The 56,994-nt window shown below is 61.7% G+C and carries 50 protein-coding genes, 1 tRNA gene and 2 pseudogenes (1 of these 53 only partly in view); 28 read left to right on the forward strand and 25 right to left on the reverse strand.

All coding sequences use genetic code 11. The features are described 5' to 3' along the window. Window positions 1-35 precede the first annotated feature (35 nt). Complete coding sequence (locus ACK59Z_RS13335) at window positions 36-740, reverse strand: LexA family transcriptional regulator (protein ID WP_104961279.1); 705 nt, start codon at window positions 738-740, stop codon at window positions 36-38. An 87-nt stretch (window positions 741-827) separates the two neighbouring features. Here ACK59Z_RS13335 and ACK59Z_RS13340 point away from each other — a divergent pair, with 87 nt between their 5' ends. Further along, a complete protein-coding gene (locus ACK59Z_RS13340) occupies window positions 828-1,127 on the forward strand; it encodes a DUF6124 family protein (RefSeq protein WP_014590335.1) in 300 nt (99 codons plus the stop codon). Between the two features lie 448 nt (window positions 1,128-1,575). Then, window positions 1,576-2,091, forward strand: coding sequence for a DUF4880 domain-containing protein (locus ACK59Z_RS13345; RefSeq protein WP_108191710.1), 516 nt, complete (start codon window positions 1,576-1,578; stop codon window positions 2,089-2,091). A 133-nt stretch (window positions 2,092-2,224) separates the two neighbouring features. On the opposite strand, the pseudogene tssM reads toward ACK59Z_RS13345, so the two are convergent. From tssM to tssB, 4 genes and pseudogenes are all read right to left on the reverse strand, one after another. Then, window positions 2,225-5,852 (reverse strand): annotated as a pseudogene (tssM, locus tag ACK59Z_RS13350) (type VI secretion system membrane subunit TssM). After that, window positions 5,849-7,315 (reverse strand): type VI secretion system protein TssA, encoded by a 1,467-nt coding sequence (gene tssA / locus ACK59Z_RS13355; protein ID WP_108191708.1) that lies wholly within the window; start codon window positions 7,313-7,315, stop codon window positions 5,849-5,851. The pseudogene tssM and the gene tssA overlap by 4 nt, the downstream one beginning before the upstream one ends. Before the next feature lie 50 nt (window positions 7,316-7,365). Then, window positions 7,366-8,694, reverse strand: a pseudogene (gene tssC / locus ACK59Z_RS13360) (type VI secretion system contractile sheath large subunit); the annotation flags it as partial. A 17-nt stretch (window positions 8,695-8,711) separates the two neighbouring features. After that, entirely contained in the window at window positions 8,712-9,215 is a 504-nt protein-coding gene (gene tssB / locus ACK59Z_RS13365) for a type VI secretion system contractile sheath small subunit (protein ID WP_108191707.1), read from the reverse strand. Between the two features lie 328 nt (window positions 9,216-9,543). On the opposite strand from tssB, the gene ACK59Z_RS13370 reads away from it, so the two are divergent. Then, window positions 9,544-10,221 carry a type VI secretion system-associated protein TagO gene (locus ACK59Z_RS13370; protein WP_409293213.1) on the forward strand — a complete coding sequence of 226 codons (678 nt, stop codon included), beginning with the start codon at window positions 9,544-9,546 and terminating at the stop codon, window positions 10,219-10,221. After that, a complete protein-coding gene (tssE, locus tag ACK59Z_RS13375) occupies window positions 10,218-10,994 on the forward strand; it encodes a type VI secretion system baseplate subunit TssE (protein WP_409293187.1) in 777 nt (258 codons plus the stop codon). The genes ACK59Z_RS13370 and tssE overlap by 4 nt, the downstream gene beginning before the upstream one ends. Before the next feature lie 157 nt (window positions 10,995-11,151). Here the strand turns inward: tssE and ACK59Z_RS13380 are convergent. From ACK59Z_RS13380 to ACK59Z_RS13410, 7 genes are all read right to left on the reverse strand, one after another. Beyond that, window positions 11,152-11,227, reverse strand: a tRNA-Gly gene (locus ACK59Z_RS13380). A gap of 63 nt (window positions 11,228-11,290) precedes the next feature. Beyond that, entirely contained in the window at window positions 11,291-11,851 is a 561-nt protein-coding gene (pgsA, locus tag ACK59Z_RS13385; protein ID WP_003251374.1) for a CDP-diacylglycerol--glycerol-3-phosphate 3-phosphatidyltransferase, read from the reverse strand. A 32-nt stretch (window positions 11,852-11,883) separates the two neighbouring features. Then, on the reverse strand, window positions 11,884-13,707 hold the full coding sequence (uvrC, locus tag ACK59Z_RS13390; RefSeq protein ID WP_003251376.1) for an excinuclease ABC subunit UvrC: 1,824 nt from the start codon (window positions 13,705-13,707) through the stop codon (window positions 11,884-11,886). A 6-nt stretch (window positions 13,708-13,713) separates the two neighbouring features. Then, entirely contained in the window at window positions 13,714-14,352 is a 639-nt protein-coding gene (uvrY, locus tag ACK59Z_RS13395) for a UvrY/SirA/GacA family response regulator transcription factor (RefSeq protein WP_003251380.1), read from the reverse strand. 63 nt (window positions 14,353-14,415) lie between these two features. Continuing rightward, window positions 14,416-14,805 carry a helix-turn-helix domain-containing protein gene (locus ACK59Z_RS13400; protein ID WP_108191250.1) on the reverse strand — a complete coding sequence of 130 codons (390 nt, stop codon included), beginning with the start codon at window positions 14,803-14,805 and terminating at the stop codon, window positions 14,416-14,418. A 107-nt stretch (window positions 14,806-14,912) separates the two neighbouring features. After that, on the reverse strand, window positions 14,913-15,356 hold the full coding sequence (locus ACK59Z_RS13405; RefSeq protein WP_070095859.1) for a GNAT family N-acetyltransferase: 444 nt from the start codon (window positions 15,354-15,356) through the stop codon (window positions 14,913-14,915). A 10-nt stretch (window positions 15,357-15,366) separates the two neighbouring features. Continuing rightward, window positions 15,367-15,753: a DUF488 domain-containing protein gene (locus ACK59Z_RS13410; protein WP_070095834.1), complete on the reverse strand. Its 387-nt coding sequence runs from the start codon at window positions 15,751-15,753 to the stop codon at window positions 15,367-15,369. Between the two features lie 128 nt (window positions 15,754-15,881). Between ACK59Z_RS13410 and ACK59Z_RS13415 the strand changes: the two genes are divergently transcribed. Beyond that, window positions 15,882-17,498, forward strand: a complete 1,617-nt coding sequence (locus tag ACK59Z_RS13415) for an inorganic phosphate transporter (RefSeq protein WP_108191251.1) — start codon at window positions 15,882-15,884, stop codon at window positions 17,496-17,498. A 327-nt stretch (window positions 17,499-17,825) separates the two neighbouring features. Here ACK59Z_RS13415 and ACK59Z_RS13420 read toward each other — a convergent pair whose 3' ends face one another. From ACK59Z_RS13420 to ACK59Z_RS13430, 3 genes are all read right to left on the reverse strand, one after another. Next, window positions 17,826-18,521: a glutathione S-transferase N-terminal domain-containing protein gene (locus ACK59Z_RS13420; RefSeq protein WP_108191252.1), complete on the reverse strand. Its 696-nt coding sequence runs from the start codon at window positions 18,519-18,521 to the stop codon at window positions 17,826-17,828. 87 nt (window positions 18,522-18,608) lie between these two features. Further along, entirely contained in the window at window positions 18,609-19,106 is a 498-nt protein-coding gene (locus tag ACK59Z_RS13425) for a PaaI family thioesterase (RefSeq protein ID WP_003251394.1), read from the reverse strand. A gap of 57 nt (window positions 19,107-19,163) precedes the next feature. After that, window positions 19,164-20,546, reverse strand: coding sequence for an amino acid permease (locus tag ACK59Z_RS13430; RefSeq protein WP_108191253.1), 1,383 nt, complete (start codon window positions 20,544-20,546; stop codon window positions 19,164-19,166). A 257-nt stretch (window positions 20,547-20,803) separates the two neighbouring features. Between ACK59Z_RS13430 and gcvA the strand changes: the two genes are divergently transcribed. Together gcvA and ACK59Z_RS13440 are read left to right on the forward strand one after the other, a co-directional pair. Further along, window positions 20,804-21,700 (forward strand): transcriptional regulator GcvA, encoded by an 897-nt coding sequence (gcvA, locus tag ACK59Z_RS13435; RefSeq protein ID WP_003251398.1) that lies wholly within the window; start codon window positions 20,804-20,806, stop codon window positions 21,698-21,700. Window positions 21,701-21,880: 180 nt separating this feature from the next. After that, window positions 21,881-23,131 (forward strand): aspartate aminotransferase family protein, encoded by a 1,251-nt coding sequence (locus ACK59Z_RS13440; protein ID WP_070095835.1) that lies wholly within the window; start codon window positions 21,881-21,883, stop codon window positions 23,129-23,131. A 3-nt stretch (window positions 23,132-23,134) separates the two neighbouring features. Here the strand turns inward: ACK59Z_RS13440 and ACK59Z_RS13445 are convergent, their stop codons facing one another. Continuing rightward, entirely contained in the window at window positions 23,135-23,437 is a 303-nt protein-coding gene (locus ACK59Z_RS13445; RefSeq protein ID WP_012051778.1) for a hypothetical protein, read from the reverse strand. Between the two features lie 246 nt (window positions 23,438-23,683). Between ACK59Z_RS13445 and ACK59Z_RS13450 the strand changes: the two genes are divergently transcribed. Both ACK59Z_RS13450 and fusA read left to right on the forward strand, forming a co-directional pair. Further along, window positions 23,684-24,109, forward strand: coding sequence for a hypothetical protein (locus ACK59Z_RS13450; protein WP_409293192.1), 426 nt, complete (start codon window positions 23,684-23,686; stop codon window positions 24,107-24,109). A 73-nt stretch (window positions 24,110-24,182) separates the two neighbouring features. Continuing rightward, window positions 24,183-26,294, forward strand: a complete 2,112-nt coding sequence (fusA, locus tag ACK59Z_RS13455) for an elongation factor G (protein ID WP_004576937.1) — start codon at window positions 24,183-24,185, stop codon at window positions 26,292-26,294. 126 nt (window positions 26,295-26,420) lie between these two features. Here the strand turns inward: fusA and ACK59Z_RS13460 are convergent, their stop codons facing one another. From ACK59Z_RS13460 to ACK59Z_RS13470, 3 genes are all read right to left on the reverse strand, one after another. Next, entirely contained in the window at window positions 26,421-27,863 is a 1,443-nt protein-coding gene (locus ACK59Z_RS13460; protein WP_108191255.1) for a SulP family inorganic anion transporter, read from the reverse strand. 83 nt (window positions 27,864-27,946) lie between these two features. Further along, window positions 27,947-29,656 carry a S8/S53 family peptidase gene (locus ACK59Z_RS13465; protein WP_108191256.1) on the reverse strand — a complete coding sequence of 570 codons (1,710 nt, stop codon included), beginning with the start codon at window positions 29,654-29,656 and terminating at the stop codon, window positions 27,947-27,949. Between the two features lie 53 nt (window positions 29,657-29,709). After that, window positions 29,710-30,885 carry a hypothetical protein gene (locus ACK59Z_RS13470; protein WP_108191257.1) on the reverse strand — a complete coding sequence of 392 codons (1,176 nt, stop codon included), beginning with the start codon at window positions 30,883-30,885 and terminating at the stop codon, window positions 29,710-29,712. Window positions 30,886-31,010: 125 nt separating this feature from the next. Between ACK59Z_RS13470 and ACK59Z_RS13475 the strand changes: the two genes are divergently transcribed. The 16 genes from ACK59Z_RS13475 to nuoN all read left to right on the forward strand — a co-directional run bounded on the left by ACK59Z_RS13475 (window position 31,011) and on the right by nuoN (window position 49,882). Beyond that, the gene (locus tag ACK59Z_RS13475; RefSeq protein WP_173879731.1) at window positions 31,011-31,775 is read left to right on the forward strand and encodes a secretin N-terminal domain-containing protein; all 765 of its coding nucleotides are present in this window, start codon (window positions 31,011-31,013) and stop codon (window positions 31,773-31,775) included. Between the two features lie 490 nt (window positions 31,776-32,265). Next, entirely contained in the window at window positions 32,266-33,591 is a 1,326-nt protein-coding gene (aceA, locus tag ACK59Z_RS13480; RefSeq protein WP_003251416.1) for an isocitrate lyase, read from the forward strand. A 291-nt stretch (window positions 33,592-33,882) separates the two neighbouring features. After that, the gene (locus ACK59Z_RS13485) at window positions 33,883-34,545 is read left to right on the forward strand and encodes a lysoplasmalogenase (protein ID WP_181318776.1); all 663 of its coding nucleotides are present in this window, start codon (window positions 33,883-33,885) and stop codon (window positions 34,543-34,545) included. A 383-nt stretch (window positions 34,546-34,928) separates the two neighbouring features. Beyond that, a complete protein-coding gene (locus ACK59Z_RS13490) occupies window positions 34,929-35,342 on the forward strand; it encodes an NADH-quinone oxidoreductase subunit A (RefSeq protein WP_003251427.1) in 414 nt (137 codons plus the stop codon). A 9-nt stretch (window positions 35,343-35,351) separates the two neighbouring features. Beyond that, a complete protein-coding gene (locus tag ACK59Z_RS13495) occupies window positions 35,352-36,029 on the forward strand; it encodes an NADH-quinone oxidoreductase subunit B family protein (RefSeq protein ID WP_003251429.1) in 678 nt (225 codons plus the stop codon). Between the two features lie 79 nt (window positions 36,030-36,108). Beyond that, the gene (gene nuoC / locus ACK59Z_RS13500) at window positions 36,109-37,890 is read left to right on the forward strand and encodes an NADH-quinone oxidoreductase subunit C/D (RefSeq protein ID WP_010954900.1); all 1,782 of its coding nucleotides are present in this window, start codon (window positions 36,109-36,111) and stop codon (window positions 37,888-37,890) included. Window positions 37,891-37,892: 2 nt separating this feature from the next. After that, window positions 37,893-38,390 carry an NADH-quinone oxidoreductase subunit NuoE gene (gene nuoE / locus ACK59Z_RS13505; protein ID WP_003251433.1) on the forward strand — a complete coding sequence of 166 codons (498 nt, stop codon included), beginning with the start codon at window positions 37,893-37,895 and terminating at the stop codon, window positions 38,388-38,390. Next, window positions 38,387-39,748 (forward strand): NADH-quinone oxidoreductase subunit NuoF, encoded by a 1,362-nt coding sequence (nuoF, locus tag ACK59Z_RS13510; protein ID WP_010954901.1) that lies wholly within the window; start codon window positions 38,387-38,389, stop codon window positions 39,746-39,748. The genes nuoE and nuoF overlap by 4 nt, the downstream gene beginning before the upstream one ends. Before the next feature lie 132 nt (window positions 39,749-39,880). After that, the gene (gene nuoG / locus ACK59Z_RS13515) at window positions 39,881-42,595 is read left to right on the forward strand and encodes an NADH-quinone oxidoreductase subunit NuoG (RefSeq protein ID WP_108191261.1); all 2,715 of its coding nucleotides are present in this window, start codon (window positions 39,881-39,883) and stop codon (window positions 42,593-42,595) included. Continuing rightward, window positions 42,592-43,599, forward strand: coding sequence for an NADH-quinone oxidoreductase subunit NuoH (gene nuoH / locus ACK59Z_RS13520; RefSeq protein ID WP_003251440.1), 1,008 nt, complete (start codon window positions 42,592-42,594; stop codon window positions 43,597-43,599). Before nuoG ends, nuoH begins: the two co-directional genes overlap by 4 nt. 11 nt (window positions 43,600-43,610) lie before the next feature. Further along, window positions 43,611-44,159, forward strand: a complete 549-nt coding sequence (gene nuoI / locus ACK59Z_RS13525; protein WP_003251442.1) for an NADH-quinone oxidoreductase subunit NuoI — start codon at window positions 43,611-43,613, stop codon at window positions 44,157-44,159. Between the two features lie 10 nt (window positions 44,160-44,169). Continuing rightward, window positions 44,170-44,670: an NADH-quinone oxidoreductase subunit J gene (gene nuoJ / locus ACK59Z_RS13530; protein WP_003251444.1), complete on the forward strand. Its 501-nt coding sequence runs from the start codon at window positions 44,170-44,172 to the stop codon at window positions 44,668-44,670. Between the two features lie 3 nt (window positions 44,671-44,673). Further along, window positions 44,674-44,982: an NADH-quinone oxidoreductase subunit NuoK gene (gene nuoK, locus ACK59Z_RS13535; RefSeq protein WP_003251446.1), complete on the forward strand. Its 309-nt coding sequence runs from the start codon at window positions 44,674-44,676 to the stop codon at window positions 44,980-44,982. Further along, window positions 44,979-46,832, forward strand: coding sequence for an NADH-quinone oxidoreductase subunit L (gene nuoL, locus ACK59Z_RS13540; RefSeq protein ID WP_003251447.1), 1,854 nt, complete (start codon window positions 44,979-44,981; stop codon window positions 46,830-46,832). The genes nuoK and nuoL overlap by 4 nt, the downstream gene beginning before the upstream one ends. Window positions 46,833-46,872: 40 nt before the next feature. Beyond that, the gene (gene nuoM / locus ACK59Z_RS13545) at window positions 46,873-48,405 is read left to right on the forward strand and encodes an NADH-quinone oxidoreductase subunit M (RefSeq protein WP_003251448.1); all 1,533 of its coding nucleotides are present in this window, start codon (window positions 46,873-46,875) and stop codon (window positions 48,403-48,405) included. 7 nt (window positions 48,406-48,412) lie between these two features. Further along, window positions 48,413-49,882, forward strand: coding sequence for an NADH-quinone oxidoreductase subunit NuoN (gene nuoN / locus ACK59Z_RS13550; RefSeq protein WP_003251449.1), 1,470 nt, complete (start codon window positions 48,413-48,415; stop codon window positions 49,880-49,882). A gap of 90 nt (window positions 49,883-49,972) precedes the next feature. Here the strand turns inward: nuoN and ACK59Z_RS13555 are convergent, their stop codons facing one another. After that, a complete protein-coding gene (locus ACK59Z_RS13555; RefSeq protein WP_004576942.1) occupies window positions 49,973-50,236 on the reverse strand; it encodes an ogr/Delta-like zinc finger family protein in 264 nt (87 codons plus the stop codon). A 179-nt stretch (window positions 50,237-50,415) separates the two neighbouring features. On the opposite strand from ACK59Z_RS13555, the gene ACK59Z_RS13560 reads away from it, so the two are divergent. Beyond that, entirely contained in the window at window positions 50,416-50,793 is a 378-nt protein-coding gene (locus ACK59Z_RS13560; RefSeq protein ID WP_012051766.1) for a helix-turn-helix domain-containing protein, read from the forward strand. Here ACK59Z_RS13560 and ACK59Z_RS13565 read toward each other — a convergent pair. Genes ACK59Z_RS13565 through ACK59Z_RS13575 form a run of 3 tightly spaced genes read right to left on the reverse strand, consistent with a single transcriptional unit; the run spans window position 50,790 to window position 51,753 of the window. Further along, the gene (locus ACK59Z_RS13565) at window positions 50,790-51,152 is read right to left on the reverse strand and encodes a hypothetical protein (protein WP_004576943.1); all 363 of its coding nucleotides are present in this window, start codon (window positions 51,150-51,152) and stop codon (window positions 50,790-50,792) included. The two genes, ACK59Z_RS13560 and ACK59Z_RS13565, sit on opposite strands and share 4 nt — an antisense overlap. Continuing rightward, complete coding sequence (locus ACK59Z_RS13570) at window positions 51,145-51,492, reverse strand: head completion/stabilization protein (protein ID WP_004576944.1); 348 nt, start codon at window positions 51,490-51,492, stop codon at window positions 51,145-51,147. Before ACK59Z_RS13570 ends, ACK59Z_RS13565 begins: the two co-directional genes overlap by 8 nt. 12 nt (window positions 51,493-51,504) lie before the next feature. Continuing rightward, window positions 51,505-51,753, reverse strand: coding sequence for a helix-turn-helix domain-containing protein (locus tag ACK59Z_RS13575; protein WP_003251454.1), 249 nt, complete (start codon window positions 51,751-51,753; stop codon window positions 51,505-51,507). A 220-nt stretch (window positions 51,754-51,973) separates the two neighbouring features. Between ACK59Z_RS13575 and ACK59Z_RS13580 the strand changes: the two genes are divergently transcribed. Further along, entirely contained in the window at window positions 51,974-54,046 is a 2,073-nt protein-coding gene (locus ACK59Z_RS13580; protein WP_409293197.1) for a TonB-dependent receptor family protein, read from the forward strand. A 103-nt stretch (window positions 54,047-54,149) separates the two neighbouring features. On the opposite strand, the gene chrR is transcribed toward ACK59Z_RS13580, so the two are convergent. Continuing rightward, window positions 54,150-54,710 carry a class I chromate reductase ChrR gene (gene chrR, locus ACK59Z_RS13585; protein ID WP_003251456.1) on the reverse strand — a complete coding sequence of 187 codons (561 nt, stop codon included), beginning with the start codon at window positions 54,708-54,710 and terminating at the stop codon, window positions 54,150-54,152. A gap of 156 nt (window positions 54,711-54,866) precedes the next feature. Between chrR and ACK59Z_RS13590 the strand changes: the two genes are divergently transcribed. Continuing rightward, entirely contained in the window at window positions 54,867-55,085 is a 219-nt protein-coding gene (locus tag ACK59Z_RS13590; protein WP_003251457.1) for a hypothetical protein, read from the forward strand. Here the strand turns inward: ACK59Z_RS13590 and ACK59Z_RS13595 are convergent. Further along, window positions 55,069-56,994: the 3' portion of an Orn/Lys/Arg decarboxylase N-terminal domain-containing protein gene (locus tag ACK59Z_RS13595; protein ID WP_070095844.1), read on the reverse strand. Its footprint extends 324 nt past the window's final position; the window shows 1,926 of its 2,250 coding nt (coding positions 325-2,250); its start codon lies off the right edge, out of view; it ends in the stop codon at window positions 55,069-55,071. The genes ACK59Z_RS13590 and ACK59Z_RS13595 overlap by 17 nt on opposite strands.

Here is a 56,994-nt window from a genome sequence, read left to right on the forward strand (position 1 = left end):
CGCCGTTCACCGTTGCCGCCGCTACTCAAACCCTTTCAAAAGGCCCCATGCACCCGCACGACCACCCCAAGAAATTCGCAACCCTCTTCGCACAACAGCGCCGGGTAGTTGCTGTTCAATGCCTTCAGATAACGCTGCCCACCTTCCTCGGCCAGCTCGCGGAAAATCGCCGGTTTGCCGGGCTGACGAGCGATAACCAAACGCCCCGCCTCAGCCTCTACACCTGGGTCCACCAGCATCCGCATGCCCTGCGGCACACTGCGGCCACTGACAGCGCTCATGGCATCGTTTTCCACGGTTAGCCAGAACGCCTTGCCCTGTGCCAGGTAGTCAGTCTGCTCGAAAACAGCAGGCTCTACAGCCGTTGCAGCCTCTAACTCACTCCAACCCAGCACCGGGTAACGGAAGCAGACGATGTATCGCATGAGGTCGAGTTCATCATCGTCTGCTATCTCGTAAACACTACGCTCCTCGCCAACCTGCCCCTGGATACGCAGCTGCAGGCTGACGTTGTAATGAGGCATGCCAATCTCGACGAACGTGCGGTTCATCGATTCGATTTTCGGCTGACGCCGCTTGTTCACCCAATGACCGACACTGCCTTGAGACACACCAACGCGCTCGGCAAGCTGCTCTTGAGTGAGCCCTAGCTCCTCCATCCGGTCACGGACGAGGGCAATCCATTTATCCATATTCATCGCTGGCACGATACGGACTGCCTTCAAGCGCTCAATAAACATTCAGTATTATTTATCGGGAAGAATAAAAATACTGTAGGTATTACCATCGACCTGACCCCTTCCCTACTGGCTCCGGCAGGTATCAGGATGAAACTACCGAAAAACGACGAAACAGATCTCGACAGCGAAGCCGCACGCCGCGCGCTCGACTATTACCTCAACCCCAACCCACCGCGGCCCACCCTGGACAACAGAATCTGGACCCTGCACGAAGGCGTAACCGGCGACCAGGCCCAGGAACACGCCATCGCCCTGCTGCGCTGCGCTGCGGCCACCGCCCAGGAAACCGCCACTCACCAGCACGGCAGCCAGCGAGAACTGACGTTCGCGTTGATGCACATGATGGACATGGCTCGCGCACTGCTGGAGCACAAACGCACCGAGTGAGCGGGTTTATAGACAAAAAAGAAGGGAGAGAACGTGATGGCCAGGTAACGGCAAAGGCCCCGATTGCCGGGACAAGGAAGCGCGCCGGTAAAACTTTTTTACCGGATTAGCGAAAATTCATTTGACTGGCAAATGATAACGATTATTATTGCACTCAGCTGATCGCGAGATCCGCTGGATAACCTGAAAGCTTAGGTCGCTCTCAGATTATCTCCTCATCAGGCTAATCACGGTTTTTGACCCGGCTTTTTTGCCGGGTCTTTTTTTTGGCTCTTCAGGCTAATGAAGATCGTGATGGCGCGCATGATAGCAAAGGTGTTTCAGGGCGTGAACGCTCGTTACAAAACTTTGCGGAATCAGCACTTGAGAATCAATCTCGTTTCGCCTACGCTGTTTCCGCATCAAGGAAGATGCCCCCTCCTCCCCTTTATAGAGCAAGGAGCTGTCCATGACCCGTCTGCTGCTGCCCCTTGAGCACCCCACTCCTGCTGCCGAGCACGATGCCGACGATGCCCTGCTGCATGCACTGAAGCGGCTACCACGGCGCGTACAGCAAGTATTCCTGCTCAACCGCCTCGATCAGCTGGACTTCGCCAGCATCGCTGCGCACCTTGACCTGCCACTGGCGAGTATCGAGCGCAACATGGGCCAGGCGCTGCAGGCTGGCCGCTCGCGCCGGGATGTGCTGGCGAGCGTGGCCGGGCAATGGTATGTGCGCTTGCAGAGCCCGCAGGTGACGGCGTGCGAGCGTATCGACTTCCGCCGCTGGCTGGATGCGGATCCGGCGAACTTGCAGGCGTTTCACGATACGGAACTGCGGTGGCGCAGCCTGCTGGCGCCGGCACGGCAATTGGGCCATGACGGCTGGTATCGGCAAGGCCGGGCGGCGCTGTCGCTGGGCGGCTGCTCGGTTGCGGTCGGGCTTGGTGTGGCGGCGTTGGTACTGGTTGGGTTCTGGGCTTGATCAGCGCTTAGGCATGCCTGTACGTCCCTCCCCCTGAGCATGCACCGTGCGCATGTCCGACTTCAGTTGCTCGATAGCGTGGGTACAGTCATGCAGTGCCTGGACTCGCTCTTCGTTTCGCACCGCCTCCTGCTTACATGAAAGGCACATCCGCCTGTTCGACCAACGCCACCCTCGCTGGCTGTTGCAACAACCCTCGGGGCAACCGAAAACCTTTGAACGGTTGTTGAGTAATTGGGTTGAAGGCTTTTTCCGCGTTCAGCCGGTAGCGCATCACACCATCACCCGTCCTGAAGCTCAGGTCCACGCTGGTTGCCGTACGTCCATTGAGCTCACCGCGGCTCAGCAGGCGGAACATCGACCAAGGCCCTCGATACTCCAGGCTGCTGCTATTGCCGTTCTGCCTGAGCAGGGTCAGGTTGCTGCGCACGTGTTGCCCCAAGGTATTGGGCCAGACAATACCGGTGATCTGGCTTGGGCCGTGGGTGTAGGAAATCAGCTGCCCATCCAGATCCAGCAGGCTGGTGCGTTGATTTGCACTGAGCCCCAATGGCTCGATGCTGAACTGCACGCTGAGGTTACCGCGCTGATCAAAGAACGTTTCGCGGATGCGATCAGCCAGTTTCAGCTGCTCGATCACATCAGTACGGATCAGGGAACGCCCCTGCAGACCAGCCTGCAAGGCCTCCAGATTGTCCTTGAGAAAGAGCTTCAGGTATTGATCCTGGAACTGCTGCAGTCGCCCATTCGGTCCAAAGAACGCTTCAAAGTCTTCCAGCGAAGCGTCGGGTGCCCTGACGACGAATGGGTAGCGCTCGGCCAGGCGCTGCTGGAAGAAGCTGTAGACTTCAGCATCCCACCGTCGCTCCAGCTCGCGCAGCGCTTCAACGTTCAGCACTTGCGCCGTTTGCTCTGCCACCTTTCTGACGTGATGATTGATTGGCTCCGGCAAGCCAGTGGCGACGCGTTGCAAGGTGCCGATGGGGTCGTGCCCGGTCATTGAAAAGCGCTGATGCACCGCGTGCAGCGCGGCCTTGCCCCGGTCTGGGCTACCCTGTACCGCCTTGGCATAGTCGTGGACGGCGGCTATGGCTGCGTGGGTTTCATCGTAGTAGCTCGGCTTTTCGCCTGCAACGTGCAACATGGCGTTCAAGCCTGCAAACGCCCGCTGGATGGCCAGCGCCTGTTGTTGCTCGGGCTTGCTGTTGACCGAAACAAGCGAGGGGGGTCTCATCCGCCACGCCAACATTCATTGGTGATAACAGCGAACTGTTGTCGCGAACCGTCTCCAGCAATCGGTGCAACGGCGCCGCTGGCCCGGCCAACTGTTCAAGGATCGTGATGCCATGATCCAGGTCTCGAAAATCCGCCACGGAGAATGCGTTCAAGGCGCGGCGCCAACTGTCGATGTAGTCGGCGCTGTACAGGTTGCGCAGGCGCTCGTTCAGCGCAGCCTGGTCGGCATCGGAGTAGTCCAGTTGAGCACGTTCCCCCAGTGCCCACTGGTCGATCATTGCCATTTCCGTAAAGCGCTGACTACGCGGTTCAAAATACTCCTTGAAGCCTTTGGCGGTGAGCATGGGTGCCAGCAAAACACCATTGTCGCCCTGGCTCGAGCCGGAAGACAGCTGGTAAACGACATCGAACGCAGGCCCCACCTGATGACGCAGGTCCAGACCGGTATGCAACTGCTCCTGGGCCTGCTGCTTCAGGCCTGCATACACGCGTTGTGGCAACGGCACCTTGCGCAAGGTCTGCTGCACGTCGCTGACACGCTGGCGATACTGCGGCAGGTCGGTATCCGCGTAGGCCAGGGCATACTTCAGGTGCCGCATTAGGTCACGTTGCAGCTGCCCCTGGCCGGGGAAGGCCTGTTGCCACTGTCGCGCCATCCAGTCTTCGACCCATTCCGCTCGGCGGTTCCGGCGATCCTCGAGCATCCGGTAAACCCGGAGCGCGGCCATTTGCTGCTCGCTGCCGGGGGGCGCCGCATCCATGGCATCAATCACGCCGCTGGCCAACGCAGGCAGGAAACGCCTGGACAACAAACTGAGGTACGCCTCATCCACGGTCGGCCCGATGGCACGGCCCTGATACAGCCCCAGATCAGCAACACCCGGCCACGCAGCGCGGTAGTCGCCAAACACTGCTACCGCATCGCGGATCTGGTCCAGTGGCTCCAGCAAGTTGTGCCCGGTCGGGTCCAGACGCTGATCCACTTCGTGATGGCTGTACTCCCGGCTCTTGGCCAGCACGCTGGCGGCCTTGACGCCATTGATGTCGAAGTAACGATGCCAGCTGGCGATGGCGACGCAGAAGGCCAGGACGCCTACAGAAGCACCCACCCACAGCAATTGTCGCTTGCGCCGTGCCACCCTGACGTTGTCGCCGGCAAGGCCGGCCTCCTTGTAGATGACCCGCCCAAAGGCCTGTTGAATGAAGTAGGCCAACGCCTTGCCCTGCGCCTTGCCCTCAAGCAAGGGGAGGCTGGTCTTGTAAGGCTGCGCCGCCTCACGGACAAAGGCGTTGCGCACGTCACCGTGCTGTACGACTGACGACCAATACACACCGCGCACCAGCGCCGGGGTGGTGAAACGGTCACTTGCCAAGGTCTCGCGCAGAAAACTCAACAGCATTGGACGCAACCCGAGCAACTGCCTATGCAGTGAGTAGAGACGTGAACGCAACGCAGGGCTACCCTGCACGTCCAGACGATCGATCACCTGCTCGAACAGCTGCTCCAGCAACCGATCATAGTGTTCGCCATACTCGCCCAGCCAAGCGTCGAAGGTGTCGACAGCATCCAGCTTGAACGTGAATCCAAACAGGCTATTGCGCTTGGCGGCCGAAAGCTTGCTGTAGAATGGGTCGAAGCCGTCCAGCAGATCGAATTTGCTCAACACGACATACAGCGGCAAGCGCGAGCCCAACTGGCTGCTCGCCTCGTAAAGACGCGTGCGCAGCAGGTGGGCAAGTGCCGTGCGTTGCTCGACGGTTCCGTGCAGCAGCGCGGGCAGGTCGACAACCAGCACCAGGCCGTTTAGGGCTCTCTGGCTTCGATTGCGCTGCAGCCAATCCAACAGATGCTGCCACAGTTTGGCTTGGGTTCCAGACGGTACCGAAGACTCAACGTCAGTGGAGTCACTGCCCAGCGAATCTGCGGGGCCGTTCTGGCTGATAAAGGCACCGGGCGGGTCGATGATCACCGCATCATTGCTGATCCACCACCCCACGGGGTAGGCGAGCGCCTGCGCTGGCCGTCCCCGTGCCTGCGCCTTGTCGATGCGGGTCAACGAGAAACTTTGATCGGTGCAGTCAATAAAGCTGCTCTTGCCGGCCTGCCTGGCGCCCAGCACGAGGTACCACGGCAATCGGTACAGCGCGCGACGCCCACCGGCATTGTCCAGGTAGCGTGCGAGCCCTTGGCTCAACGCCTTCTCTTGTGCATGAACGAACGGTTGCGCCGGATCCACATCGGCAGCCATCGCCTGCTGACGTTCTGCTTGCAAGCGGCGAAAGCGCGTTCTCAACACGATCAGCCAGCACAACAGCGCCACCAACACGAACACCAGGCTGGCCAAACTTCGATGCGCCACACTGGCCAACGGCTGCTGATCGCGCCACGTCCATTGCGGGCCGAGCCACCAGATGGCGACCAGCATCAGCACAGCGCCAAGCCCAAGTAGCAGCGGCATTGCCAGACCGATACGGGACATCAGCGGCCAGCCCCAACGTTTGAGGTACTTCCAGAGTTGATTCATCGAGGCTCCTGCTCCTTGTTCCGATCGGCCAGCACGTGGGAGGACGCGTATTGTTGAAGCCGCTGAAATACCTCGGGCTCCCAGTCGCTGGCGGTGGTTTGCTGCATCGTGCGCGCTACCCCGGCGCACAGGTCCTGGGCTAACCAGGACACGCCTCGTGCGGCCAACAGGTCCGCTGCGATGAGGGTGGTATGGCAGCGCTCGCGAGGGGCTCGAAAATCTGCCTGCATCCCCTGCAGCCTTATCAACACCGGTTCTACGCCGCCGCTTTCCAGCTGGCTGACCAGTTCTTCGCGAAGGCTGGTGAACTCTTGGGAAGCTCCGGCTTGCTCGGATTGCCCGTCTGCCCCTTTGAGCCAGGCCAGGCATTGGTCGTCGACAAACACCCGACCGTCGCTGAAGCACAGCTGCTGCAGCGCTGGCATGCGCAGCACGAAACGAGCGGTCGCCGCACGGATGGCCTCAGCCACTTCGCCCATCGCCAGCCGCGAAGCGGCGGTTGCGGCAAGGAAGCTGCCGCGAATCCAGAAGGGCGAAGCCGACACACTTTTTTCAACCCGCTGGAGCAACGCCGCGTCGATTACGGTACCGGCTATGGCCTCCTCGTAGTCGCTGGCAATATCCCGCGGCACTGCCATCAACTCTGTACGGTTGCCCTGCCGGGTTTGCGGTGCGGCCTGAATGTGGGCCCACAGACCGAAGCGACGCAGTTGATAGCCGGTCGGGTCGTAAGGGTCCTGCTGGTTGATCAGCTCGGCCATGCTCAGGATGGCTCGGCGCGTCTCGCGCTCGTTACCGATCGACATGCAGGGTTTCGGCGTGGCGATGACATCCACCAGCGGCGCAGGTTGGGGGCTCTCCACCGGGTTCTTGGGCGCATCGCACTCGCCAATACCGTTGGCAAGCGCCGTGTGTTTGCGCAACAGGCGCTCCAGCTCACCCAGAACAGCCGGGTCAAGCTGGGCGGCTTCCTGCTGACGTAGCAAACGGGTCAATGCACCCTTCGCCGCTGCGGCGTGAGCCGGGGTGTAGGTGAAACGATCAAGGCGCGGCAGCGCATCGATCAAGCGATTGAGCACCAGGCCAACGACCTTGCGCTTGGTCAGGAAGCCCTTCGGGCCAGGCGCTGGATGAGCGGTTTCCCAATAGCCTTCGATCATTCCGCCCAGCAACGCCAAGGTGAACCCCCAGCGCTCCCAACAACCACTGCGCAGCCACGCAACGCTCAAGTGCGCGACGATCCGCAGATGCTTGCACTGTCGCTCCAGGTACTGACCGGAGGCCTCCTCGATGTAGTCCCAGTCGATAGACGCTTCCTGCAGCCCACCCAGCTTGACCATCTCCTGGTCAATGGCCTGGTAGGTTTCGTCTTCCCCATCGAACAGCCCCGCCGGTACCTGGGCATTGATGGGTGCGAGCAACCGTGTGATTTCTTGCGCCTCGACCTCAGCTACCAGCGACATGTCTTGCGAGCCTCGTCGATAAGCGGGTCCAGCCCCTGAGCGTCAAAAACGAGTCCATCAACGGCAGGGTTGTCGCTCTCTACGTGAATGCGATGGGCCCCGATCAATTGCTTGATCTGCTCGATACCCGGCAAGCCTCTGCCGGCGTCGAGCACTTGGCCGTTTTCCATCACTTGCCACGGTGTGGGTACAGTAGCGCCCCGCTCCCCTCTCAACCGCACCTGCACTCGGCTGGCATCGACGGGTTCGGGTGTCTTGGGGAAGTTTTTCGGCTTTTGCACCGAGTTGGCTGAGAAGAACGCGGCGTTGTCGCTGTCCTTGCGCATGGTCAGGGCAATAAAGCCCTCTTCGGCCAGCTCGAATTCCTTGCGGTCGGAAATCAGTACCTCGGTAGGAATCTTGGCCTGCAGCTGGCCCAGCGATTCGTACAGATGCACCGGCAGGCCTTCGACGGCACCTCCCGATTGCGGGCCGATGATGTTGGGGCACCAGCGGTAGCGGGCAAAGCTGTCGTTGATGCAGCTGGCCAACAGGAAGGCTGAGCTGCCCCACAGGTAATTGTCGTGCCGGCCGTTGATGTTCTCATCGTAATGGAAGCTGCTGATCGGCTGGTCCTGGTGATGGTAGGCGGAGCGCAGCATGAAGCGCGGCCCGGTCAGCGCGATGTGGCGGGCATCTTCGCTCTCGCGGAACGCGCGCCACTTGGCATGCCGTGGGCCGGCGAAGATGTCTTTGATTTCTTTCAGATTGGGTAGCGCTTCGAAGCTGCTCAGGTTGAAGAACTCCGGGGAGGGTGCCGCAATGAAGGGCGCATGCGACATGGCACCGACGGACGCCATGTAGCTCAACAGTTTGATATCAGGCGAAGAGGGGCCGAAGTTGTAGTTGCCAACCATTGCCGCGACCGGCTCGCCACCGAACTGGCCGTAGCCGGCGGTATAGACGTGTTTATAAATACCACTGCAGGTAATGTCGGCGGCGTTCTCGAAGTCATCGAGCAAGTCTTCCTTGCTGACGTGCAAGACTTCGAGCTTGATGTTCTCGCGAAAGTCCGTACGGTCGACCAGAAGTTTGAGGCTTCGCCACGTGGATTCAAGTTGCTGGAACGCGGGTTCATGCAGAATGGCATCCATCTGCTTGCTGAGGAGCCGATCCAGCTCGGCAATCATCTGGTCGACGCGATGCTTGTTGATCAATTGATCTGGGTCATGACTCTTCAGAATTTCGGCAATGAAGGCGGATACACCCTGCCTGGCCACTTGGTAACCCTCTTGTGTGGGAACCAACTTGGTTTCTGCCATGATCTGGTCGAGCAAGGTGGCATTGCTCCGTGTTTCGGCCTGTGTTTCAACAGTGACAGTTGTGCTTGGCTTTGGCATGGGGACGCTCCGTTGTCTCAGTCTGCTTTTGGCGCTTCAAGCACCAGGTCCAGTTCTTGCGCGAGTTGCTTGCGGGCATGCGCGTCGTTCAGAAGAAGCTGCAGCTGTTTGCGGAAGGTGGGCACGTTGCCCAGCGGGCCTTTCAGGGCAACCAGCGCTTCACGCAGCTGCAGCAGCTTGTTCAGCTCGGGCACCTGGCGTGCGATGCGGTCTGGCCCGAAGTCCTGGATGGACTTGAATTGCAGGTTGACTGCCAGCTCTGCATCCGGAGTAGCGCCAAGCGCAGAGGGCACCGACATGGCCAGGCTCACATCGGCGTCGTTCAACACGTTGTTGAAGGTGTGTTTATCGATGCGCATGACCTGACGGTCTTCGAGGGAGCGGCTGTCGTCGAGGCCGAAGTCACCCAGCACCATCATCTTGTGCGGCAGCTCTACCTCGGCCTGCTCGTCACCGGTGGCGGGCACATATTTGATGTTGATGCGTTCTTTGGGTGCAACGGAGCCGGAGGATTTAGTCATGGCTATATATCTTTTTTAGTGTGGGTTTTATATGTAGGACGCGTCCTACAAGTAAGCTTGCGCGTTAAACGTTTAATAAACATGATTTCTGAGATTTGAGTTGTTCGTTGCGTAAAAACCATGCGCTGGATAATCGTCGAGCGTCGAGTTCAAATATGTAACAAAATAAATTCTTGAATAGAATTGAGTTTATGTACTAGCCTCTTTTTCGCTGTTGGGATAGCTGGGTTAATTCACGGGCATGTGTACGATTGAGTGGGAGAGTTAAGGTGAGATGATTATTCGTTATGCAGGTGGCGTCGGACTTTCATTCCTGTTGTTGTTGTTGATGCCTGCCTTGACCCGTGCATCGCAGGACTGCCCACGGATCGTGTCCAATATCGAACGCCTGGCGTGTTTCGATCAGGCGGCGGGTACGCCGGGATTCACGCCGCACCGACAGTGGTCAGCGCAGGAACTGGAAGCGCCCACGTTGCGTCGCGTATTGATCCATGAGACGGGGCGGGCGCCCGAGGACTTGATGTTTCGCCTCAGGTCTGAAGAAGGCGGGCTCCTGATCTCTGCACCTGCGATTGCTTCAGTTGCACCGCACCCCTACCTGATCATCAGCTGCGTGCAGAACATCTCGAGGTTGCAACTGGTCACCGCCCAAGGCCTGCAGGCACAGACCAACTACAAGCTCGGCACCCAACTGCCCTACCTGTTCATCGTCAATCGCCTGGCCCACTACATCAAGGTGTTGCAGCGCGAGCAGATCGGCAGCTGGAAGGAGCGACGGGACCTTGAGTCCGAACTCAACAAATGGATCAAGCAATACGTCGCCGACCAGGAAAACCCTTCGGCCGATGTGCGCAGCCGTCGGCCGTTGCGTGCTGCCAGGGTCGAGGTCTCGGACGTGGCGGGTGATCCGGGCTGGTACCAGGTCTCGCTCGCCGTGCGCCCGCACTTCAAGTACATGGGCGCGAACTTCGAAATTTCCCTGGTAGGCCGGCTCGACACGCAATGAGTGGTTTCTTCGATCGCTTGATGGCGGACCCGTCCGCCATCCGGGAGCCGTCTCGCCAGGAAAGCGCTTCGCACAAGTTCGCGGCCATCAAGCGCCACCTCGAAACGTTGCTGAACGCTCGCCAAGGCTGCTCCCAGAGCAGCCCCGAGCTTGGCCTGCGCGACTTCAATGGGCATGACGTCAGCAGTGGCGACCTGCTGCAGCAAGTGAGCGCCGATATCCGCCGTACCCTCCAGCGCTTTGAACCGCGCATCACCCTCTACGCCGAACTCGAATGCCCGCACTGCCAGGCCTACCTGCCGCAACTGCAGCGCTGGATCGTCACCAACGATCACGTCAACCTGGCCTGGCATCACCTGCCCCTCCCCCAGCATGAACCGGCCGCCAGTCGGGAAGCGCGGCGGGTCGAATGCCTGGGCCAGCGTGAGGGGCGCGAAGGCGTTTGGGGGGCGGTGCTCTGGGTCTACCTGCATACTCAAGGCAACGGCCGTGGGTTGGCTGCTGGACACGACTATCCGGACATCGGCCCGTCCCTGCAACGCTGCCTGGCCGGCGAACGGGCTGCCCAAGTCGTGGACACGCAAAAAGCGCAAGCCTTGGAGAACGGATTCAACGCTACACCCACGCTGCGCCTGACCGACAATCACACCCAGCACACCCTGATCCTGGAAGACCCAATCGATCCCGATGCCTTGCTGTCCGCAGTGGACCTGTTGAGCGCACCCGAGATTTTTGAAATGCCCGCTGACGTGATCAACGATATGTCCAGGTAGACCACGGCGTCACGGCCAGGGCGCCGCGTTGTGGTGTTTGTACTTGAATTTCGTGGAGGGAGAGGATTGAGGCAGAATGCATTCGAACGAAAAAAGGCCCCGAAGGGCCTTTTTTCAACGACTTACAGACTTCGACTGAAACCTGTAGATCTTTATTTGGAGCGGGAAACGAGACTCGAACTCGCGACCCCGACCTTGGCAAGGTCGTGCTCTACCAACTGAGCTATTCCCGCGTCGTGATGGGTGCCATTCTAGCGATTTCTAAAACAGCGTCAACCCCTTGATTCAAAAAACTTTTATTTTTTTTCCGAGCCTTCGCGCAGGTGCGGCCAGGCGGCCAACAGGTAGTGCACCATCGACCACAGCGTCAGCCCCGCTGCCACCAGCAACAGCCCGTAGCCCAGGATCACCCAGAAGGTCACCGCCGGTGGGTTGCCCAGCAGGATCACCAGCGCCAGCATCTGCGCCGCAGTCTTCCACTTACCGAGGTTGGACACCGCCACATGCGCCCGCGCGCCTAGCTCAGCCATCCACTCGCGCAGCGCAGACACCACGATCTCGCGGCCGATGATGACCGCGGCGGGCAGGGTCAGCCAGAAGTTGGCGTGGGTCTGCACCAGCAGCACCAGGGCCACTGCCACCATCAGCTTGTCGGCCACCGGGTCGAGGAAGGCGCCGAACGGCGTGCTCTGCTGCAGTCGACGCGCCAGGTAGCCGTCCAGCCAATCGGTGGCGGCGGCTACGGCGAATACGCTGCTGGCGGCCATGTAACTCCACTGATAGGGCATGTAGAACAGCAGAATGAAGCACGGAATGAGCAGGACGCGTAGAACGGTGAGCAGGTTTGGAATATTCATCGGTACGACTGGCTGCAAGTTGAGCCGGCATTCTACTCGCTATGCAGGCTGGCATAAATTGATTCGGCAAGCTTTTTACTGATGCCGGGGGCTTTGGCGATTTCATCGATACTGGCGCGGTTGAGCTCCTGCAGGCCGCCGAAATGTTTCAGCAGGTCGCGGCGGCGCTTAGGCCCTACCCCAGCCACATCTTCAAGGCTGGAGACTCGACGGGCCTTGCCACGGCGGGCGCGGTGGCCGGTGATAGCGAAGCGGTGGGCTTCGTCGCGGATCTGCTGGATCAGGTGCAACGCTGACGAATCGCCCTTGAGGGTGAATTCGTGATGCACATCGTTCAGGTACAGGGTTTCGAAACCCGCCTTGCGTGTGACGCCCTTGGCCACACCCAGCAGGGTCAGGTCGGTGAACCCCAGCGCCTGCATCACATCGCGGGCCATGTTCAGCTGGCCCTTGCCGCCGTCCACCAGCAGCACATCGGGCAGCTTGCCCTCGCCGTCCTTGATGCGCCCATAGCGGCGGGTCAGGGCCTGATGCATGGCCGCATAATCGTCACCTGCGGTGACGCCTTCGATGTTGAAGCGGCGGTAGTCGGACTTGATCGGCCCTTCGGGGCCGAACACCACGCAACTGGCCACGGTAGCTTCACCACTGGAGTGGCTGATGTCGTAGCATTCCAGGCGTTGCGGCACTTCATCCAGGCCCAGCACTTCGGCCAGGGCTTCGAAGCGCGCAGCCATGTGCTGGCGGTTGGCCAGGCGGGCATTCAGCGCCTGCTCGGCATTGGTCACGGCCAGTTGCTGCCAGCGGGCGCGAGTGCCACGCACCCGGTGGCTGATGGTCAGTTCGCGGCCACGCAGCGTGTGCAGCGCTTCGGTGATGGCGTTGAAATCTTCGTGAACAACATTGACGATCAACTCGCCGGGTAGCTCGCGCTCTGCGTTGCCCAGATAGTACTGGGACAGGAATGCGGCCATGACCTCGGCCACCTCCTCCTCGATGCCCACCTGCGGGAAGAAGTTCTTGCTGCCCAGTACTCGCCCGCCGCGCACGCTGATCAGGTGCACACAGGCACCACCCGGGTTGACGAAGGCGGCAATGACGTCGACATCGCCGCTGCCGCCCTCGATGTACTGCTGGTCCTGCACGCGGCGCAACAAGGCGATCTGGTCGCGCAGCTCGGCGGCTTTTTCGAAATCGAGGGCCATGGCGGCCTTCTCCATCTCGGCGTTCAACTCATTGCCCAGTTGCTGGCTACGCCCTTCCAGAAACATCACCGAATGGCGCACGTCTTCTGCGTATTCCTCGGCAGTCACCAGGTCGGTGCAGGGCCCTTTGCAGCGCTTTATCTGGTACTGCAGGCATGGCCGGGTGCGGTTGGCGTAGTAGCTGTCTTCGCACTGACGCACAGAAAAGGCCTTTTGCAGCAGGCTGAGGCTTTCGCGAATGGCCCCGGCGCTGGGGTACGGGCCAAAGTAACGGCCCTTGGCCTTTTTCGCCCCACGGTGAATGCCCAGGCGCGGGAACTCGCCATCGGACAGAAACACGTAGGGGTAGGACTTATCGTCGCGCAGCAGGATGTTGTAAGGCGGCCGCCACTCCTTGATCAGGTTCTGCTCCAGCAGCAACGCCTCGGTTTCGTTGGCGGTGATGGTGGTTTCAACCTGGGCGATGCGCGCAACCAGTGCGGCGGTCTTGGGCGCAAGGCCAGCCTTGCGGAAATAGCTGGCCAGGCGTTTCTTCAGGTTCTTGGCCTTGCCCACGTAAAGCAGCCGGGCTTCGCCGTCGAACATCCGGTAAACGCCCGGGCGACCGCTGCAGGTCGCCAGGAATGCGCTGGCATCAAAGACTTGGGACATGAGGTTTTACAGGCTTGCGTCAACCATACCGTGGCGAACGGCCAGCAAGGTCAATTCGACGTCGCTGGTGACCGAGAGTTTTTCAAAGATCCGATAACGGTAAGTATTGACGGTCTTGGGCGAGAGGCACAACTTGTCGGAGATGATCTGCACTTTCTGGCAGCCGACGATCATCAGGGCAATCTGGATTTCCCGTTCGGACAACGCGTCGAACGGAGACCCCTGCGGCTGGAACGGTTTCAGCGCCAACTGCTGGGCGATCTGCGGGCTGATATAGCGCTGGCCGGCAAAGGCCAGACGAATGGCCTGGACCATTTCGTCAAGGCCTGCACCCTTGGTCAGGTAGCCGGCAGCGCCGGCCTGCAACAAGCGTGTGGGGAACGGGTCCTCCTCGCACACCGTCACCGCCACTACCTTGATGTCAGGGTGGCTGCGCAGCAGCTTGCGGGTGGCCTCCAGGCCGCCGATGCCGGGCATTTTCACATCCATCAGCACAACGTCCGGTTTCAGCTCCCGGGCCAGTTTCAGCGCCGACTCGCCGGAATCTCCCTCACCCACCACCTGCAGGCCGTCGATGTCGGCCAACATGCGTGTAATACCGGTTCGTACCAGATCGTGATCATCGACCACTAAGACCCTAATCAAGCACACACCTCGTCAGCAGGGCGATTGGATCCCGCCACCTTAACAAAATTTTTCACGGTGGGCCTAACGCATTGCTTCCGTCAGAAACGACTGACGTTCGACTGTGAGAGGCCGCACTATTTGCCGGGGCTTGGCGTCGTTGGCCAACCGCTCCAAAAGGTGCAAGAGCGCCGCCTGATCATCCGAGCGCAATTTCCGAAAAGCCCCCAGCAAACCGGACTCATCCGTGTTCAAACCTTCGAGCGCTGCCGGGGTACGCAGGCCGCTGAGGACATACAACGCATCCACGCCCCGGGTCGCCAATGCCGCCAGGTAATCTAGCCGCGGCGTGCGTTCACCGCTTTCGTACTTGCCCTGAGCGTTGGGCTCGACGCCACCGATATCGCCAAATACACGCTGGGTCATACCCAGCCGCTCACGCTCTTCCCGCAGCCGTGGACCGATTCCGTTCATAGGGGCTTCTCCTTTTCCCTTATCCTCTCAAGTACGGCCTGCCCGCCTGCAGGCAGCCGTAAAGGTGCGGATCCACTATGCCCATGCTCTGCGGTCGCGACAAGCCATCATTTAGCTACTACGTTGATATCCCGCTGCATCCGCACAAAGCATTCGTCTTCACCCATTTCGATGAAGCCATGGCGCTGGTACAGCAGGCGGGCCGGGTTGCTGCGGAACACCATCAGCCGCAACAGAGGAAGGCGCCGCTGCCTGGCCCACAGCGCCAGTTCTTCCAGCACCCAGCTACCGACGCCCCGCCCACGGTGCTCAGGCAACAGGTGCAACTCGCGGATGAACAGCGCCTGGCGGTCCTGGCTGAGGCTGCAAAAACCCAACAGCGTATCGCCTTCGATCACCAGCCACTGCTCGCGCCAGCCCCAGGCCGCGTCGAAGGCGTCCTCGATCCACAGCAGGTCGTATTCACGGTAGTAGGGCAACATGGCGCGGCGCGTAAGGTCGCGGGCGAAGGTGCAGTGGATGTCTTGGGCGGGAATCAACTGTAAGAACATCGCATCGCACTCATTGGGCATAACAAACTGGCGAACTGCCAGGGCCACTCCTGTCCAGTTCGTTTTCCAACCAGTCGGCCAGCACCCGGGCATTGTTGTGCTCGCTGTCCTTGCCGGCATAAAGCAATGTCAGCGTCCCCTTCCTGGCCATGTCCAGCAGCGGGTACCAGTGTTCGGGGTGGGCCGCCAGCGCTTGCTGGTACCGCTGGGTAAAACCGGCGAAATCCACTTCACCCTGATGGAACGCCTTACGCAATTCATTCGAAGGTGCCACTTCGCGCAACCACTGCCCATGGAGGTCTTCCTTGCGTTTGTTGCGCGGCCAAAGGCGGTCGACCAGCACACGCTGGCCATCTTCATCCTCAACCGCATCATAGACACGTTTGCAGCGAATCATGGGCGTCTCCTGCCATTACCGTCCGTCTTGAGCCTAGATAATTCATTGATCGAGGTCACGGCCGGGTTACGAATTGTTTCTATGCTCAAGGCCTTCGGCACTTTCGCCCAACGCCAACCGGAGCCCCCATGGCAACCCCGTCAGTGGCCAGCAGCCCACTACTGGCCAAACACGACGCTCGCCCGCAGCTCTCCCACAAACCTGGGCGTGCCACCTTAACGTTGTTCTTCAGCCTGCTGCTGGCGGGTATCGCCTACACCGCCTGGAGCCTCAAGCAGGATGTGACCGCAAGCGGTACGGTCATCACCACGGCCACACCGTTCCTTCTGCTGGGCCTGGCGCTGGTGATTGCCCTGGGCTTCGAGTTCGTCAACGGCTTCCACGACACCGCCAACGCGGTAGCCACCGTGATATACACCCATTCATTGCCGGCGCCGGTAGCGGTGGTGTGGTCTGGGCTGTGCAATTTCCTGGGCGTGCTTTTTTCCAGTGGCGCGGTGGCCTTCGGCATCATCGCCTTGCTACCGGTAGAACTGATTCTACAGGTGGGTTCTTCGGCCGGCTTCGCCATGGTCTTCGCCCTGCTGCTGGCGGCGATCATGTGGAACCTTGGCACTTGGTGGCTGGGCCTGCCGGCATCGTCCTCGCACACCCTGATTGGCTCGATCATCGGCGTGGGCGTGGCCAATGCGCTGATGCATGGGCGTGACGGCACCAGCGGCGTGGACTGGGCCCAGGCCAGCAAGGTGGGTTATGCCCTGCTGTTCTCACCGCTGATCGGTTTTGCTTGTGCAGCCCTGCTGCTGCTGGCCCTGCGCGCGCTGGTCAAACGCAAGGCGCTTTACCAGGCACCGGAAGGCCAAACACCGCCACCGTGGTGGATCCGCAGCCTACTGATTCTGACCTGCACCGGGGTCTCTTTTGCCCACGGCTCCAACGATGGCCAGAAAGGCATGGGGCTGATCATGCTGATTCTGGTCGGCACCCTGCCGATGGCCTATGCGCTGAACAAGACCATGCCCAACGCGCAGGCCCTGCAGTTTTCCGCCGTCGCCGAGGTGACCCGCCAGGCACTGGTGCGCAGCAACCCGCAAGCGGCCCCGGCTGACCCGCGCCAGGTGCTTACCCTGTTCATTGCCGAGCCCAAGGCCAGCCCGCACCTGGTACCGGCATTGGCGGCGCTGACCGGGATGATCGGCGAAGAGGTCAAAGGCTATGGCTCGCTCAACCGCGTACCGGCTGAAGCCATGGCCAACGTGCGCAACGACATGTACCTGACCAGTGAAGCCATCCGCCTCATGGAGAAAAACCACCTGGTGACATTCGATGCCGACACCCGCAGCCAAGTGCTGTTGTTCAAGGCCCAGCTGGACGACGCCACCCGCTATATTCCGTTGTGGGTGAAGGTGGCTGTAGCCATCGCGCTCGGGTTGGGGACCATGGTTGGCTGGCGGCGTATTGTGGTCACGGTTGGCGAGAAGATCGGCAAGACCCACCTCAGCTATGCCCAAGGCGCATCGGCCGAAGTGGTGGCGATGTGCACCATTGGCGCGGCGGATATGTTCGGGCTGCCGGTGTCGACCACGCATGTGCTGAGTTCGGGGGTGGCCGGCGCCATGGTGGCCAATGGGTCGGGGATTCAGAAACGCACTTTGTTCAATCTGCTGATGGCCTGGGTGCTGACCCTGCCAGCGGCAATGCTGTTGGCTGGCAGCCTGTACTGGCTGCTGAACCACATCTTCTGAACCCTTACGCCGCCTTCTGTAGGAGCGGGTTTACCCGCGAATACGGTAGCGGCGGCAACGGTGAACGGCGGGTGAAAATTGGCCAGCAGGGCCGGCCCTTTCGCGGGTAAACCCGCTCCTACACGACGGCCTGCGCCCAATCTCCGGCATGCGTCCACCAACGTGGTAGGAGCGGGTTTACCCGCGAATACGGTAGCGGCAGCAACGCTGAACGGCGGGTGGAGATTGGCCAGCAGGGCCGGCCCTTTCGCGGGTAAACCCGCGCCTACGGGCGACCGCGCAGGCCTTTCAACGTTTGCACAAGGCAGTTGTCCCTACACAGGTTGATCAGCCCGGGATTCTCAGGCCACGCTGCACGGCTGGCCGTTCGAGGAAATTCGCCAGCACGCGCTGCACTTCCTTGAACTGGTCGAAGCCCACCAGGTCACGGGCGTTGTAGCGCTCCACCAGGTTGCGCACCCAAGGGAAGATGGCGATGTCGGCAATGCTGTATTCCTCTGCCATCCACTGCCGACCTTTCAAATGCCGATCCAGCACGCCCAGCAGCCGCTTGGACTCGTTGACATAGCGGTCGCGCGGGCGCTTGTCTTCATATTCCTTGCCCGCAAAGAAATGGAAGAACCCGACCTGGCCGAACATCGGCCCGATGCCGCCCATCTGGAACATCAGCCACTGCAGAGTCTGGTAGCGCTGGGCGGGGTCCTGGCTGAGCAGCTGGCCGCTCTTCTCCGCCAGGTACTGCAAGATCGCCCCCGACTCGAACAGCGGCAGCGGCTGACCGCCCGGCCCGTTCGGGTCGAGGATGGCGGGGATCTTGTTGTTCGCGCTGAGCGAGATGAACTCGGGGCTCAATTGGTCATCGTTGTCGAAGCTGACCTTGTGCGCCTCGTAAGCCAAGCCGATCTCTTCGAGCATGATCGACACCTTCACCCCGTTGGGCGTCGGCAGCGAGTACAACTGCAGGCGTTCGGGATGTTTGGCGGGCCATTTGCGGGTAATGGGGAAAGCACTGAGTTCGGTCATGATCAACCTTGCCAAGGGAATGAACCTGTCACTCTAGAGACATCCCCAGCCGCTGACCATCACCGACCACTCATCAGCGTTGGCAGCTCAGGCCTGGCCGTGGGCCTTAAGCTTGAGCTTTTCGGTATCGACGCGGACAAACACGGAGTCGGCCGTCACCGTCAGTACATCCTCTGCCCAGACTTCGCAGATGACCCGGCTCTTGCGCCCCACTTCGCCTTCGACACGCGCCTTGAGCAACAGCTCGACGCCCATCGGCGTAGGTTTCAGGTAGGTCAGGTTGAGCGTGCCGGTAACGCAGTCGATACGCGGCAGGCTGCCCGGTTCTCGGCCTTCGTTACGGTAGTGGTAGGCCATCGCCGTCCAGTTGGAGTGGCAGTCGACCAGCATCGCCAGCAGGCCACCGTAAACCAGGCCAGGCCAGCCAATGAAGGTGCTGTCGGGCGAGTGCCGGCACACCAGGTGAACACCGTCGGCGTCCCAGTGGCTTTGCAGGTGCAGGCCGCTGGGGTGGGAACAGCCGCAGCCATAGCAAGTACCCTCAGGGGCCGCGAGGGCTTGAAGGGAAAGTGTGTGATCAGTCATACGCTTCCTGTGCTTGTTGGAATGGGGGCGCGCAACGCCCCCATTAAAGCAGAAACATCAGACCGTCTGGGCAACCATCTTCGTACGCCGCTGAGTCAGCGAAACCAGCAGGATGAACGCGGTCACCCCGGCAGTCATCAGCGTCTCATAGCGGTAGGCATCGCTGAACAGCATGTAGCCCAGCACCATGACGATGGTGCCGATCACCAGCCAGGTCAGCCATGGGAACAGCCACATCTTCAGTTCCAGCGAGCGCCCTTCACGCTCGGCACGGGCACGCATGCGCAGCTGCGACACGGCAATGACCAGGTACACCAGCAAAGCGATGGCGCCAGTGGTCGACAGCAGGAAGCCAAACACCTTGCCCGGGAACACATAGTTGACGAGGCAGCCAGCGAAACCCGCCAGGGTCGAGAAGATCACTGCCACGGTCGGCACGCCGGAACCGGAGATGCGCTTGGTCACGCTCAGCGCCTGGCCACGCGCGCCAAGCGAATAGAGCATGCGCGACGCCGTGTAGAGCCCCGAGTTCATGCAACTTGTCACCGCCACCAGCACCACCAGGTCAACCAGCAACTTGGCGCCCGGCACGTTCAGCACTTCCAGTACACGCTGGAACGACCCTACTGCTTTCAGCCCGGGGTCGTTCCAGGCCACCAGCGACACCACCAGGAAGATCGACGCCAGGTAGAAAATGGCGATGCGGTACACCACAAGGTTGGTGGCGCGGCGAATCTTGTCTTTCGGGTTGGCGGTTTCGTCCGCCGCGATGGTGACAATTTCGGCACCGAAGAACGAGAAGATGGTGATCAGCACGCCCCCAAGCACCGTCCCGAACCCATTGGGCATGAAACCACCGCTGTCCCACAGTCGGCTGACCCCGGAGACCTCGGCCAGCGGCCAGAAACCGAACACCGCCAAGGTGCACACCCCGATGAAGCCAATGATCGCGACCACCTTGACCAACGCGAACCAGTACTCGAAAGCACCGAAGTTCTTCACGCTGACCAGGTTGGTGCCCGACAGCACCAGCATGATCAGGAAGGCGAACAGCCAGGACGGCACGCCAGGGAAGTAGGCATGCAGGATGTCAGCACCGGCAATGGCTTCCACCGGAATGATCAACACCCAGAACCACCAGTACAGCCAGCCAATGGTAAAGCCCGCCCAAGGCCCGATGGCCTCCGAGGCGTAGGTGGAAAAAGAGCCGCTGTTGGGGTTTGCGATGGCCATTTCACCCAGCATGCGCATCACCAGCAAGACCAGCAGGCCAGTCATGGCGTAGGAGATGAGGATGGCCGGGCCGGCGGTGGCAATGGCGTTGGAGGACCCGATGAACAGCCCGGCGCCGATGATGCCGGCAATGGAGATCATGGAAACCTGACGGGAAGTCAGGCCGTGCTGCAGTGAGCGCTGTTTCTTGTTGTCTTGCGAAGCCATGAAGAACCCTCGAATGGGTCGGCCGCAGCAAAGCGGCTGAAGGTCTGAGCAGAATTCTTATAAATTTCTGATGTGTGTTGTTGTTGTTTTTTGCAGATGACCGAAGCGGGTATTGACCTCCTCTTCGCATGACCGGTTGTAATCGTTGATCCAGGTCAGTATTAATCTATAGGCCGGGGTCAACAAACGACCTTTTCGAACCACATAATTCCTTTATGGAATGAACTCCTTCCTTTTTTGCTCGGTATTCGCCCGTCATGTCCAAACGCCTGATGCCTTCGACCACCGCCCTTCAGTGCTTCGAAGCGGCCGCCCGCCACCTCAGCTTCACCCGCGCGGCCCAGGAACTGCACCTGACCCAGAGCGCCGTCAGCAAGCAGGTCGCGCAGCTTGAGGACATGCTTTCGCACTCGCTGTTCCAGCGCATTCGCCGGCGCCTGCACCTGACCCCGGCCGGCGCGCTGTACCTCACCGAAGTGAACAAGATCCTCACCCAGATCGACATATCCAGCCGCTACATCCTCAGTTACGGCGACGAAACCGAAGTGCTGCGCATCGCCACCCAGCCGACCTTCGGCGCCCGCTGGCTGGTGCCCCGGCTCAAGGGTTTTGGTGACCGCTACCCACGCATTCACCTGGATGTGCGCAACGAGCTGGAGCCATTCGACCTGGTACAGGCCAAGGCTGACGTCGCCTTTTTCTTCGGGCAGGGCACCTGGCCCGGGGCGACCTGCATCGAGTTGTTCAGCGAAGAAGTGGTGCCGGTGTGCAGCCCGCAACTGCTGGCCAGCCACCGTTTCGACAGCGCCCAGGCATTGACTGAGCACCGCCTGTTGCAATGCGTGTCGCGGCCGGAGGCCTGGCATGAGTGGTTCCTGGGGCTTGGGTTGCATAGCCAGAACAGCTACCACGGGCCGCGCTTCGACACGTTCTACCTGTGTATCCGCGCGGCCATCTCCGGCTGCGGCATAGCCCTGATTCCCCGCTATCTGGTGGCCGAAGAGCTGAGCGAAGGCAAGCTGGTGGTGGCCTGGGACCACCCTGTGGCAAGCAACGGGAGGCACTTCATTGCGCATGCCGAGCATGCGGCCGAAGTGCCCAAGATCAGGGCCTTCGTGCAGTGGATCCGGGAGCGGGTGGCTGAAGGCGATTGATTTGACCTGCCGTGGCCTCTGGTAGGAGCGGGCTTGCCCGCGAAGAGGCCGGCACAGCCAACCCAAAAAACCGGCCAGATCACGAATCCATGGAATGATCGCAATCGAATAATTCGTTTGCGGAATAACCCGCCGACACGCTTGGATAATAAGAAACTCGAACAAGGTCCGCGTGCCCCCATGAACCAGGAAAGTATCAGCCAATCCATTGCCATCGTTCACCCGATCACACTTTCCCATGGCCGTAACGCCGAAGTCTGGGACACTGACGGCAAACGTTACATCGACTTCGTCGGCGGTATCGGCGTGCTCAACCTGGGCCACTGCAACCCCGATGTAGTCGAGGCCATCCAGGCTCAGGCCACCCGCCTGACCCACTACGCCTTCAACGCGGCCCCTCACGGCCCGTACCTGGCCCTGATGGAGCAACTGAGCCAGTTTGTGCCAGTCAGCTACCCACTGGCCGGCATGCTCACCAACAGCGGCGCGGAAGCGGCGGAAAACGCCCTGAAAGTGGCCCGCGGCGCCACCGGCAAACGCGCCATCATCGCGTTCGACGGCGGCTTCCATGGCCGCACCCTGGCCACCCTGAACCTCAATGGCAAGGTCGCCCCCTACAAGCAGCGGGTCGGCGAACTGCCCGGGCCGGTGTATCACCTGCCCTACCCTGGCGCGGATACCGGAGTTACCTGCGAGCAAGCGCTCAAGGCCATGGATCGCCTGTTCAGCGTCGAGCTGGCCGTGGAGGACGTCGCGGCGTTCATCTTCGAGCCGGTGCAGGGTGAAGGCGGCTTCCTTGCCCTGGACCCGGCCTTCGCCCAGGCCCTGCGCCGCTTCTGCGACGAGCGTGGCATCCTGATCATCATCGACGAGATCCAGTCGGGCTTCGGCCGCACCGGCCAGCGCTTCGCGTTTCCGCGCCTGGGTATCGAGCCCGACCTGCTGCTGCTGGCCAAGAGCATCGCTGGCGGTATGCCGCTGGGTGCAGTGGTCGGGCGCAAGGAATTGATGGCGGCGCTGCCCAAGGGCGGCCTGGGTGGCACCTATTCGGGCAACCCGATTGCCTGTGCGGCGGCCTTGGCCAGCCTGGCGCAGATGACCGACGAAAACGTTGCAACCTGGGGTGAACGGCAGGAACAGGCCATCGTCAGCCGTTATGAGCGCTGGAAGGCTTCGGGCCTGAGCCCGTACATCGGCCGCCTGACCGGCGTGGGCGCCATGCGAGGGATCGAGTTCGCCAATGCCGATGGCAGCCCGGCACCGGCACAACTGGCCAAGGTGATGGAAGCGGCCCGCGCCAAGGGCCTGCTGCTGATGCCCAGCGGCAAGGCGCGGCACATCATTCGCCTGCTGGCGCCGTTGACCATCGAGGCCGAGGTGCTCGAGGAAGGGCTGGATATCCTCGAGCAGTGCCTGGCAGAACTGAACTGAGGCTTACAGGCCGAGTTCTTCCGGGGTAAGCATGTCGGACTCGAAGGCGATCCAGCCGCCTTCCAGTTCGGCATGGCCGTTGACGATCGGGCCGTAATAGGTCAGGCCGTTCTCCAGGGTCACGCAAATGTGCGTGGCCGGTTTCTCAGGGGCCGCGAGCGTACCGACGAAATGCACCTTCTTCAGGGTTTCGGTCACCGCTTCCAGGCCCACGCGCATCTTGGGGTTTTCCGAAGCCTCGGTATCTCCGCCACGGTCTTCGGCGCTGATGGTCACAGTGGCGATGTACGGGTACTTGGTGCTCAAACGGGGTTACCTCGGTGGGTGTATAGGCGTACGGGCGCGTAGAGTACGGCAGGCCGTCTCTGTTGTCTCTACTGGCCTCTTCGCGGGCACGCCCGCTCCCACAGCGATCGCATGTTGCTTGGGGTATGCAGGGCACCTGTGCGGGGCGTGTCTGCCTGGGAAGAGCCGGGCCTGCAACAGGTGATCTGAATGCCCCGATCTGTTAGGGTGCCCGCCGATGCACGCCACACCACACGAGGATCCCGAGTGAGCGCCGAAGACCCCCTGATCGCCGACCTGTTCGAAGTCGACAAACGCCTGTCCCTCAAGCCCGTCGTGGACTTCAACAGCTACCTGCGCAATGCCTTCGGCGAGGGCCCATGCCGCTGCCACCGCTGCGTAGAAGGCGCCGACCAAAGCACCTACAGCCACGCGCACAACTTCACCTTCGAAGGCCGCCAGTGGCACCGCCGGTTCGCCACCACCGCCGGCAGCGACGTCGCCCAGGTGTTGAAAAAAGCCTGGCTGTCGTACACCAAGTCTGATCTCAACCTGGTCGGCGCGCTGGACCTGACCACCCTCAAGACCTTCACCGAGGCCGCCCTGCACACGCGCCTGCTGGCCTTGCTGCCGGCCAGCGGCCTGGCCCGTGAAGTAGATGGCCAGTGGATGCTGCAAGCCCAGGCCGACTGACGGCCCGGTGGCAGGGCAGGATTCCACCGGTCTGCTAACTTGGTGGAATCCGTCCACCCACAGGTAGTCCGCCATGGCCCGCACAACGCCCATCGAGCTGTACCGCAATATCGGCATCGTCGCCCACGTGGATGCCGGCAAGACCACGACCACCGAGCGGATCCTGTTCTACACCGGGGTCAACCACAAGATGGGCGAAGTGCACGATGGCGCGGCGACCATGGACTGGATGGCCCAGGAGCAGGAACGCGGCATCACCATCACCTCGGCGGCGACCACAGCGTTCTGGCAAGGCTCGACCAAGCAGTTCGCCCACAAGTACCGTTTCAACATCATCGACACCCCAGGCCACGTCGATTTCACCATCGAGGTGGAGCGCTCATTGCGCGTGCTCGATGGCGCGGTCGTGGTATTCAGCGGCGCGGACGGCGTCGAGCCGCAGTCCGAGACAGTCTGGCGCCAGGCCAACAAGTACCACGTGCCACGCTTGGCCTACATCAACAAGATGGACCGCCAAGGGGCCGACTTCCTGCGCGTGGTCAAGCAGATCGATCAACGCCTGGGGCACCACCCGGTGCCCATCCAGCTGGCCATCGGCAGCGAAGAAAACTTCATGGGCCAGATCGACCTGGTGAAGATGAAGGCCATCTACTGGAACGATGCCGACCAGGGCACCAGCTACCGCGAAGAAGAAATCCCCGCCGATCTGCAGGCGCTTGCCGACGAATGGCGCGCGCACATGATCGAAGCAGCCGCCGAGGCCAATGACGAACTGCTCAACAAGTTCCTCGAAGGCGAAGAGCTGAGCGTCGACGAAATCAAGGCCGGATTGCGCAAACGCACCATCGCTAACGAAATCGTGCCGACCATCCTCGGCTCCTCTTTCAAGAACAAGGGCGTGCCGCTGATGCTCGATGCGGTAATCGATTACCTGCCCGCCCCCTCGGAAATTCCTGCCATCCGCGGCACCGACCCGGACGATGAAGAAAAGCACCTGGAGCGGCACGCCGACGACAAAGAGCCGTTCTCGGCACTGGCTTTCAAGATCGCCACCGACCCGTTCGTCGGCACCCTCACCTTCGCCCGCGTTTATTCCGGCGTGCTCAGTTCAGGCAATGCGGTACTCAACTCGGTCAAAGGCAAGAAGGAACGCATCGGCCGCATGGTGCAGATGCACGCCAACCAGCGCGCAGAAATCAAGGACGTGTGTGCCGGCGATATCGCCGCGCTGATCGGCATGAAAGACGTGACCACTGGTGACACCCTGTGCGACATGGACAAGCCGATCATTCTCGAACGCATGGACTTCCCCGACCCGGTGATTTCCGTCGCAGTAGAGCCGAAAACCAAGGCCGACCAGGAAAAAATGGGGATCGCGCTGGGCAAGCTGGCCCAGGAAGACCCCTCATTCCGCGTGCGTACCGATGAAGAGACTGGCCAGACCATCATCTCGGGCATGGGCGAGCTGCACCTGGATATCATCGTCGACCGCATGCGCCGCGAGTTCAACGTCGAGGCCAACATCGGCAAGCCGCAGGTGGCCTACCGGGAAAAAATCCGCAATACCTGCGAGATCGAGGGGCGTTTCGTGCGCCAGTCCGGTGGCCGTGGCCAATACGGCCATTGCTGGATCCGTTTCGCCCCCGGTGATGAAGGCAAAGAAGGCCTGGAGTTCATCAACGAGATCGTCGGCGGCGTGGTACCCCGCGAGTACATCCCGGCAATCCAGAAGGGTATCGAAGAGCAAATGAAGAACGGCGTGCTTGCCGGCTACCCCCTGATCAACCTCAAGGCCGCCGTGTTCGACGGCTCGTACCACGATGTCGACTCCAACGAGATGGCCTACAAGATCGCCGCGTCAATGGCCACCAAGCAGTTGTCGCAGAAAGGCGGCGCAGTGTTGCTGGAGCCGGTGATGAAGGTAGAGGTGGTGACGCCCGAGGAATATCAGGGCGACATCCTCGGCGACTTGAGCCGACGTCGCGGCATGATCCAGGACGGTGATGAAACACCGGCTGGCAAGGTGATACGTGCCGAAGTGCCGCTGGGTGAAATGTTCGGCTACGCCACCTCGATGCGCTCGATGACCCAGGGCCGGGCCAGCTTCTCGATGGAGTTCACCCGCTATGCCGAGGCCCCGGCGAGCATTGCCGATGGCATCGTCAAGAAGAGCCGCGGAGAGTAAGTGGTTCTCCTGTGCCGGCCTCTTCGCGGGTAAACCCGCGCCTACAGGATAGCCGCAGGCCCATTGTGCGCCCCCCTGTAGGAGCGGGTTTACCCGCGAAGAGGCCGGCACAGGCCACAATCAAGCTCAGTGCTGCTCGCCCGCCCGCTTCAACAGCTTCTTGCACCGCTCGGACAAATGCACCACGCGCAAATGCTTGCCCGCCCTGGCATAGCGCTCGCGCAGGGTTTTCAGCGCCGCAACCGCCGAATAGTCGACAAAGCTCAAATGCTGGCAATCCAGCGTGACCTGGGCCGGGTCCCCGGCCGTGTCGAACTGGTTGAGGAACGAGGTGGTCGAGGCAAAGAACAGCGTGCCATGCAGTTGATAACGCTTGCCGCCCTCCGCGTCCTCATGGGTGTCGGCATACAGCTCCCGCGCATGCTGCCAGGCAAAGTTGAGCGCCGCGATGATGATACCGAACAGCACTGCCATGGCCAGGTCGGTCAGCACCGTGACCACAGTCACCGCAACGATCGCCAGCACATCATTCACCGGCACCTTGTGCAACACCCGCAACGACGCCCAGGCAAAGGTCTGCTGGGCCACCACGAACATCACCCCAACCAGCGCCGCCAGGGGAATGCGCTCGATCAGCGGCGACAGGAACAGCACGAACAGCAGAATCATCACCCCGGCCACTACCCCCGACAACCGGCCCCGGCCATTGGAGCTGAGGTTGATCACCGTCTGCCCGATCATCGCGCAGCCGCCCATGCCGCCGCACAGGCCCGACACCATGTTCGCAGCGCCCAATGCCACACACTCGCGGTCCGGGAAGCCACGGCTCTCGGTGATTTCGTCGGTCAGGTTGAGGGTGAGCAGGGTTTCCAGCAGGCCAACCATGGCCATCAGCACCGCGTAGGGGGCGATGATCTTCAGGGTTTCCAGATTCCAGGGCACCTCCGGCAGCGCCAGCCCCGGCAGGCCGCCGGCGATATGCGCCATGTCGCCCAGGGTGCGGGTAGGCAGCCCGAGCACGTACACCAGCAGGCCAACACCGAGGATCGCCACCAGGGCCGGCGGCACCGCACGGGTCAGTTTCGGCAGCACATAAACCACCGCCATGGTCAGCGCGACCAGGCCGATCATCAGGTACAGCGGCGTGCCACTGAGCCAGTGTTCGCCGTCCTTGAAATGCTCCAGCTGAGCCATGGCGATGACGATGGCCAGGCCGTTCACGAAGCCAAGCATGACCGGGTATGGCACCAGGCGCACCAGTTTGCCCAGACGCAGCAGGCCGAACAGGATCATCACCACACCGCCCAGCAGCACCGTGGCCAGCAGGTACTGCACGCCGTGCTGCACCACCAAGGCGACGATCACCACCGCCATCGAGCCGGCAGCGCCTGAGATCATCCCCGGCCGCCCGCCGAACAGCGCCGTCAGGGTACAAATGATGAACGCGCCATACAGGCCCATCAGCGGGTTGAGATGGGCCACCAGAGCAAAGGCGATGCACTCGGGGACCAAGGCAAACGAGGTAGTGAGGCCGGCGAGCAGGTCGGCGCGTAGTCGGGCGGGCTTCATGGGCTTCCTGTGGTGCAGTCCTGACGGACGTTAGAAAAACGAGGGGCGCGATGTTACGGAATTTGTCTGACAGCGGCCACCGCTCAACGCACCCGCTCCAGGCTCTGCACGGCCAGGTCCAGCGCACGCTGCATGTCCAGGCGCGCCGAACGGCCCAGGTCCGGGTCGTTCAGGCGGCCACCACGCTCTGAGGGCAGGATCGGCGCCGTCAGGTCTTCGGCATCCATCGCTTCAAAATCCTGTTCGGCGCCCAGGGTCAAGGCACTGCGCCGCAACAGCATGCGCACCTGTTCCGGGGTAAGTGCCGGGTTGATCGACAGCATCGTCGCCACAGTGGCAGTCACCAAGGGTGTTGCGTACGACGTGCCGCAATGCGCAGCCTCGGCAGACACTGGGCGTATGCAGGCAGCAGCACTGACGTCCACGCGCATGTCGATATTGGAACTGTGACGCTTGCGCACGTGATTGTGGGCTTCAACTGCCGTAGCCTTGTCACTGCGCTGATGCCCGCCCACCACCAGCAATTGCTCGGTGATGAATGACGAAGGCAGGCGATACTCATCGGTCCCCGACCAGGACGCACCATTGCCCGCCGAATTCACCACCACCACATCAGGGTGCTCCTTGCGCAGCCAGAGGAAGAACTCCTCAAGTAACTCCTCGTAGCCACTCATTGCCAGCCCGGAGCGCACCAGCGAATCGACCTCATCACCCTTCACATTGCGTGCCCCGACCCGGTGAATGCCCCAACTCCAGTTCAGCACCCGCACGCCATCTTCGACCAGGTTCACCGAGGCAGCGATGTTGGCGGTGATACCGGCATCCGAGTTGCGCTCTACCACCACCTCGAAGCCAGGGCTGTGCTTGCCCAGCCCTGGCAAAAAGCCCTCACCCTGCGCAGCGAGAATGCCTGCGACATGGCTGCCGTGGCTTGCCGGGCGATCACCGTCGCGAGCGAAGAGGCATGTCTGGCCTCGTTCGCAGCCCCCTCGATAATGGCTGAACCCTGGGGTGTCAAAGTCCACTTCGCGCTCGATTACCCCGACCCGCACGGGCTTCACCGGCAAGCCAGATGCGGCAATCCGGCGCCGGTAGAAATACAGCGCGTCCATGAAGCGGTTGGCGGCCCATTCGTCCGCCTGGTCGATGGCCCGGGTGCTGCGCCCATTGCCCTCCTCCCCGCGCTCGGGGCCGGACTCTTCGACAATCACGGCATCCACGCTGACTTCACTGCCCATGCGCAGGACCATCGCATCGCGCTGCACCAGGTCCTCTACCGGCAAGCGCAGCTGGTAGACATTCAGCGGCGGTATGGCACCGACAACCTGGGCGCCGTATTTGCCGGCGATGCGCCGGGCCTCGTCGAGGCCGTCGTATTTTTCTTCGATCAACAGGCTGACCAGATCGACATAGGTGGTCAGGCCATCCATGTTCTTCGCCACTTCATCGGGCCCTGCGGCGATCACATGACTGCGTTGGCGGGTCAGCCATACCGGGTTGCTGGTGCGGCCGCCATCGGCCAGCCAGAGCGGGGCGCTGCGCTGGGCTTGTCTCGCCAGTTTCAGCGTTAGCCGGTCACCCTGGCGCTCGATATCGGCTTCTGACAGCCGCGTACCGCCGAGCCATACCGTTGGCAGATTTGCCCGGAGCCCTTCGGCACGCAGGCACCATCGCTGCTGGCTATCGCTGAACAAGTCGCCGCAACGCTGCAGCTGCTTGATGCGCAGCGTGTCCGCTGCAGCCTGTGCACCAAGACTGCAAAGCCATAACAGCAAGATCAGGACACCCTTCATGCAATCACCCCACGCGCTCCCTGTGAGTGCGACTTACGGGGCACCTCAAAGGTTCACCTGTGGCCGGCGACTGCCTGGTCGCGGGCGAGCCATTCGGCCATGGCAGTATCCTCCAACGCGTACTCGCCACGATTGGCCTTCCATACCAGCTCCTTGTCGCGCAGGGCATCGAGGGCCTTCTGTACGTTTGCCGTGTTGACGTTGGCTACCGCCTGGGCCTGCGCCAGCTTGCGGCTGACCTCAACCAGGGTTTGCTCGGTAAACGGGGAAAACGGCTGCCGACCCAGCGTGCGCTCAGCCATGACCTCTAGCACGGCCTGCTGCAACGGCGTAAGTTCGTTCCAAGCGCTTTCGTAGTCGCTCCACACCCCGGCTTGATGGTTCAGCGCCCCATTGCGCAGCAGTTCACCCAGGTTGCCCGCCTCCCCCAGGCCGACACTGACTTCGGCCAACAGTTTGTTGAGCATTTCCGGGCGCCGGCCGACCAATTCGAACGCGTATGCCAGGTCCTCTACCTTGAACTGGTTACTGTCGGCCAGGCGACGGTTCCACAAGGCGGTGATGAATTCGACATATTCACGCCCCAGCAACGGAAAAGGCGTGATGCTGGCACCAAAGAATGGCTGCTTGCTCTTGAGTACCAGGTTGGCCAGCTTGTCGCGACTAGAGCCCGTGAACACCAGGCGCAAGCCGTCCGGACGGTCGCCACGGTTAAGGTGGTCACGCGCGGCTTTCAGCGCGAACATCGCATTGAGGCCATCTTCGCTGTTAAGGGCGTGCTGAGCCTCGTCGATGATCAGTACTACCAACTGCCCTGACACTTGATGCAACACGGCAAGCGCCTGGGCCAGGGTAGTACCCGCAGGCAGTTGCGGGCGGGTGAAATCCCAGCTCAGGGTGCGCAGCAGGTTGATCTTGTCGACACCGGCCTTTTTCGCCGTCCTGGCCAGCGCACCTTCGAATCTGGCCAGCGCAGTACCGATGGCGCCGCTGATGAGCTGCGCAGGGGCGGCGTCGCGATCCGACCACAGGTCGACGTAAACCGGTAGCCAGCCGCGCTGTACGCATTCCGGTATGAAGTCGTTGTTGAGGAAGGTGCTTTTGCCCGTACGCCGGGGCGCGGCCAGGAACATGCCCGAGCTGTAATCGACCAACGACTCGCCGGCCAGGTCTTGGGCCAGTGCGTTGGCCAACTGATGACGGCGTAGGAGCGGGCGAACGGGAGACATGCAATTAACCTCAATTATCTTGCCTACTATAATTTATAGCCTACAAGATAAACCAGGATAATACGACCGTCCGCAACAGTGCCGGCGTGATCCAGATCCGGCAAAAAGTCAGCAAATTTGCCATCATGTTGATTCCACCTGCGGAGATCATGGACATGCCGCTACGCCCCCTTTTCACCTCCCTGTTGCTGGTCGCCAGCCTCACCGCCCATGCCGCCACCGAGGTGGTGCCACTTCAGCATCGCAGCAGCGCCGAACTGCTGCCCGCCCTGCAGGCGTTCATCGGCAAGGACGGCACGGTCAGCGCCTTCGAGAACAAACTGATCGTCAACGCCAGCCCCGAGCGCATCGACGACCTGCGCGCCCTGCTGCAACAACTGGATACCGCGCCCAAGCGCCTGCTGATCAGCGTCGACAACAACGACAGCAACTTCCAGGACAACCGCGGCAACGCACGCGTCATTCACTACGGCACCAGCAACCGCGACGGCGGCATGCAGCAGGTACAAGCCAGCGAAGGGCAACCGGCACTGATCCAGGTGGGCCAGAGCATCCCCATTACCAGCACCAGCACAGACGGCTATGGGCGCATTCAGAGCAACACCGAATACCGCAACGTGACCCAAGGCTTCTACGTGACCCCCAGCCTGAGCGGCGAAACTGTTCGTCTGCAAATAAGCAGTAATAATGACCGCATCAGCCACGAACGTGCAGATGTAGTGAAAGTACAAAGTACCGACACGACAGTCACGGGCAAGCTCGGCGAGTGGATCACCCTGGCGGGGTTCAACCAGCAGAGCCAAGCCGATCGCAGCGCATCAAGCCATACGTACAGCACCCAACGGGGTGAAAACATGACATTGCGGGTCAAAGTCGACCTTGTTGACTGATACCAGGCAATTCAAGGCTTCGACCAAAGGCCTTGAAACTGACTGCCAAGTCGCATTAGACCAAAGATGTAGTAAGTACAAAAAAGCACTACAAAACATTTGACAGGGTCTTTTTCCCAAGGGCATGATGGCCTCGCTCCCGCTAATCAGGGGCCCTGGCAAGGGCCTTCGAGGCGTACTCCTCCCACCCCTGGAGGCGCCTCGTGTCTATACGGCCCACAAGGCGGTTCGACGGGATTGCGACTGCAACGAAGAAGTTGTCCCGAGGGACGGAAGCGCATCACCGCAGTACTGGCAATCGCGTCGCACCGCAGCAAGGCAACCACGAGCCGACCTGCCGGAGCACACCTTCGCCTGGTCTGCCCACCCTTCCCCTTCGAGCCTTCGCGTTCGCCGCCGCATTCCTGCGAACAGGACAGCCGCCAGGCACCTGATCTGCTCCGAGCATCAGCACAATTAACCCAAGATCGATGCGACGAGGTTTATTTCCATGGCACTGACACGCGAACAGCAAATTGCAGCCCTCGAGAAAGACTGGGCCGAAAACCCGCGCTGGAAAGGCGTGACCCGTACCTACACCGCCGCTGATGTCGTTCGCCTGCGTGGCTCCGTGCAACCTGAGCACACCTTTGCGCGTCAGGGCGCAGAAAAACTGTGGAAGCTGGTCACCGAAGGTGCCCACCCGTCCTTCCGCCCCGAAAAAGATTTCGTTAACTGCATGGGCGCCCTGACTGGCGGCCAGGCTGTACAACAGGTCAAGGCCGGCATCCAGGCCATCTACCTGTCCGGCTGGCAGGTTGCTGCCGACAACAACTCGGCCGAGTCGATGTACCCTGACCAGTCGCTGTACCCGGTCGACTCGGTACCGACCGTGGTCAAACGCATCAACAACGCGTTCCGCCGCGCCGACCAGATCCAGTGGAAAGCCGGCAAGAACCCGGGCGACGACGGCTACATCGACTACTTCGCGCCCATCGTGGCCGACGCCGAAGCCGGTTTCGGTGGCGTACTGAACGCCTACGAGCTGATGAAGAACATGATCGAAGCAGGCGCCGCCGGCGTGCACTTCGAAGACCAGCTGGCCTCGGTTAAAAAATGCGGCCACATGGGCGGCAAGGTGCTGGTACCGACCCAGGAAGCCGTACAGAAGCTGGTGGCCGCTCGCCTGGCCGCTGACGTGTCGGGTGTACCGACCATCATTCTGGCCCGCACCGACGCCAACGCCGCCGACCTGCTGACCAGCGACTGCGACCCGTACGACCAGCCGTTCGTGGTTGGCGAGCGCACCCGCGAAGGCTTCTACAAGGTCCGTGCCGGCCTCGATCAGGCCATTGCTCGCGGCCTGGCCTACGCCCCGTACGCCGACCTGATCTGGTGCGAAACCGCCAAGCCGGACCTGGACGAAGCCCGCCGCTTCGCCGAGGCGATCAAGAAGGAGTACCCGGACCAGATCCTGTCGTACAACTGCTCGCCTTCCTTCAACTGGAAGAAAAACCTGGACGACGCCACCATCGCCAAGTTCCAGCGCGAATTGTCGGCCATGGGTTACAAGCATCAGTTCATCACCCTGGCTGGCATCCACAACATGTGGCACGGCATGTTCAACCTGGCACACGACTACGCCCGCAACGACATGACCGCCTACGTGAAGCTGCAGGAGCAGGAATTCGCTGACGCCAGCAAGGGCTACACCTTCGTGGCGCACCAGCAGGAAGTGGGCACCGGCTACTTCGACGACATGACCACCGTGATCCAGGGTGGCGCTTCGTCGGTGACTGCACTGACCGGTTCGACCGAGGAAGAGCAGTTCCACTGATAGTGGGTTGCGGTTGAACAAAGGCCCGGGGCTTGTGAAAGCTCCGGGCCTTTGTTTTTACCCGAGAAAGGGCCGGGCCCTGCTGGCCAATTTTTACCAGCCGTTCAGCGTTGCCGCCGCTACCGTATTCGCGGGTAAACCCGCTCCTACACTGATCGGGAAGACACACACATCGGCGATTGGGCACAGGCCGCTGCAGGAACGGGTTTACCCGCGAAAGGGCCGGCACAGGCTGCAGCAAAACCCCGGATCAGGGCTATGCTTGTGGCAGCCCAGCAGCAAGGACCGCCCATGCCTCGTCCAAGCCACCTGATGATTCTCGCCCTGACCGCCGCTGCCCTCTATCTATATGCACTGGCCAGCGACAACACCCTGCTCGCCCTCATGGCCAAACCCATCCCAGTGCTGGCCTTGATTGCCTGGCTGCGCAGCACCCCGGTTTCGCCTTATCGCACATGGATCTCGATCGGCCTGGGCTTCTCGGTACTCGGTGACATCCTGCTGGCCATCCCCGCCGACCTGTTCGTGTTCGGCTTGGCTGCTTTCCTTTGTGCTCACCTTGCTTACCTGCGCGGCTATTGCGGCATTACCCTGCGCCCCGCCCTGCCCGCACTGATCTTCAGCGCAATCACGGGCATCGCGCTGCTCGGCGTACTGGCCAGCCACGGCCTCGGCCCGCTGCTGATACCGGTAGCGCTCTACGCCCTGGCCATCAGCGCCATGCTCTGGCGCGCACTGGCCTGCGGGGGAGTGGCAGCACTGGGTGCCGGCCTGTTCGTGTTCTCCGACAGCCTGATCGGCATCGACCGCTTCGTCAGCCCGTTCGCCGCCGCACCGTACCTGATCATCCTCGCCTACTGGCTCGGCCAATGGGCCATCGCTTCATCAGTCGGTCATCGCTCAACCGATAAAGTATTGACCCAGAGCGGTGCGCGCAGGACCGAGAGCTGCTAGAACAAGGGTTTTTTGCAATTGCAAGTAGGGGGAATCGCCAGGTGAACTTTACAAGGCACAGAAGAGCCAAATTCAACGGTAGCAGCTCAAATGATATTAATTATCATTACAGGACTTGCAATTCGTTACCTGCAGCAAGAAACATAATTAACAAAACCGCGCGTAATGCCCGAATTTCAAGGCTCTCAGCCAGTTACGAACGGTTTTTGTACTTAATCCTACGAATAAATTTGCGACAGAAATTTTACTTGCACCAGGTTTACCCATAAAATCAGCGCGATTGATCCGGCTGCGACATTTGGTCACTGCATGTGCGACGCCAAGTCGCCGCTCTACACTTATTTCAGACTGCAGAGCTGGGTCTCTGTATAAGGATTTCTAGCATGTCCGATTCGGCAGGACTCATCGCCCACAACTGGGGCTTTGCCATCTTCCTCCTGGGTGTCGTCGGCCTGTGCGCCTTCATGCTCGGCCTGTCCAGCCTGCTCGGTAGCAAGGCCTGGGGCCGCGCCAAGAACGAACCCTTCGAATCCGGCATGCTGCCCGTCGGCAGCGCTCGCCTGCGCCTGTCCGCCAAATTCTATCTGGTCGCGATGCTGTTCGTGATCTTCGATATCGAAGCCCTCTTTCTCTTTGCATGGTCTGTGTCCGTCCGCGAAAGCGGCTGGACCGGATTCGTCGAAGCACTCGTTTTCATAGCAATTCTGTTGGCAGGTCTTGTCTACCTATGGCGCGTCGGGGCACTTGATTGGGCTCCCGAAGGTCGCCGCAAGCGGCAAGCGAAGCTGAAACAATGAGGCTTTGGCATGCAATACAATCTCACCAGAATCGATCCGGATGCGCCCAACGAGCAGTACCCGGTCGGTGAACGGGAAACCGTCACCGATCAACTGCTGGAGGACCAGGTCCACAAGAACATCTTCATGGGCAAACTTGAAGATGTGCTGCGTGGCGCGGTCAATTGGGGCCGCAAGAACTCCCTCTGGCCGTACAACTTCGGCCTGTCCTGCTGCTACGTGGAAATGACCACGGCCTTCACGGCACCCCACGACATCGCCCGCTTCGGCGCCGAAGTCATCCGGGCCTCGCCGCGTCAGGCCGACTTCATGGTCATTGCCGGTACCTGCTTCGTGAAGATGGCGCCGATCATCCAGCGCCTGTACGAGCAGATGCTCGAACCGAAATGGGTCATTTCCATGGGTTCGTGCGCCAACTCCGGTGGCATGTACGACATCTACTCGGTCGTTCAGGGGGTCGACAAGTTCCTCCCCGTGGACGTCTATGTGCCTGGCTGCCCGCCACGCCCTGAGGCTTTCCTGCAAGGCTTGATGCTGCTGCAGGAGTCGATCGGCCAAGAACGACGCCCGCTTTCCTGGGTTGTTGGTGATCAAGGTATTTACCGTGCCGAGATGCCAGCCCAGAAAGACCTGCGTCGTGAGCAGCGCATTGCAGTAACCAACCTGCGCAGCCCCGACGAAGTCTGATCCAGCGACCTGCCGCCCGCTCCCGAAGGAGCCGGCGGCCTGGCTTCATTCTTAACGTTGACCCAAAGCGACCGAGACCATGACAGCGGACAACGCTATTTTCATTCCGCCCTACAAGGCTGACGACCAGGATGTGGTCGTCGAACTGAACAACCGTTTTGGCGCCGACGCATTCGTCGCCCAGGAAACCCGCACCGGCATGCCCGTGCTGTGGGTAAAACGCGCCCAGCTCAAAGAGGTGCTCAGCTTCCTGCGCGGCGTCGCCAAGCCTTACAGCATGCTGTACGACCTGCATGGCGTCGACGAGCGCCTGCGCACCCAGCGCCGTGGCCTGCCAGCCGCCGATTTCAGCGTGTTCTACCACCTGTTGTCGATCGAGCGTAACAGCGACGTGATGATCAAGGTGTCGCTCAGCGAAGGCGACCTGAACCTGCCGACCGTGACGGGCATCTGGCCAAACGCCAACTGGTACGAGCGCGAAGTCTGGGACATGTTCGGCATCGACTTTGCCGGCCACCCGCACCTCAGCCGCATCATGATGCCGCCGACCTGGGAAGGTCACCCGCTGCGCAAGGACTACCCTGCCCGTGCGACCGAGTTCGACCCCTACAGCCTGACCCTGGCCAAGCAGCAGCTTGAAGAGGAATCGGCACGCTTCAACCCGGAAGCCTGGGGCATGAAGCGTCAGGGCGCCAACGAGGACTACATGTTCCTCAACCTCGGCCCCAACCACCCTTCGGCGCACGGTGCGTTCCGTATCGTTCTGCAGCTGGACGGTGAAGAAATCGTCGACTGCGTACCGGACATCGGCTACCACCACCGTGGCGCCGAAAAAATGGCCGAGCGCCAGTCCTGGCACAGCTTCATCCCCTATACCGACCGTATCGATTACCTCGGCGGGGTGATGAACAACCTGCCGTACGTGCTTGCGGTAGAGAAGCTGGCCGGCATCAAGGTGCCGCAGAAGGTCGACGTGATTCGCATCATGCTGGCCGAGTTCTTCCGCATCACCAGCCACCTGCTGTTCCTGGGTACCTACATCCAGGACGTCGGCGCCATGACCCCGGTGTTCTTCACCTTCACCGACCGCCAGCGCGCCTACACCGTGATCGAAGCGATCACCGGTTTCCGCCTGCACCCGGCCTGGTACCGCATCGGTGGCGTCGCCCACGACCTGCCACGTGGCTGGGACAAGCTGGTCAAGGACTTCGTGGAATGGCTGCCCAAGCGCCTCGACGAATACACCAAGGCCGCCCTGCAAAACAGCATCCTCAAGGGCCGTACCATCGGCGTTGCCGCGTACAACACCAAGGAAGCGCTGGAATGGGGCACCACCGGTGCCGGCTTGCGTGCCACCGGTTGCAACTTCGACCTGCGTAAAGCCCGCCCTTACTCCGGCTACGAGAACTTCGAGTTCGAAGTACCGCTGGCCCACAACGGCGATGCCTACGATCGCTGCATGGTCCGTGTCGAGGAGATGCGTCAGAGTATCCGCATCATCGACCAGTGCCTGCGCAACATGCCGGAAGGCCCGTACAAGGCGGATCACCCGCTGACCACGCCGCCGCCGAAAGAGCGCACCCTGCAGCACATCGAGACCCTGATCACGCACTTCCTGCAAGTCTCGTGGGGCCCGGTCATGCCGGCCAACGAGTCGTTCCAGATGATCGAAGCGACCAAGGGCATCAACAGTTACTACCTGACGAGCGATGGCGGCACCATGAGCTACCGCACCCGGATCCGCACCCCGAGCTACCCGCACCTGCAGCAGATCCCTTCGGTGATCAAAGGCAGCATGGTCGCCGACCTCATTGCGTACCTGGGCAGTATCGACTTCGTTATGGCTGACGTGGACCGCTAAGCATGAACAGCACGCTTATCCAGACAGACCGTTTCGCCCTGAGCGAAACCGAGCGCTCGGCCATCGAGCACGAAATGCATCACTACGAGGACCCGCGCGCGGCGTCCATCGAAGCCCTGAAGATCGTCCAGAAGGAGCGTGGCTGGGTGCCAGACGGCGCCATTCACGCCATCGGCGAAGTGCTGGGCATTCCGGCCAGCGACGTCGAGGGTGTCGCCACCTTCTACAGCCAGATCTTCCGCCAACCGGTCGGCCGCCACATCATCCGCGTGTGCGACAGCATGGTCTGCTACATCGGCGGCCATGAGTCGGTGGTCAGCCAGATCCAGAGCGAGCTGGGCATCGGCCTCGGCCAGACCACCGCCGACGGCCGTTTCACCCTGCTGCCCGTGTGCTGCCTGGGCAACTGCGACAAGGCCCCGGCACTGATGATCGACGACGACACCTTCGGTGACGTGCAGCCGGCTGGCGTTTCCAAACTGCTGGAGGGTTACGTATGACCATTACTTCCTTCGGCCCGGCCAACCGCATCGCGCGCTCGGCCGAAACCCACCCGCTGACCTGGCGTCTGCGTGACGACGGCGAGCCGGTCTGGCTGGCCGAATACGAATCGAAGAACGGCTACGCCGCAGCCCGCAAGGCGCTGGCGCAAATGTCCGCCGACGACATCGTGCAGAGCGTCAAGGACTCCGGCCTCAAAGGCCGTGGCGGCGCAGGCTTCCCCACTGGCGTGAAGTGGGGCCTGATGCCCAAAGACGAATCCATGAACATCCGCTACCTGCTGTGCAACGCGGACGAAATGGAGCCGAACACCTGGAAGGACCGCATGCTGATGGAGCAACAGCCCCATCTGCTGGTCGAGGGCATGCTGATCAGCGCCCGCGCCCTCAAGGCCTACCGCGGCTACATCTTCCTGCGTGGCGAATACACCACCGCAGCGAAGAACCTCAACCGCGCCATCGATGAAGCCAAGGCCGCCGGCCTGCTGGGCAAGAACATCCTGGGCAGCGGTTTCGATTTCGAGCTGTTCGTGCACACCGGTGCCGGCCGCTACATCTGCGGTGAAGAAACCGCGCTGATCAACTCGCTGGAAGGCCGCCGCGCCAACCCGCGCTCCAAGCCGCCCTTCCCTGCCGCCGTTGGCGTGTGGGGCAAGCCGACGTGCGTGAACAACGTCGAAACCCTGTGCAACGTCCCGGCCATCGTCGCCAACGGCAACGACTGGTACAAGTCGCTGGCCCGCGAAGGCAGCGAGGACCACGGCACCAAGCTGATGGGCTTCTCCGGCAAGGTGAAGAACCCAGGCCTGTGGGAACTGCCATTTGGCGTTACCGCACGCGAATTGTTCGAAGACTACGCCGGTGGCATGCGTGATGGCTTCAAGCTCAAGTGCTGGCAGCCAGGCGGCGCCGGTACCGGCTTCCTGCTGCCCGAGCACCTTGATGCACAAATGTACGCCGGTGGCATCGCCAAGGTCGGCACCCGCATGGGTACTGGCTTGGCCATGGCGGTCGACGACAGCATCAACATGGTGTCGCTGCTGCGCAACATGGAAGAGTTCTTCGCCCGCGAATCGTGCGGCTGGTGCACCCCATGCCGTGACGGCCTGCCGTGGAGCGTGAAGATGCTGCGCGCACTGGAAAACGGCCAAGGCCGCGCCGAGGACATCGAGACGCTGCTGGGGCTGGTCAACTTCCTCGGCCCGGGCCGTACCTTCTGTGCTCACGCACCGGGTGCCGTCGAGCCGCTGGGCAGTGCCATCAAATACTTCCGCTCGGAGTTCGAGGCCGGTGTGGCGCCAGAAAGCGCTGCCACCCTGCGCCCCGACCTGGCGAAGCCGATCGTGGTCGGCGCATAACAAGATGATTAGGCGGGTGGTCCGTGCCACTCGCCAGCTTACCGGCAGGCCCGAGCAATCGAGGCGTGTCGCAAGCTCACCGATTTCCATTAGCCACGCCCGCTCACGCGGGCCAACGAAGAACTTTGAACAATGGCCACTATCCACGTAGACGGCAAAGCGCTCGAAGTCAACGGTGCAGACAACCTGTTACAGGCATGTCTGTCGCTCGGCCTCGACATCCCTTATTTCTGCTGGCACCCGGCGCTTGGTAGCGTTGGCGCCTGCCGGCAGTGCGCAGTCAAGCAGTACACCGACGAGAACGACACCCGTGGTCGTATCGTCATGTCCTGCATGACCCCTGCTTCCGACGGCACCTGGATTTCCATCGACGATGAAGAGTCGAAGGCGTTCCGCGCCAGCGTCGTCGAATGGCTGATGACCAACCACCCGCACGACTGCCCGGTGTGCGAGGAAGGCGGTCACTGCCACCTGCAGGACATGACGGTAATGACCGGCCACAACGAGCGCCGCTACCGTTTCACCAAGCGTACCCACCAGAACCAGGACCTCGGCCCGTTCATCGCCCATGAGATGAACCGCTGCATCGCCTGCTACCGCTGCGTGCGCTATTACAAGGACTACGCCGGTGGTACCGACCTGGGCGTCTACGGCGCCCACGACAACGTGTACTTCGGCCGCGTCGAAGACGGTGTGCTGGAAAGCGAGTTCTCCGGCAACCTGACCGAGGTCTGCCCGACCGGCGTATTTACCGACAAGACCCACTCCGAGCGCTACAACCGCAAGTGGGACATGCAGTTTGCCCCGAGCATCTGCCATGGCTGCTCCAGCGGCTGCAACATCAGCCCGGGCGAGCGCTACGGCGAACTGCGCCGTATCGAAAACCGCTTCAACGGTTCGGTCAACCAGTACTTCCTGTGCGACCGCGGCCGCTTCGGCTACGGCTACGTCAACCGCAAGGACCGCCCACGCCAGCCACAACTGGCCGACGGTACCAAGCTAGGCCTGGACGCCGCCCTGGACAAGGCCGCCGACCTGCTGCGCGGCCGTACCATCGTCGGTATCGGCTCGCCACGCGCCAGCCTCGAAAGCAACTACGGCCTGCGTGAGCTGGTCGGCGCCGAGTACTTCTACTCAGGCATGGAAGCGGGCGAACTGGCCCGCGTACGCCTGGCCCTGAACGTGCTGAACAACAGCCCGCTGCCCGTGCCGACCCTGCGCGACATCGAAGATCACGACGCCGTGTTCGTGCTCGGTGAAGACCTGACCCAGACCGCTGCCCGCGTTGCCCTGTCCGTGCGCCAGGCCACCAAAGGCAAGGCCGAGGCCATGGCCGAAGCAATGAAAGTGCAGCCTTGGCTCGACGCTGCCGTGAAGAACATTGGCCAGCACGCGCTGTACCCACTGTTCATCGCGTCCCTGGCTGAAACCAAGCTGGACGACGTCGCCGAAGAATGCGTACACGCTGCGCCGGCCGACCTGGCCCGCATCGGTTTCGCCGTGGCCCACGCCATCGACCCGAGCGCCCCTGCCGTCGCCGGCCTGGACGACGAAGCCAAGGCCCTGGCCCAGCGCATCGCCGACGCCCTGGTCGCCGCCAAGCGCCCACTGGTCGTTGCCGGTACGTCGCTGGCCGACCCAGCGCTGATCGAAGCCGCCGCTAACATCGCCAAGGCCCTGAAGCTGCGCGAGAAAAACGGCTCGCTGAGCCTGGTGGTACCTGAGGCCAACAGCCTTGGCCTGGCCATGCTCGGTGGCGAGTCGGTCGATGCCGCGCTGGACGCGGTCATCGGCGGCAAGGCCGATGCCATCGTCGTGCTGGAAAACGACCTGTACGCCCGCGTACCGGCCGCCAAGGTCGATGCAGCCCTGGCTGCGGCCAAGGTGGTGATCGTTGCCGACCACTCCAGAACTGCCACCGTCGACCGCGCCCACCTGGTGCTGCCGGCCGCCTCGTTTGCCGAGGGTGACGGTACCCTGGTCAGCCAGGAAGGCCGTGCCCAGCGCTTCTTCCAGGTGTTCGACCCGCAGTACCTGGACAGCAGCATCCAGATCCACGAAGGCTGGCGCTGGATGCACGCCCTGCGTGCCACCCTGCTGAACAAGCCGGTCGACTGGACCCAGCTGGACCACGTCACCAGCGCCTGCGCCGAAGCCGCCCCGCAACTGGCCGGCATCGTCAACGCCGCGCCAAGCGCTGCGTTCCGCATCAAGGGCATGAAGCTGGCCCGTGAGCCGCTGCGCTACTCCGGCCGTACCGCCATGCGTGCCAACATCAGCGTGCACGAGCCGCGCACCCCGCAAGACAAGGACACCGCGTTCGCCTTCTCCATGGAAGGCTACTCGGGTTCGGCCGAACCGCGCCAGCAGGTGCCGTTCGCCTGGTCGCCGGGCTGGAACTCCCCACAAGCCTGGAACAAGTTTCAGGACGAGGTCGGTGGCCACCTGCGTGCCGGTGACCCGGGCGTGCGCCTGATCGAATCGCAAGGCGACCGCCTGAACTGGTTCAACACCATTCCGGGGGCCTTCAACCCGGCCCGTGGCACCTGGACTGCCGTACCGTTCTTCCACCTGTTCGGCAGCGAAGAAAGCTCCTCGCGCGCCGCTCCGGTTCAAGAACGCATCCCGGCTGCCTACGTAGCCCTGGCCAAGTCCGAAGCCGACCGCCTGGGCGTCAACGAGGGTGCCCTGCTGAGCCTGAACGTCGCCGGTGTGGCCCTGCGCCTGCCGCTGCGTATCAATGAAGAGCTGGGCGCTGGCCTGGTCGCGCTGCCGAAAGGCCTGGCTGGCATTCCGCCTGCCATCTTCGGTGCATCCGTCGAAGGTCTGCAGGAGGCAGCACAATGAGCTGGTTCACCCCCGAAGTGATCGATGTGATCCTCACCGTGCTGCGGGCCATCGTGGTCCTGCTGGCCGTGGTGGTCTGCGGTGCGCTGCTCAGCTTCGTCGAGCGCCGCCTGCTGGGCTGGTGGCAGGACCGTTACGGTCCGAACCGCGTCGGCCCGTTCGGCATGTTCCAGATCGCTGCCGACATGCTGAAGATGTTCTTCAAGGAAGACTGGAACCCACCCTTCGTCGACCGCGTGATCTTCACCCTGGCACCGGTAGTGGCCATGAGCGCCCTGCTGATCGCCTTCGTGGTCATCCCGATCACCCCGACCTGGGGCGTTGCCGACCTGAACATCGGCCTGCTGTTCTTCTTCGCCATGGCCGGCCTGTCGGTCTACGCGGTGCTGTTCGCCGGCTGGTCGTCGAACAACAAGTACGCCCTGCTGGGCAGCTTGCGTGCTTCGGCACAGACCGTGTCGTACGAGGTGTTCCTGGGCCTGGCGCTGATGGGCGTGGTGGTGCAGGTGGGCTCGTTCAACATGCGCGACATCGTTGAGTACCAGGCGCAGAACCTGTGGTTCATCATTCCGCAGTTCTTCGGCTTCTGCACCTTCTTCATCGCTGGCGTCGCCGTGACTCACCGTCACCCGTTCGACCAGCCGGAAGCAGAACAGGAACTGGCCGACGGCTACCACATCGAGTATGCCGGCATGAAGTGGGGCATGTTCTTCGTCGGTGAGTACATCGGCATCATCCTCATCTCGGCGCTGCTGGTAACCCTGTTCTTCGGCGGCTGGCACGGCCCGTTCGGCATCCTGCCGCAACTGTCGTTCCTGTGGTTCGCCCTGAAGACCGCGTTCTTCATCATGCTGTTCATCCTGCTGCGCGCCTCGATCCCGCGCCCACGCTATGACCAGGTGATGGACTTCAGCTGGAAGTTCTGCCTGCCGCTGACCCTGATCAATTTGCTGGTGACCGCTGCGATCGTGCTCTACAACACGCCAGCCGTCGCGGCCCAGTGAGGATTTGACCCATGTTCAAGTATATCGGCGACATCGTTAAGGGCACCGGCACCCAGCTGCGCAGCCTGGCAATGGTGTTCTCCCACGGGTTCCGCAAGCGCGACACCCTGCAGTACCCCGAAGAACCCGTGTACCTGCCGCCGCGCTACCGCGGCCGCATCGTCCTCACCCGCGACCCCGATGGCGAGGAGCGCTGCGTAGCGTGCAACCTCTGCGCGGTGGCCTGCCCGGTTGGCTGCATTTCGCTGCAGAAGGCCGAGACAGAGGACGGCCGCTGGTACCCGGAGTTCTTCCGCATCAACTTCTCGCGTTGCATTTTCTGCGGCCTGTGTGAAGAAGCGTGCCCGACCACCGCGATCCAGCTGACTCCGGATTTCGAAATGGCCGAGTTCAAGCGTCAGGACCTGGTGTACGAGAAAGAAGATCTGCTGATCTCCGGCCCCGGCAAGAACCCTGACTACAACTTCTACCGTGTTGCGGGTATGGCAATCGCTGGCAAGCCGAAGGGCTCTGCACAGAACGAAGCCGAGCCGATCAACGTGAAGAGCTTGCTCCCATAAGGACAGAAAGATGGAATTCGCTTTCTACTTCGCATCCGGGATCGCCGTGGTCTCCACCCTTCGGGTGGTAACTGGCACCAACCCCGTGCACGCCTTGCTTTACCTGATCATTTCGCTGATTTCCGTGGCCATGATCTTCTTCGCCCTGGGTGCGCCGTTTGCCGGCGCCCTGGAAGTGATCGCCTACGCCGGCGCCATCATGGTGCTGTTCGTGTTCGTGGTGATGATGCTCAACCTCGGGCCGGCTTCGGTCGCCCAGGAACGGGGCTGGCTCAAGCCCGGTATCTGGGCAGGGCCGGTGATCCTCGGCACCCTGCTGCTGGCGGAGCTGCTGTACGTCCTGTTCGTCGCCCCGAGTGGCGCCGGCATCAGCGGTACCACCGTGGGCCCGAAAGCCGTGGGCATCAGCCTGTTCGGCCCGTACCTGCTGGTGGTCGAACTGGCGTCGATGCTGCTGCTGGCTGCAGCCGTCACCGCCTTCCACCTGGGCCGCAACGAGGCGAAGGAGTAAATCATGGGTGCTATCCCTCTCGAGCATGGTCTGGCGGTCGCCGGCATCCTGTTCTGCTTAGGTCTGGTTGGCCTGATGGTCCGCCGCAACATCCTCTTCGTGCTCATGAGCCTGGAAGTCATGATGAACGCCTCTGCCCTGGCGTTCGTCGTCGCCGGTGCCCGTTGGGTCCAGCCCGACGGCCAGGTGATGTTCATTCTGGTGATCAGCCTGGCAGCCGCCGAGGCCAGCATTGGCCTGGCCATCCTGCTGCAGCTGTATCGCCGCTTCCACACTCTCGACATCGATGCTGCCAGTGAGATGCGCGGATGAACCTTCTCTTCCTGACTTTCGTCTTTCCCCTCATCGGCTTCCTGCTGCTGTCGTTCTCGCGCGGACGGTTCTCGGAGAACCTGTCCGCCCTGATCGGCGTCGGCTCGGTAGGCCTGTCGGCCGCCACGGCCGCTTACGTCATCTGGCAGTTCAACGTTGCCCCGCCTGAGGGCGGCGCGTACAGCCAGCTGCTGTGGCAGTGGATGTCGGTGGACGGCTTCGCGCCGAACTTCACCCTGTACCTGGACGGCCTGTCGGTCACCATGCTCGGTGTGGTGACCGGTGTCGGCTTCCTGATCCACCTGTTCGCATCCTGGTACATGCGTGGCGAAGCCGGCTACTCGCGCTTCTTCTCGTACACCAACCTGTTCATCGCCAGCATGCTGTTCCTGATCCTTGGCGATAACCTGCTGTTCATCTACTTCGGCTGGGAAGGCGTGGGCCTGTGCTCGTACCTGTTGATCGGTTTCTACTACAGCAACCGCAACAACGGTAACGCGGCACTCAAGGCATTCATCGTCACCCGTATCGGCGACGTGTTCATGGCCATCGGCCTGTTCATCCTGTTCGCCCAGCTGGGCACCCTGAACGTGCAGGAACTGCTGGTGCTGGCACCGCAGAAGTTCCAGGCTGGCGACACCTGGATGGTGCTGGCCACGCTGATGCTGCTGGGTGGTGCGGTCGGTAAATCGGCACAGCTGCCACTGCAGACCTGGCTGGCCGACGCCATGGCGGGCCCGACTCCGGTTTCGGCACTGATCCACGCCGCAACCATGGTGACCGCGGGCGTGTACCTGATCGCCCGTACCAACGGCCTGTTCCTGCTGGCGCCGGACATCCTGCACCTTGTAGGTGTGGTCGGTGGCGTGACCCTGGTACTGGCAGGCTTCGCTGCGCTGGTACAGACCGATATCAAGCGTATCCTCGCCTACTCGACCATGAGCCAGATCGGCTACATGTTCCTGGCCCTGGGCGTGGGTGCCTGGGACGCGGCGATCTTCCACCTGATGACCCACGCCTTCTTCAAGGCCCTGCTGTTCCTTGCCTCCGGTGCGGTGATCGTTGCCTGCCACCACGAGCAGAACATCTTCAAGATGGGCGGCCTGTGGAAGAAGCTGCCGCTGGCCTACGCCAGCTTCGTGGTCGGTGGTGCGGCACTGGCGGCCCTGCCGATCGTGACCGTAGGCTTCTACTCCAAGGACGAGATCCTCTGGGAAGCCTTCGCCAGCGGCAACACCGGTCTGCTGTATGCCGGCCTGGTAGGCGCGTTCATGACCTCGCTGTACACCTTCCGCCTGATCTTCATCGCCTTCCACGGCGAAGCCAAGACCGAAGCCCACGCGGGCCACGGCATCAGCCACTGGCTGCCGCTGGGCGTGCTGATCGTGCTGTCGACCTTCGTCGGCGCCTGGATCACCCCGCCGCTGGCCGGTGTGCTGCCTGAAAGCGCCGGCCATGCCGGTGGCGAAGCCAAGCACGCGCTGGAGATCACCTCGGGTGCCATCGCCATCGCCGGTATCCTGCTGGCCGCCCTGCTGTTCCTGGGCAAGCGCCGCTTCGTCAGCGCCGTCGCCAACAGTGGCATCGGTCGCGTCCTGTCGGCCTGGTGGTTCGCTGCCTGGGGCTTCGACTGGATCTACGACAAGCTTTTCGTCAAACCGTACCTGCTGATCAGCCACATCCTGCGCAAGGACCCGGTTGACCGCACCATCGGCCTGATTCCTCGGATGGCGCGTGGTGGCCACGTGGCCATGAGCAAGACCGAGACTGGCCAACTGCGCTGGTACACCGCCTCTATCGCCGTGGGTGCCGTGCTGGTGCTCGGTGCCGTGGTAGTGGCTGCGGTATGACTATGAATCTTGCGACTTTGCCAAAGGAAACCAACCCGTCATGATTTTGCCTTGGCTGATCCTGATCCCCTTCATCGGCGGCTTCCTGTGCTGGCTGGGTGAGCGCTTCGGCGCAACCCTGCCGCGCTGGATCGCGCTGCTTACCATGTCCCTGCTGCTTGGCATCGGCCTGTGGCTGTGGGGTACCGGCGACTACACCCTTGCTCCCGCCCCGGGCGCCGAACCGGCCTGGGCCCTGGAATACAAAGTCCAGTGGATCCAGCGCTTCGGCATCAGCATCCATCTGGCCCTTGATGGCCTGTCGCTGCTGATGATCCTGCTCACCGGCCTGCTCGGTGTGCTGTCGGTACTGTGTTCCTGGAAAGAGATCCAGCGCCACGTCGGCTTCTTCCACCTCAACCTGATGTGGATCCTCGGCGGCGTGGTCGGTGTGTTCCTGGCCCTGGACCTGTTCCTGTTCTTCTTCTTCTGGGAAATGATGCTGGTGCCGATGTATTTCCTCATCGCGCTCTGGGGTCACAGCTCGGCAGATGGCAAGAAGACCCGGATCTACGCGGCGACCAAGTTCTTCATCTTCACCCAGGCCAGCGGCCTGATCATGCTGGTGGCGATCCTGGGCCTGGTGCTGGTCAACTACAACACCACTGGCGTGCTCACCTTCAACTACAGCGACCTGCTCAAGGCCGAGTTGCCTGCCGGTGTCGAGTACGTGCTGATGCTGGGCTTCTTCATCGCCTTCGCGGTGAAGCTGCCGGTGGTGCCGTTCCACTCCTGGCTGCCTGACGCTCACGCCCAGGCACCGACCGCAGGCTCGGTGGACCTGGCGGGTATCTTGCTGAAGACCGCGGCCTACGGCCTGCTGCGCTTCGCCCTGCCGCTGTTCCCGAACGCCTCGGCCGAGTTCGCGCCGATCGCCATGACCCTGGGCCTGATCGGTATCTTCTACGGTGCCTTCCTGGCCTTCGCACAAACCGACATCAAGCGCCTGATCGCCTTCTCCAGCGTCTCGCACATGGGCTTCGTGCTGATCGGTATCTACTCCGGCAGCCAGCAGGCCCTGCAAGGTGCGGTGATCCAGATGCTGGCCCACGGCCTGTCGGCTGCGGCGCTGTTCATCCTGTCCGGCCAGCTGTACGAGCGCCTGCACACCCGTGACATGCGCCAGATGGGTGGCCTGTGGCACCGCATCGCTTACCTGCCGGCCATCAGCCTGTTCTTCGCAGCGGCATCGCTGGGCCTGCCAGGCACCGGCAACTTCGTCGGCGAGTTCCTGATCCTGATCGGCAGCTTCGTGCATGTACCGTGGATCACCGTGATTGCCACCACCGGCCTGGTGTTCGGTTCGGTGTACTCGCTGATCATGATCCACCGCGCCTACTTCGGCCCGGCCAAGACCGACACCGTGCTGGCCGGCATGGACGGTCGCGAACTGATCATGGTTCTGGGTCTGGCGGTATTGCTGATCCTGCTGGGCGTGTATCCGCAGCCGTTCCTCGACACCTCTGCCGCCACCATGAGTGGCGTGCAGCAGTGGCTCGGATCCGCTTTCACTCAACTCGCTTCGGCCCGGTAAGAGCGCTATGGAATTCACCACTCAACACTTCATCGCATTGGCGCCGATGCTGATCACCACCATCACCACGGTGGTGGTGATGCTGGCGATCGCCTGGAAGCGCAACCACTCGCAGACCTTCCTGCTGTCCACCGTGGGCCTGAACCTGGCCCTGCTGTCGCTCCTGCCGGCGCTTAAGGTCGCGCCGCTGGCGGTCACCTCGCTGATCACCATCGACAAATTCGCCTGCCTGTACATGGCGATCATCCTCATCGCGACGCTGGCCTGCGTCACCCTTGCCCACGCCTACCTCGGCGAGGGCTCCAAGGGTTTCCCGGGCAACCGTGAAGAACTGTACCTGTTGCTGCTGATGTCGGCCCTCGGTGGCCTGGTGCTGGTCAGCGCCAACCACCTGGCCGGCCTGTTCATCGGCCTGGAGCTGCTGTCGGTACCGGTCTACGGCCTGGTGGCGTATGCCTTCTTCAACAAGCGATCACTGGAGGCCGGCATCAAGTACATGGTGCTGTCGGCCGCAGGCTCGGCTTTCCTGCTGTTCGGCATGGCCCTGCTGTACGCCGACGCCGGCAGCCTGAGCTTCGACCAGATCGGCAAAGCCCTGGCTACCACCAGCATGCCAAGCCTGGTGGCCCAGCTGGGCCTGGGCATGATGCTGGTCGGCCTGGCCTTCAAGCTGTCGCTGGTGCCATTCCATCTGTGGACCCCGGACGTGTACGAAGGCGCTCCGGCGCCGGTCGCCGCGTTCCTGGCAACCGCCAGCAAGGTGGCAGTATTCGCCGTTGTCGTACGCCTGTTCATGCTCTCCCCTGCTGCCAGCAGCGGCGTGCTCAGCACCGTACTGGCGGTGATTGCCGTAGCCTCGATCCTGATTGGTAACCTGCTGGCGCTGACCCAGAGCAACCTCAAGCGTCTGCTGGGTTACTCGTCCATCGCCCACTTCGGTTACCTGGTCATCGCGTTGGTCGCCAGCAAGGGCCTGGCCCTGGAAGCCATGGGCGTTTACCTGGTCACCTACGTGATCACCAGCCTGGGCGCCTTCGGCGTCATCACCCTGATGTCCTCGCCATACGGCGGCCGTGACGCCGATGCACTGTACGAGTACCGCGGCCTGTTCTGGCGCCGCCCGTACCTGACAGCGGTACTGACCGTGATGATGCTGTCGCTGGCGGGTATCCCGCTGACCGCCGGCTTCATCGGCAAGTTCTACATCATCGCTACCGGCGTCGAATCGCACCTGTGGTGGTTGGTCGGTGCACTGGTGATCGGTAGCGCCATCGGCGTGTACTATTACCTGCGCGTCATGGTTACCCTGTACCTGGTCGAGCCGAATCTGCGTCGTCACGACGCCCCGCTGAAGTGGGAACAGCGCACCGGCGGCGTCATGCTGCTGGCTATCGCCATTCTCGCTTTCGTACTGGGTGTGTACCCGCAGCCACTGCTGGAACTGGTTCAGCAAGCGGGCCTGCAACTGATCGGTTGATCACCCCGGCAGCCCCGGTAACAGAAAACACCCCGCCTAGGCGGGGTGTTTTTTTATCTGCACGTTTTGCTACCTGCGCCCAATGGTGCCTCACTCACTCGGGCAGCCCTGGCCTGCGCCCGGCAAGGCGGCCTTGCGCAAATCACCATTGGCCGAAGGCAGGTACACTTCCGGATTGGGCATGCCGCTGGGGGAGAGTTCATGGGTCATTTCGAATTCGGCGCGCACTGACCAGCCACACGCCTCGGTGGTGCATTGCAAATAAGCGATTCGCAGGAAAATATGGCGCCCTTCGCTAGTACGTATGCGCATCCGGCTGTGGCAATGCGGGCAAACCAGCTTGTAAGTACTCACGGCAAGTACCTGCTAGCATTGCCCAGGCTAGCCTGTGTATCAGTAATGGCTGCAACTGTGGGTGTATTCTTCAATTTGATGGTTCTCATTGCAGAAGTGCTCCTTAAAACGCAGGGCTGTATTCATAACGAGTAGTTTAAGCCCATGGAATATCATTAAACCAGTCATGGATATTTGTTATGAGTACTCACATACTTGCTGAGGTGCTCACCCGCCTTAAGCTTCTCACTGGCGCAAACACAGATGCCGAGCTGTCACGTGCACTGTCGGTCAGCCCGCAAACGCTGAGCAGCTGGAAGGTTCGCGAAAGCATCCCTTACTCACTTTGCATAGACATCGCCAAAAAGCATGCATGCTCACTGGACTGGCTATTGCTGGGCCATGCCGAGCACAACGCCGCACCAAGTGATGCGGGTTGGGAGTGCGACATGCTCGAACGGCTGCGCACGCTCTCGCACAGCGATCGCCAGGCCATCCTGCTGTTCATCAAGGACAAGCAGCGCATCCAGCAGTTGGAACAGCAACTGAGTGAGCTCGGCGTCGCAACCAATGGCTAACCCCGACGGCGCCAGCGCTGGATAAGCTCGCGCGGGTCGAGTGTATCCAGCCAGACCATGACCTTGAGGCTGATGGGGATCACCACCACAGCGGCCACGAATGCCGACATGCCCCGAGTCAGCAAAGGCACCAATGACGAAACCAGTGGCTCAAACAAATGGCCCACGCCCACGGTCACGAATACCAGCAGGAGTTTCTTGGCCAGTGTCAGGCGCCTGGTCTCATTGGTGATCAATCGATCGCGTGCCGCGCTCACCAGCAATGCCCCCAGCAACGCGGCGAACAACACATCGCCATCCACCCCCAGGAACGCCACCAATGCCGAGGTCAAACTGTCTAAAACAGGTCGCTCAGGCATGGGCTTGCCCTCCGCGCGGAACAGGCAGGCAGGCGGTTGCCCCCAGGCTATACATGACCGCCGCTTCGACAAAACGGATGTAGCACACCCGCAAGGCACGCCCATGATCATGCCCGGCCACATCCTCGAGGCGCTTGTAGCCCCGCTCTCGCAGCACTGACCGCCAGCGGGCGAATTCGCGTGCAGCCTCGATAGCAGCGCAGCGCGCGGCCACTTCCAAAGCAGCATCACTGACAGACCGCGGCAGTTGCAGGTGCTCACGCAAACTGCCCAAATCCACCCGCGGCCAGAACGGGTCATGGCAATCGGCAAAGCGCGGTAGCCGAGGATCGTTGCTCATGCTCTACCCCCCTTACTGCTCGGCCAGCATGCCGTAGCGAATGGCCTTGATCACAGCTGCCACCCGGGTAGGCACTTCAAATTTGCGCAGGATGTTGGACACGTGAAAGTTCACCGTCGACTCCTTGCATTCAAGGATCTGGCCGATCTCCCACGAGCTCTTGCCATAAGCACACCACAACAGCACTTGCTGTTCACGTGGCGTCAGGCGAACCGGGGCGTCCGCCAAGGGTTGCTGCGAGTGTCGAGCGTTGTCAGTCATGTTTGAACTCCACGGGTGATTGAGCGAGGCATTACTGCCTACCTGCAGTCACCTTACGAAGCACAGGCCACCCACCTCCACCGCCGTGGTTTGTAAAGAACTTTCGTACAAGACCGTATGACGAAGGTTACGCACGATTTGCTGACTTTCTGCGTGCTCCAAGCCGCATTTCGCTCGTCTCAACGCCGTTGTCCATTCGCCTTTCGCCTGGAGTCGTACAATGCGTTCCGATTTACCCCTCTCGTCCTGCCTCGGTCTGCTGGCGGCCTTGGCTGCTACTCAGCCCGCTCTGGGGGCATCCTCGGTCGAATTGGGCCGAGTGCTGATCACCGATGAGGAGCAGAACGAGCTGACGGCAGCCAGCGAGCGCCTGCGTGAAATACCGGGAGCCAGCAACCTGGTGGACATGCAGCGCGTGGGGCAAGGCCGGGTGGCCAGCAACCAGGACGTGCTGGCCTATCAGCCTGGGGTGTTCGCCCAATCGGCAGGCAACGACGGCATCAAGCTGTCGATACGCGGCTCGGGCCTCAACCGCGCGCCGGGGGCGCACGGTTCCGGCGTTTACACGATGTTCGACGGCCTGCCGCTGACCGGCCCGGGCGGCACGCCTTACGAATTGTTCGAACCGCTGTGGCTGAGCCGTGCCGAAGTGCTGCGTGGCGCCAATGGCTTTGACCAAGGCTCCCTGGCCTTGGGCGGTGCCATCAACTACGTCACCCACACCGGCTACGACGCGCCTGCACTGCAAGTACGCTACGAGGTCGGTAGCCGCGGCTACCAGCATCGGCACATCAGTTCGGGCCAGGTGCTGGGCAATCTCGACTATTACGTGGCCCTGACCGACTCGGAATATGACGGCTACCAGGCGCACAGCAGCGGCAGCGCCAAGGGCATTGCCGCCAATGTCGGTTACCGCTTCAACCCCGACCTGGAAACCCGCTTCTACCTGCGCTACCGGGAAACTGAAAACGAACTGCCTGGGCGCCTGACCAAAGACCAGATCAAGCACCACCCACGCGCGGCCAACCCCAACTATCTGGCACGCGACGACAGCCGCCCGCAACCAGGCAGCACCTGGGTGGGCAACAAGACCACCTTCTACCTCGACGACGAGGCGCGCCTGGAAGCCGGCCTGGTCTATCACGACTACCCGATGGACCTGCGCGAAGGCCCCATGCGCCTGAAGGTCGCCTATACCGATGTCAGCGGTACGCTGAACTATTTCCGCCGCGACACACTGTTCGGGCGCGAGAGCAAGACCACCGTCGGTTGGCGTACCACCAAGCACCTGCCCAACAGCGGCGCTTCGCAATTTACCCGCAATGGCGATGTGTTCGGCGAGCGCACCCGTGACTTCACCTACCAGGGCTCGGACACCGTGCTGCATGTTGGCAACGATCTGGAACTGGTCCCCAACCTGTGGCTGAGCACCGGCCTGGCCATGATCTACACACGCCGCGAAAGTGACGTGACCTACCCCGCTGAAGGCGGCAAGGTGAGCATGCATGACTGGGACTATGCACCCCGCCTGGGGCTGCGCTACGACATCCGCCCGGACTTGCAGGTGTACGGCAACCTGAGCCGCTCGGTAGAGCCGCCACACCCGTGGTCGCTGATCTGGAGCGCGCCCAGCACAGGCGGCAAGCAGATCCAGCCGATCGAGATGCAGAACCAGACAGCCACCACCCTGGAACTGGGCGCCCGTGGCGACTCGGCGCTCGGCCACTGGGACCTGGCCTGGTACTACTCGCAAGTGCGCCACGAACTGCTGGCCGTTGAGGTAGTGCCGAACTTCACCTCGGAATTCAACGCCAGCGCTACCGTGCACCAAGGCGTTGAAGCCGGCCTCGACAGCACCCTGTGGGAACGCGCGGGCACTGGCAAGCTGAGCTTGCGCCAGGCCTACACCTTCAGCGACTTCCACTACCTTGATGACGACACGTTTGGCGACAACCGTCTGCCCGGCATCCCCATGCACTACTACCAGGCCGAGCTGCGCTATGACTGGCCGAGCGGCTTCTATGCCGGGGTCAACACACAAATGGCTTCGAAGGTGCAGGTGGACTACGCCAATAGCTACCACGCCGATGAATATGCCTTGCTCGGCGCACGCGTTGGCTGGGACTCACCGAAACAGGACTGGCAGACCTGGCTGGACCTGCGCAACCTGACCAACCAGCGCTATGCAGCGACCGTGACGCCGGCCTACAACGACGCTGGCAAGGACAATGCCCGTTCGACACCGGGCGAAGGATTTGGCGTATATGCCGGGGTTTCCTACAGCTTCCGCTGACGGGTAGGCGCGGATTTACCTGCGAATGCGTCGGCAAATTCAATGACGCATTCGCGGGTAAACCCGCGCCTACACAGGGGCGCTGCACAGCATCATTCGGGGCTCAGACCGCCCTGTTCAACTTCACCCATGAAGCAAACCTGTCGACAAACGCCTGCAAGAACGGTCGCGTCTTGTCGTTGAGCTTGCCCGAATCCTCGAACAAGCTCGCCGCACCGCCAAGGTAAGCCTCGGGCATCTGCATGCAGGGCATGTCGAGAAACACCAGCGACTGGCGCACCGCATGGTTGGCGCCAAAGCCACCAATCGCCCCCGGCGACACACTCACCACCGCCGTCGGCTTGCCGCTCCAGGCACTTTGCCCGTAAGGACGCGAACCCACATCGATGGCATTTTTCAGGCAGCCTGGCACCGAGCGGTTGTATTCCGGGGTGACGAACAACACCGCATCACTGCGGCGGATTTCATCGCGAAAACGCTTCCAGGTTTCCGGCGGTGCCTCGGCTTCGATATCTTCGTTGTACAGCGGCAGGTCGCCAATCTCGACGATCTTCAGCGCAAGGCTGGACGGCGCCAGCTCCGAAAGTGCGCGGGCGACCTTGCGGTTGTAGGACTCCTTGCGCAAGCTGCCCACGACGACTGCTACCGAATACACCTGGCTCATGGCAATTCCAACCTTTGCGGGTTAAATAGACGTTGTAGTTATAGATGACCGTTCTCCAGTGCCTAAGTTTTTTTTCCGCAGGGCGAAAACTTCCGCGTCTGTTTCACGGTCTATGCCTTCATACATTTCCTACGTAATTCAGAGGTTTCCACCCAAATGGCAGCAGTAATGGTCGGCCAATTCCACGCCCGTGACGCCGAAGGCCGCATCTACCCCGTGCACGAGTTTCAGGAATCCACCCTGCAACTCGACGGCAGCACGCTGGGCGCCCCCATCACCACCTACCGCCTGGCCATCGGCGACAAGGTCAACCACCTGGGTGATAACCGTTTCGAACTGGCACGCTCCGGCGTCGAGATCACGCGCATTCCGTGATGCAATCCACCGTGTAGCGGCCCCCTTCGTGCTGCAGGCCGTGCACGTCGGCGACAAACCCGGGAAAGCCCTGGTTGAATGCTCGGGCGAATGCCAAGTAGTCCAGGATCGAGCGGGTCGCCTCGGTGAACCGCTCACCCGGCATGATCAACGGAATGCCAGGCGGGTACGGCACCAGCATCACTGCCGCCACACGCCCCAGCAGCGCCTCGATCGGTACCGCCTCCACCTCGCCACGCACCATCTTGTCATAGGCCTGGGCCGGGCTTACGGCCACCTCCGGCAAACGAGTGAACAGCCGCTTCAGCTGCTTGGCCGTGGCATTGACGCGGTAGCAGTCATGTAACTGGTCGCACAGGTCGCGCAGGCCCATGCCCTGGTAGCGGAGGGCGTCGGCAGCCCCCACACTCGGCAGGCAATTGCTGAGCGGGGTGTTGCCGTCATAGTGGCGCTTGAACTCCAGCAGTTCGGTGAGCAAGGTGCTCCACTTGCCCTTGGTGATGCCCATGGAAAACAGCACCAGAAAGCTGTACAGGCCGGTTTTTTCCACCACCAGCCCGCGCTCCCAGAGAAACTTGCTGACTACTGCCGCCGGGATGCCGTGCGCGCCCAGCACACCATCAGCGCTCAGGCCCGGCATCACCAAAGTCACTTTCAGCGGGTCGAGCAGCACATAGTCGGCCGCCACTTCACCAAAACCATGCCATTGCGCCCCCGGCTGCAACAACCAGTCCTGCGCGGCCAGACGGGGGATGCCCTCGGCACTTGGCGGCTGCCAGATGCTGAACCACCAGTCCTCTGCGGCAATGTGCTCACGCAGGTTGGCCAGGGCACGACGAAAACTCAACGCCTCGTCGAACATCTCCTGCAGCAGCGAGCGCCCGGCCGGCCCTTCCATCATGGCCGAAGCCACATCCAGCGAGGCGAGAATGCTGTACTGCGGCGAGGTAGAGATGTGCATCATGAACGCTTCGTTGAAACGGTCCCGGTCCAGCTGCCGCCTGGCCCCGTCCTGCACATGAATCATCGAAGCCTGGCTGAACGCCGCGAGCAGCTTGTGGGTGGAATGGGTACTGAACACCAGCGGGCTGTCTGCCGCGCAGGCGGTGCCCATGGCGTAGCGCCCGGTGAAGAAGTCGTGGAACGCGGCATAGGCAAACCAGGCCTCGTCGAAGTGCAGCACCTCGACACTGGCACCCAGGGCCTGCTTGATCAGCCCAGCGTGGTAACACAGCCCGTCGTAGGTGGAGTTGGTCACTACCGCCAGCTTGATACGCTGCCCACGATCACGGGCAAGGGGGTTGGCCTGAATCTTCGCGGCGATCGCCTCGGGGCTGAACTCGCTGAGCGGGATCGGGCCGATGATGCCCAGTTCGTTGCGCTCCGGGCACAGGTACAGCGGGATGGCACCCGTCATGATGATCGCGTGCACCACCGACTTGTGGCAGTTGCGGTCCACCAGCACCAGGTCGTCACGACCGACCATGGCGTGCCAGACGATCTTGTTGGCCGTGGAGGTACCGTTGATGACGAAGAAGGTGTGGTCGGCGCCGAAGTTGCGCGCCGCCCTGGCCTCGGCTTCGGCCAGCGGGCCTGTGTGGTCGAGCAGCGAACCCAGCTCCGGCACGGAAACGGACAGGTCCGAGCGCAGGGTGTTTTCCCCGAAGAACTGGTGAAAGGCTTGGCCTACCGGGCTTTTATGATAGGCCACACCGCCACCATGGCCCGGGGTGTGCCAGGAGTAGTTGGACTGCGCAGTGTGCTGCACCAGCGCCTTGAAGAACGGCGGCAGCAGGCCGTCGAGGTAGGTGTGTGCAGCACGCGCCACCTGGCGGGCGAGAAACGGCACGGTGTCTTCGAACAGGTAAAGGATGCCACGCAGCTGGTTGAGCTCGCTCATGGCTTCGGC

Source organism: Pseudomonas sp. KCJK9058, from assembly GCF_046230975.1.
GTDB lineage: Bacteria > Pseudomonadota > Gammaproteobacteria > Pseudomonadales > Pseudomonadaceae > Aquipseudomonas > Aquipseudomonas alloputida.

What these genes read in the sequence shown, in the direction of transcription:
- ACK59Z_RS13335 (WP_104961279.1), bottom strand. Translation starts at nt 740, where the DNA reads ATGTTTATTGAGCGCTTGAAGGCAGTCCGTATCGTGCCAGCGATGAAT.
- ACK59Z_RS13340 (WP_014590335.1), top strand. Translation starts at nt 828, where the DNA reads ATGAAACTACCGAAAAACGACGAAACAGATCTCGACAGCGAAGCCGCA.
- ACK59Z_RS13345 (WP_108191710.1), top strand. Translation starts at nt 1,576, where the DNA reads ATGACCCGTCTGCTGCTGCCCCTTGAGCACCCCACTCCTGCTGCCGAG.
- tssA (WP_108191708.1), bottom strand. Translation starts at nt 7,315, where the DNA reads ATGTCGCTGGTAGCTGAGGTCGAGGCGCAAGAAATCACACGGTTGCTC.
- tssB (WP_108191707.1), bottom strand. Translation starts at nt 9,215, where the DNA reads ATGACTAAATCCTCCGGCTCCGTTGCACCCAAAGAACGCATCAACATC.
- ACK59Z_RS13370 (WP_409293213.1), top strand. Translation starts at nt 9,544, where the DNA reads ATGCCTGCCTTGACCCGTGCATCGCAGGACTGCCCACGGATCGTGTCC.
- tssE (WP_409293187.1), top strand. Translation starts at nt 10,218, where the DNA reads ATGAGTGGTTTCTTCGATCGCTTGATGGCGGACCCGTCCGCCATCCGG.
- pgsA (WP_003251374.1), bottom strand. Translation starts at nt 11,851, where the DNA reads ATGAATATTCCAAACCTGCTCACCGTTCTACGCGTCCTGCTCATTCCG.
- uvrC (WP_003251376.1), bottom strand. Translation starts at nt 13,707, where the DNA reads ATGTCCCAAGTCTTTGATGCCAGCGCATTCCTGGCGACCTGCAGCGGT.
- ACK59Z_RS13400 (WP_108191250.1), bottom strand. Translation starts at nt 14,805, where the DNA reads ATGAACGGAATCGGTCCACGGCTGCGGGAAGAGCGTGAGCGGCTGGGT.
- ACK59Z_RS13405 (WP_070095859.1), bottom strand. Translation starts at nt 15,356, where the DNA reads ATGTTCTTACAGTTGATTCCCGCCCAAGACATCCACTGCACCTTCGCC.
- ACK59Z_RS13410 (WP_070095834.1), bottom strand. Translation starts at nt 15,753, where the DNA reads ATGATTCGCTGCAAACGTGTCTATGATGCGGTTGAGGATGAAGATGGC.
- ACK59Z_RS13415 (WP_108191251.1), top strand. Translation starts at nt 15,882, where the DNA reads ATGGCAACCCCGTCAGTGGCCAGCAGCCCACTACTGGCCAAACACGAC.
- ACK59Z_RS13420 (WP_108191252.1), bottom strand. Translation starts at nt 18,521, where the DNA reads ATGACCGAACTCAGTGCTTTCCCCATTACCCGCAAATGGCCCGCCAAA.
- ACK59Z_RS13425 (WP_003251394.1), bottom strand. Translation starts at nt 19,106, where the DNA reads ATGACTGATCACACACTTTCCCTTCAAGCCCTCGCGGCCCCTGAGGGT.
- ACK59Z_RS13430 (WP_108191253.1), bottom strand. Translation starts at nt 20,546, where the DNA reads ATGGCTTCGCAAGACAACAAGAAACAGCGCTCACTGCAGCACGGCCTG.
- gcvA (WP_003251398.1), top strand. Translation starts at nt 20,804, where the DNA reads ATGTCCAAACGCCTGATGCCTTCGACCACCGCCCTTCAGTGCTTCGAA.
- ACK59Z_RS13440 (WP_070095835.1), top strand. Translation starts at nt 21,881, where the DNA reads ATGAACCAGGAAAGTATCAGCCAATCCATTGCCATCGTTCACCCGATC.
- fusA (WP_004576937.1), top strand. Translation starts at nt 24,183, where the DNA reads ATGGCCCGCACAACGCCCATCGAGCTGTACCGCAATATCGGCATCGTC.
- ACK59Z_RS13460 (WP_108191255.1), bottom strand. Translation starts at nt 27,863, where the DNA reads ATGAAGCCCGCCCGACTACGCGCCGACCTGCTCGCCGGCCTCACTACC.
- ACK59Z_RS13465 (WP_108191256.1), bottom strand. Translation starts at nt 29,656, where the DNA reads ATGAAGGGTGTCCTGATCTTGCTGTTATGGCTTTGCAGTCTTGGTGCA.
- ACK59Z_RS13470 (WP_108191257.1), bottom strand. Translation starts at nt 30,885, where the DNA reads ATGTCTCCCGTTCGCCCGCTCCTACGCCGTCATCAGTTGGCCAACGCA.
- ACK59Z_RS13475 (WP_173879731.1), top strand. Translation starts at nt 31,011, where the DNA reads ATGTTGATTCCACCTGCGGAGATCATGGACATGCCGCTACGCCCCCTT.
- aceA (WP_003251416.1), top strand. Translation starts at nt 32,266, where the DNA reads ATGGCACTGACACGCGAACAGCAAATTGCAGCCCTCGAGAAAGACTGG.
- ACK59Z_RS13485 (WP_181318776.1), top strand. Translation starts at nt 33,883, where the DNA reads ATGCCTCGTCCAAGCCACCTGATGATTCTCGCCCTGACCGCCGCTGCC.
- ACK59Z_RS13490 (WP_003251427.1), top strand. Translation starts at nt 34,929, where the DNA reads ATGTCCGATTCGGCAGGACTCATCGCCCACAACTGGGGCTTTGCCATC.
- ACK59Z_RS13495 (WP_003251429.1), top strand. Translation starts at nt 35,352, where the DNA reads ATGCAATACAATCTCACCAGAATCGATCCGGATGCGCCCAACGAGCAG.
- nuoC (WP_010954900.1), top strand. Translation starts at nt 36,109, where the DNA reads ATGACAGCGGACAACGCTATTTTCATTCCGCCCTACAAGGCTGACGAC.
- nuoE (WP_003251433.1), top strand. Translation starts at nt 37,893, where the DNA reads ATGAACAGCACGCTTATCCAGACAGACCGTTTCGCCCTGAGCGAAACC.
- nuoF (WP_010954901.1), top strand. Translation starts at nt 38,387, where the DNA reads ATGACCATTACTTCCTTCGGCCCGGCCAACCGCATCGCGCGCTCGGCC.
- nuoG (WP_108191261.1), top strand. Translation starts at nt 39,881, where the DNA reads ATGGCCACTATCCACGTAGACGGCAAAGCGCTCGAAGTCAACGGTGCA.
- nuoH (WP_003251440.1), top strand. Translation starts at nt 42,592, where the DNA reads ATGAGCTGGTTCACCCCCGAAGTGATCGATGTGATCCTCACCGTGCTG.
- nuoI (WP_003251442.1), top strand. Translation starts at nt 43,611, where the DNA reads ATGTTCAAGTATATCGGCGACATCGTTAAGGGCACCGGCACCCAGCTG.
- nuoJ (WP_003251444.1), top strand. Translation starts at nt 44,170, where the DNA reads ATGGAATTCGCTTTCTACTTCGCATCCGGGATCGCCGTGGTCTCCACC.
- nuoK (WP_003251446.1), top strand. Translation starts at nt 44,674, where the DNA reads ATGGGTGCTATCCCTCTCGAGCATGGTCTGGCGGTCGCCGGCATCCTG.
- nuoL (WP_003251447.1), top strand. Translation starts at nt 44,979, where the DNA reads ATGAACCTTCTCTTCCTGACTTTCGTCTTTCCCCTCATCGGCTTCCTG.
- nuoM (WP_003251448.1), top strand. Translation starts at nt 46,873, where the DNA reads ATGATTTTGCCTTGGCTGATCCTGATCCCCTTCATCGGCGGCTTCCTG.
- nuoN (WP_003251449.1), top strand. Translation starts at nt 48,413, where the DNA reads ATGGAATTCACCACTCAACACTTCATCGCATTGGCGCCGATGCTGATC.
- ACK59Z_RS13560 (WP_012051766.1), top strand. Translation starts at nt 50,416, where the DNA reads ATGAGTACTCACATACTTGCTGAGGTGCTCACCCGCCTTAAGCTTCTC.
- ACK59Z_RS13565 (WP_004576943.1), bottom strand. Translation starts at nt 51,152, where the DNA reads ATGCCTGAGCGACCTGTTTTAGACAGTTTGACCTCGGCATTGGTGGCG.
- ACK59Z_RS13570 (WP_004576944.1), bottom strand. Translation starts at nt 51,492, where the DNA reads ATGAGCAACGATCCTCGGCTACCGCGCTTTGCCGATTGCCATGACCCG.
- ACK59Z_RS13575 (WP_003251454.1), bottom strand. Translation starts at nt 51,753, where the DNA reads ATGACTGACAACGCTCGACACTCGCAGCAACCCTTGGCGGACGCCCCG.
- ACK59Z_RS13580 (WP_409293197.1), top strand. Translation starts at nt 51,974, where the DNA reads ATGCGTTCCGATTTACCCCTCTCGTCCTGCCTCGGTCTGCTGGCGGCC.
- chrR (WP_003251456.1), bottom strand. Translation starts at nt 54,710, where the DNA reads ATGAGCCAGGTGTATTCGGTAGCAGTCGTCGTGGGCAGCTTGCGCAAG.
- ACK59Z_RS13590 (WP_003251457.1), top strand. Translation starts at nt 54,867, where the DNA reads ATGGCAGCAGTAATGGTCGGCCAATTCCACGCCCGTGACGCCGAAGGC.